This window comes from Pseudomonas sp. EMN2, assembly GCF_009650555.1.
GTDB lineage: Bacteria > Pseudomonadota > Gammaproteobacteria > Pseudomonadales > Pseudomonadaceae > Aquipseudomonas > Aquipseudomonas sichuanensis.
The window spans coordinates 1-46,255 of sequence record NZ_VZZR01000036.1 but is presented as its reverse complement, the minus strand read 5'-3'; the positions used below and the strand labels follow the sequence as shown (position 1 = coordinate 46,255).

45 protein-coding genes, 1 rRNA gene and 1 pseudogene are annotated in these 46,255 nt (G+C 64.1%); 16 read left to right on the top strand and 31 right to left on the bottom strand.

All coding sequences use genetic code 11. The annotated features are described in order from the left end of the window. Nucleotides 1–89 (top strand): 5S ribosomal RNA (gene rrf / locus F6X61_RS12470); the annotation flags it as partial. Nucleotides 90–157: 68 nt separating this feature from the next. On the opposite strand, the gene F6X61_RS12465 is transcribed toward rrf, so the two are convergent. After that, entirely contained in the window at nt 158–1,021 is an 864-nt protein-coding gene (locus tag F6X61_RS12465; protein ID WP_153786870.1) for a universal stress protein, read from the bottom strand. Nucleotides 1,022–1,176: 155 nt separating this feature from the next. On the opposite strand from F6X61_RS12465, the gene F6X61_RS12460 reads away from it, so the two are divergent. Then, the gene (locus F6X61_RS12460) at nt 1,177–1,794 is read left to right on the top strand and encodes a tRNA-(ms[2]io[6]A)-hydroxylase (RefSeq protein WP_153786869.1); all 618 of its coding nucleotides are present in this window, start codon (nt 1,177–1,179) and stop codon (nt 1,792–1,794) included. Nucleotides 1,795–1,801: 7 nt separating this feature from the next. Here the strand turns inward: F6X61_RS12460 and F6X61_RS12455 are convergent, their stop codons facing one another. Continuing rightward, nucleotides 1,802–2,122, bottom strand: coding sequence for a YqjD family protein (locus F6X61_RS12455; RefSeq protein ID WP_153786868.1), 321 nt, complete (start codon nt 2,120–2,122; stop codon nt 1,802–1,804). Between the two features lie 128 nt (nt 2,123–2,250). Between F6X61_RS12455 and F6X61_RS12450 the strand changes: the two genes are divergently transcribed. Continuing rightward, on the top strand, nt 2,251–2,514 hold the full coding sequence (locus F6X61_RS12450) for a hypothetical protein (RefSeq protein WP_153786867.1): 264 nt from the start codon (nt 2,251–2,253) through the stop codon (nt 2,512–2,514). Nucleotides 2,515–2,526: 12 nt separating this feature from the next. Here F6X61_RS12450 and F6X61_RS12445 read toward each other — a convergent pair whose 3' ends face one another. Together F6X61_RS12445 and F6X61_RS12440 are read right to left on the bottom strand one after the other, a co-directional pair. Further along, entirely contained in the window at nt 2,527–3,087 is a 561-nt protein-coding gene (locus F6X61_RS12445) for a GNAT family N-acetyltransferase (RefSeq protein WP_153786866.1), read from the bottom strand. A 28-nt stretch (nt 3,088–3,115) separates the two neighbouring features. Next, nucleotides 3,116–3,586, bottom strand: a complete 471-nt coding sequence (locus tag F6X61_RS12440) for an LEA type 2 family protein (RefSeq protein ID WP_153786865.1) — start codon at nt 3,584–3,586, stop codon at nt 3,116–3,118. A 136-nt stretch (nt 3,587–3,722) separates the two neighbouring features. Here F6X61_RS12440 and F6X61_RS12435 point away from each other — a divergent pair. The 3 genes and pseudogenes from F6X61_RS12435 to F6X61_RS12425 all read left to right on the top strand — a co-directional run. Beyond that, nucleotides 3,723–4,229 (top strand): annotated as a pseudogene (locus F6X61_RS12435) (RNA polymerase sigma factor); the annotation flags it as partial. Between the two features lie 4 nt (nt 4,230–4,233). Further along, nucleotides 4,234–5,115, top strand: a complete 882-nt coding sequence (locus F6X61_RS12430; RefSeq protein ID WP_153786864.1) for a FecR family protein — start codon at nt 4,234–4,236, stop codon at nt 5,113–5,115. Nucleotides 5,116–5,234: 119 nt separating this feature from the next. Then, on the top strand, nt 5,235–7,652 hold the full coding sequence (locus F6X61_RS12425) for a TonB-dependent receptor (RefSeq protein WP_153786863.1): 2,418 nt from the start codon (nt 5,235–5,237) through the stop codon (nt 7,650–7,652). Nucleotides 7,653–7,659: 7 nt separating this feature from the next. Here the strand turns inward: F6X61_RS12425 and F6X61_RS12420 are convergent, their stop codons facing one another. Beyond that, nucleotides 7,660–8,550, bottom strand: a complete 891-nt coding sequence (locus F6X61_RS12420) for a LysR family transcriptional regulator (protein ID WP_153786862.1) — start codon at nt 8,548–8,550, stop codon at nt 7,660–7,662. A 102-nt stretch (nt 8,551–8,652) separates the two neighbouring features. Between F6X61_RS12420 and F6X61_RS12415 the strand changes: the two genes are divergently transcribed. The 6 genes from F6X61_RS12415 to F6X61_RS12390 all read left to right on the top strand — a co-directional run bounded on the left by F6X61_RS12415 (nt 8,653) and on the right by F6X61_RS12390 (nt 14,220). Continuing rightward, the gene (locus F6X61_RS12415; protein ID WP_153786861.1) at nt 8,653–9,732 is read left to right on the top strand and encodes a polyamine ABC transporter substrate-binding protein; all 1,080 of its coding nucleotides are present in this window, start codon (nt 8,653–8,655) and stop codon (nt 9,730–9,732) included. Nucleotides 9,733–9,757: 25 nt separating this feature from the next. Continuing rightward, nucleotides 9,758–10,714, top strand: a complete 957-nt coding sequence (gene speB / locus F6X61_RS12410; protein ID WP_153786860.1) for an agmatinase — start codon at nt 9,758–9,760, stop codon at nt 10,712–10,714. A gap of 171 nt (nt 10,715–10,885) precedes the next feature. Then, entirely contained in the window at nt 10,886–11,206 is a 321-nt protein-coding gene (locus F6X61_RS12405) for a hypothetical protein (RefSeq protein ID WP_110993953.1), read from the top strand. Between the two features lie 21 nt (nt 11,207–11,227). Further along, nucleotides 11,228–12,376, top strand: a complete 1,149-nt coding sequence (locus tag F6X61_RS12400) for a PQQ-dependent sugar dehydrogenase (protein ID WP_153786859.1) — start codon at nt 11,228–11,230, stop codon at nt 12,374–12,376. A 150-nt stretch (nt 12,377–12,526) separates the two neighbouring features. Further along, nucleotides 12,527–13,627, top strand: a complete 1,101-nt coding sequence (gene zapE / locus F6X61_RS12395) for a cell division protein ZapE (protein ID WP_153786858.1) — start codon at nt 12,527–12,529, stop codon at nt 13,625–13,627. Between the two features lie 11 nt (nt 13,628–13,638). Then, nucleotides 13,639–14,220 (top strand): DinB family protein, encoded by a 582-nt coding sequence (locus F6X61_RS12390; protein ID WP_153786857.1) that lies wholly within the window; start codon nt 13,639–13,641, stop codon nt 14,218–14,220. A gap of 23 nt (nt 14,221–14,243) precedes the next feature. On the opposite strand, the gene F6X61_RS12385 is transcribed toward F6X61_RS12390, so the two are convergent. The 5 genes from F6X61_RS12385 to yegQ form a co-directional block, all read right to left on the bottom strand. Continuing rightward, nucleotides 14,244–14,681 carry a YqaA family protein gene (locus F6X61_RS12385; protein WP_153786856.1) on the bottom strand — a complete coding sequence of 146 codons (438 nt, stop codon included), beginning with the start codon at nt 14,679–14,681 and terminating at the stop codon, nt 14,244–14,246. After that, a complete protein-coding gene (locus tag F6X61_RS12380; protein ID WP_125464796.1) occupies nt 14,681–15,109 on the bottom strand; it encodes a DUF411 domain-containing protein in 429 nt (142 codons plus the stop codon). Before F6X61_RS12380 ends, F6X61_RS12385 begins: the two co-directional genes overlap by 1 nt. A 145-nt stretch (nt 15,110–15,254) precedes the next feature. Then, nucleotides 15,255–16,175 (bottom strand): copper resistance protein B, encoded by a 921-nt coding sequence (locus tag F6X61_RS12375; protein WP_153786855.1) that lies wholly within the window; start codon nt 16,173–16,175, stop codon nt 15,255–15,257. Next, nucleotides 16,168–17,943, bottom strand: coding sequence for a copper resistance system multicopper oxidase (locus F6X61_RS12370; RefSeq protein ID WP_153786854.1), 1,776 nt, complete (start codon nt 17,941–17,943; stop codon nt 16,168–16,170). Before F6X61_RS12370 ends, F6X61_RS12375 begins: the two co-directional genes overlap by 8 nt. 165 nt (nt 17,944–18,108) lie before the next feature. Beyond that, the gene (gene yegQ, locus F6X61_RS12365; protein WP_153786853.1) at nt 18,109–19,443 is read right to left on the bottom strand and encodes a tRNA 5-hydroxyuridine modification protein YegQ; all 1,335 of its coding nucleotides are present in this window, start codon (nt 19,441–19,443) and stop codon (nt 18,109–18,111) included. A gap of 125 nt (nt 19,444–19,568) precedes the next feature. Between yegQ and F6X61_RS12360 the strand changes: the two genes are divergently transcribed. Continuing rightward, nucleotides 19,569–20,630 carry an AI-2E family transporter gene (locus tag F6X61_RS12360; protein WP_153786852.1) on the top strand — a complete coding sequence of 354 codons (1,062 nt, stop codon included), beginning with the start codon at nt 19,569–19,571 and terminating at the stop codon, nt 20,628–20,630. A 1-nt stretch (nt 20,631) separates the two neighbouring features. Here F6X61_RS12360 and F6X61_RS12355 read toward each other — a convergent pair whose 3' ends face one another. From F6X61_RS12355 to F6X61_RS12340, 4 genes are all read right to left on the bottom strand, one after another. After that, complete coding sequence (locus tag F6X61_RS12355) at nt 20,632–21,846, bottom strand: YcaO-like family protein (protein ID WP_153786851.1); 1,215 nt, start codon at nt 21,844–21,846, stop codon at nt 20,632–20,634. After that, nucleotides 21,843–22,838, bottom strand: coding sequence for a trans-aconitate 2-methyltransferase (locus F6X61_RS12350; protein WP_153786850.1), 996 nt, complete (start codon nt 22,836–22,838; stop codon nt 21,843–21,845). Before F6X61_RS12350 ends, F6X61_RS12355 begins: the two co-directional genes overlap by 4 nt. A gap of 50 nt (nt 22,839–22,888) precedes the next feature. After that, complete coding sequence (locus F6X61_RS12345) at nt 22,889–23,035, bottom strand: hypothetical protein (protein WP_153786849.1); 147 nt, start codon at nt 23,033–23,035, stop codon at nt 22,889–22,891. Nucleotides 23,036–23,452: 417 nt separating this feature from the next. After that, nucleotides 23,453–25,519 (bottom strand): TonB-dependent receptor domain-containing protein, encoded by a 2,067-nt coding sequence (locus F6X61_RS12340; RefSeq protein WP_153786848.1) that lies wholly within the window; start codon nt 25,517–25,519, stop codon nt 23,453–23,455. Nucleotides 25,520–25,737: 218 nt separating this feature from the next. Here F6X61_RS12340 and F6X61_RS12335 point away from each other — a divergent pair, with 218 nt between their 5' ends. Together F6X61_RS12335 and F6X61_RS12330 are read left to right on the top strand one after the other, a co-directional pair. Then, a complete protein-coding gene (locus F6X61_RS12335) occupies nt 25,738–25,983 on the top strand; it encodes a response regulator transcription factor (RefSeq protein ID WP_153786847.1) in 246 nt (81 codons plus the stop codon). Nucleotides 25,984–25,997: 14 nt separating this feature from the next. Beyond that, nucleotides 25,998–26,360: a hypothetical protein gene (locus tag F6X61_RS12330; protein ID WP_153786846.1), complete on the top strand. Its 363-nt coding sequence runs from the start codon at nt 25,998–26,000 to the stop codon at nt 26,358–26,360. Here the strand turns inward: F6X61_RS12330 and F6X61_RS12325 are convergent. Beyond that, entirely contained in the window at nt 26,357–26,737 is a 381-nt protein-coding gene (locus tag F6X61_RS12325) for a helix-turn-helix domain-containing protein (RefSeq protein WP_153786845.1), read from the bottom strand. The two genes, F6X61_RS12330 and F6X61_RS12325, sit on opposite strands and share 4 nt — an antisense overlap. Nucleotides 26,738–26,937: 200 nt before the next feature. On the opposite strand from F6X61_RS12325, the gene F6X61_RS12320 reads away from it, so the two are divergent. Then, the gene (locus tag F6X61_RS12320) at nt 26,938–27,207 is read left to right on the top strand and encodes an ogr/Delta-like zinc finger family protein (RefSeq protein ID WP_153786844.1); all 270 of its coding nucleotides are present in this window, start codon (nt 26,938–26,940) and stop codon (nt 27,205–27,207) included. A gap of 50 nt (nt 27,208–27,257) precedes the next feature. On the opposite strand, the gene nuoN is transcribed toward F6X61_RS12320, so the two are convergent. From nuoN to F6X61_RS12240, 16 genes are all read right to left on the bottom strand, one after another. Further along, nucleotides 27,258–28,727 (bottom strand): NADH-quinone oxidoreductase subunit NuoN, encoded by a 1,470-nt coding sequence (gene nuoN, locus F6X61_RS12315; RefSeq protein WP_110993942.1) that lies wholly within the window; start codon nt 28,725–28,727, stop codon nt 27,258–27,260. Nucleotides 28,728–28,734: 7 nt separating this feature from the next. Further along, the gene (nuoM, locus tag F6X61_RS12310) at nt 28,735–30,267 is read right to left on the bottom strand and encodes an NADH-quinone oxidoreductase subunit M (protein ID WP_110993941.1); all 1,533 of its coding nucleotides are present in this window, start codon (nt 30,265–30,267) and stop codon (nt 28,735–28,737) included. Nucleotides 30,268–30,310: 43 nt separating this feature from the next. Continuing rightward, the gene (gene nuoL / locus F6X61_RS12305; RefSeq protein ID WP_110993940.1) at nt 30,311–32,164 is read right to left on the bottom strand and encodes an NADH-quinone oxidoreductase subunit L; all 1,854 of its coding nucleotides are present in this window, start codon (nt 32,162–32,164) and stop codon (nt 30,311–30,313) included. Then, a complete protein-coding gene (gene nuoK / locus F6X61_RS12300) occupies nt 32,161–32,469 on the bottom strand; it encodes an NADH-quinone oxidoreductase subunit NuoK (protein WP_008096201.1) in 309 nt (102 codons plus the stop codon). The genes nuoL and nuoK overlap by 4 nt, the downstream gene beginning before the upstream one ends. Before the next feature lie 3 nt (nt 32,470–32,472). Beyond that, entirely contained in the window at nt 32,473–32,973 is a 501-nt protein-coding gene (gene nuoJ, locus F6X61_RS12295; RefSeq protein ID WP_110993939.1) for an NADH-quinone oxidoreductase subunit J, read from the bottom strand. A gap of 10 nt (nt 32,974–32,983) precedes the next feature. Further along, the gene (nuoI, locus tag F6X61_RS12290; protein ID WP_011534620.1) at nt 32,984–33,532 is read right to left on the bottom strand and encodes an NADH-quinone oxidoreductase subunit NuoI; all 549 of its coding nucleotides are present in this window, start codon (nt 33,530–33,532) and stop codon (nt 32,984–32,986) included. A gap of 11 nt (nt 33,533–33,543) precedes the next feature. Continuing rightward, nucleotides 33,544–34,551 carry an NADH-quinone oxidoreductase subunit NuoH gene (gene nuoH, locus F6X61_RS12285; protein WP_110993938.1) on the bottom strand — a complete coding sequence of 336 codons (1,008 nt, stop codon included), beginning with the start codon at nt 34,549–34,551 and terminating at the stop codon, nt 33,544–33,546. Next, a complete protein-coding gene (nuoG, locus tag F6X61_RS12280; protein WP_153786843.1) occupies nt 34,548–37,262 on the bottom strand; it encodes an NADH-quinone oxidoreductase subunit NuoG in 2,715 nt (904 codons plus the stop codon). Before nuoG ends, nuoH begins: the two co-directional genes overlap by 4 nt. A 133-nt stretch (nt 37,263–37,395) precedes the next feature. Beyond that, a complete protein-coding gene (gene nuoF, locus F6X61_RS12275; RefSeq protein ID WP_125859387.1) occupies nt 37,396–38,757 on the bottom strand; it encodes an NADH-quinone oxidoreductase subunit NuoF in 1,362 nt (453 codons plus the stop codon). Then, entirely contained in the window at nt 38,754–39,251 is a 498-nt protein-coding gene (gene nuoE / locus F6X61_RS12270; RefSeq protein WP_012313767.1) for an NADH-quinone oxidoreductase subunit NuoE, read from the bottom strand. Before nuoE ends, nuoF begins: the two co-directional genes overlap by 4 nt. Before the next feature lie 2 nt (nt 39,252–39,253). Next, the gene (gene nuoC, locus F6X61_RS12265; protein ID WP_153786842.1) at nt 39,254–41,035 is read right to left on the bottom strand and encodes an NADH-quinone oxidoreductase subunit C/D; all 1,782 of its coding nucleotides are present in this window, start codon (nt 41,033–41,035) and stop codon (nt 39,254–39,256) included. A gap of 79 nt (nt 41,036–41,114) precedes the next feature. Then, nucleotides 41,115–41,792 (bottom strand): NADH-quinone oxidoreductase subunit B family protein, encoded by a 678-nt coding sequence (locus tag F6X61_RS12260; protein ID WP_008096180.1) that lies wholly within the window; start codon nt 41,790–41,792, stop codon nt 41,115–41,117. 9 nt (nt 41,793–41,801) lie between these two features. Then, nucleotides 41,802–42,215: an NADH-quinone oxidoreductase subunit A gene (locus F6X61_RS12255; protein WP_153786841.1), complete on the bottom strand. Its 414-nt coding sequence runs from the start codon at nt 42,213–42,215 to the stop codon at nt 41,802–41,804. Nucleotides 42,216–42,596: 381 nt separating this feature from the next. Beyond that, a complete protein-coding gene (locus F6X61_RS12250) occupies nt 42,597–43,259 on the bottom strand; it encodes a lysoplasmalogenase (RefSeq protein ID WP_153786840.1) in 663 nt (220 codons plus the stop codon). Between the two features lie 229 nt (nt 43,260–43,488). Continuing rightward, nucleotides 43,489–44,814 (bottom strand): isocitrate lyase, encoded by a 1,326-nt coding sequence (gene aceA / locus F6X61_RS12245; protein WP_023630475.1) that lies wholly within the window; start codon nt 44,812–44,814, stop codon nt 43,489–43,491. Nucleotides 44,815–45,312: 498 nt separating this feature from the next. Continuing rightward, a complete protein-coding gene (locus F6X61_RS12240; protein ID WP_110993965.1) occupies nt 45,313–46,047 on the bottom strand; it encodes a secretin N-terminal domain-containing protein in 735 nt (244 codons plus the stop codon). Nucleotides 46,048–46,255: the final 208 nt, after the last annotated feature.

Sequence of the window (46,255 nt, the reverse complement as noted above, 5' to 3'; positions counted from 1 at the left end):
CCTGATCCCATCCCGAACTCAGTAGTGAAACGATGCATCGCCGATGGTAGTGTGGGGTTTCCCCATGTGAGAGTAGGTAATCGTCAAGATTCATTTCGCAAAACCCCTATCTGCGCATGCAGGTAGGGGTTTTGTCTTTTCAGGGTTCTATAGCGCTTCAGCCTCGAGCCAATTCGGCAAGGTGCGCTGTCACTTCCTCGCTCTTGAGCACCAGTACATCACCTTCCAGGGCGTCGAGCACCACTTCAGCGGTATTGCCGATCAAGGCCCCCGAAGTGCCTGTTCGCGCCACGGTACCGATGATGGTCACCACTGCGTTGTACTTCTTCTCGGTAAAGGGAATCAGTACATCAGCCGGCCCCTCCGCTACGTGCAGACGCTCCTCGCTGATGTCAAACTCTGCCTGGAAGGCCTTGCAGGCATCGCGATAGCGCTGCTCGATGGTTTCAGTAAGCTGGTAAACCGGGTCGGACGCCGACAGCATGGGCGAGGGGTGTGCGCTGATCACATGAAGCTCGCCTTTGGCCAGGCTGGCAATGGCATAGCCATGGTCGATGATGCTCGTATGCAGCCTGCGGTGGTCTTCATCCTGGTTGCCCACATCCACCGCTGCCAGGATCACCCCGCCCGTCCAGGGTCGCTCACTCTTGACCATCAGTACCGCACAAGGGCACTTACGCAGCAGTTTCCAGTCGTTGGGCGTGAGCAGTGCCTTGCGTAGCGGGTTATCCGGCCGATGTTCCTTGATTACCAGCTCGCAACCTTCGGCTTGTTGCACACTGATGATGGATTCATGCAGGGTGTCGTGCCAGGCCTGCTCGTGGGTGACATTGTCATACCCGTCATCATGCAACTGGCTGTTGAGCAGGCTCAGTAGCGCACTGTGGTCATGCTTCTTGTCGCACATCAGCAGGTGCAGGCGAGCGCCTGTCACGCCGGCGATTAGCTTGGCCCGGGTCAGGGCGCGGCTGTGGGCGTGCTCGGGGTCGAGAACGACAAGGATGCTGCGAACGGCTTGCATGGCGTGAACTCCCTTCTGAATGGCGACCAATGCCTGACTATAGTCGGCGCACCTCCTGCCGCCGCTTGATATGCGTCAAGAATAGCCACTGGCACTCGACGCTGCCGCCGGTATAATCGCCGGTCCTGCAGATATCTTTCGTGATTGTGAGTGTTATGTCCCAGATTCCTGAAATCGAAGCCTTCCTCGGCTGCCGTACCCCAGACGCCTGGATCGAGGCGGCGCTGGCCGACCAGGAAACCCTGCTGATCGATCACAAGAACTGTGAATTCAAGGCGGCCAGCACTGCGTTGAGCCTGATCGCCAAATACAACACCCACCTCGACCTGATCAACATGATGTCGCGCCTGGCCCGTGAAGAGCTGGTGCACCACGAGCAGGTGCTACGGCTGATGAAGCGACGCGGTGTACCGTTGCGGCCGGTGTCGGCCGGGCGTTACGCCTCGGGCCTGCGTCGCCTGGTGCGTGCCCACGAGCCGGTGAAGCTGGTGGACACGCTGGTGGTAGGGGCTTTTATCGAGGCGCGCAGCTGCGAGCGTTTTGCTGCCCTCGTACCGCACCTGGACGAAGAACTTGGTACCTTCTATCACGGCCTGCTCAAGAGCGAAGCCCGGCACTATCAGGGATACCTCAAGCTGGCCCATGTATACGGCGATGAAGCCGAGATCGCCCGAGTCGTCGAACAAGTACGTGACGCGGAAGCCGAACTGATCAGCTCGCCCGACCAGGAGATGCGCTTCCACAGCGGCATCCCCATGGCCCGCGCGGCCTGATCGGCCGCTATTGGCGGCGGCCCAGCAGCAGGCCCACCACCAACCCGAAACCTGCAGATATCGCCACCGTCTGCCACGGATGACCGCCGAGGTATTGCTCGGTGGCATCGACCACCGGTTGCGCTTTCTGGCCCAGGCGGCTGGTGGCGTCACGGGCCTGGCGCAGCTTGAGCCCCAGCTGGGCGCGCAGGCCGTCGGCGTCTTCGCCGACCAGCGAGGCGCTGTCACTGAGCAATTTCTCGGATTCCTCGATCAACGCCTGGAGTTCGCTGAACACCTGGTCCTTGATCTGTTCACCATTGTTTTGCGCGGCGGTATGCCTGGCCATGTACACGTCCTCGTGCAGAGTGGGGTTGAACAGTGGATGCCGTGGCGTCGGGAAAGTTGCAGCGGCTTACCGGCGCCCGGCCGCTACGGTGTAAGATAGCGCCCATTTTCCAGTGGCAGGTATTACCCATGAGTTTCAATCTGGCCAACATGAGCTTCGCGGAACGGGCGCAGATCGAGGCAGAGAAAGCGCGGCTGTTCCAATACTGGCAAGGCAACCTGGCCAAGGCCAAGGGTGAAGCAGGGCGTCTGATTGCAGAAAAACCGCGACGCAAGGGCAAATGGGCGGAGTGGGTGCGTGCCGAACTGGACGGCATGTCGCCGCCCGAATTCACCCAACTGGTGCGCGTCGAGGTCAACAAGCTGATGGCCGCCGCCAACGCCGGCCGCTGAGCCAGGGCACTTTCAACCGGCCCCTGCACCAGCCAGGTCGAGCCACTCCTGCCGAGTGATCTCCCACACTTCCTGTGCCAGGCAACCGCTCACGAAGTTGCCTTGGCCAGTGCGCAGCAGGCGCATGCCGCCGCGCTGGGAAACACGCCTGGACGCTTCGTTGGGCGCCGCCTTGGGCACGCGCATGACCTCGCGCTGCAAGGTGTTGAACCAGAACGCATCGACCACCGCGCAGGCCTCTGTCATATAGCCCCGGCCCTGTTGGGCAGGCGCCAGCCAGAAGCCGCGGTTGTTGTCGGGCAAGTCCATCAGGCTGATGCTGCCGATCAGCTGCTGCGGGCGTTCGAGCAGGCGGATCGACCAGTGCCACTCACGCCCCGCAGCGATCGCCGGCAGGCAGACATCGCGCAGATAGTGCAAGGCACCATCCTCCGGGTAGGGCCACGGCACCAGGGCATTCAGGTAGCGCACCACTTCCCAGTGGGGGAACAGTTGCTGGATGGCTTCGGCGTCGCTCAACTGCAAGGGGCACAGCAGCAGCCGGGCGGTTTTCAATTCAGGTGTAGAAGACATTGGTAGGTCCTTTACCAATACAACGTGTTTACCAGCCGGCCGCTGTGGCAGCAGGCAAGTCCAGTTTGCCTTTGTCGGTGAAACGCACGGTACCCAGCAAGCCGCCGGCCAGTTTGCCGCGCAGCACATAAGGCAGCCCTTGCAGCGAATCCACCCGGCTCAGGCCGTAGGCCTGGCGCAGAAAGGCGAAGGCGGTGACGCTCACCGGCACCACGATCACGGTTTCGTCGTAACGGCCGATGTGCCCACGCTGGTCACTCACGCCAGCCGCCAGGGGCTGATCGTTGACCTCGAGATTGAGCGCGATGCCATTGAAGTCGACCGGCGTTTCGTTGGGGTTCTGCACGCGGATCTTCACCGCCATGCGTATCTCCAGGTCCTGGCCGGGCAGCGGGTCTATGCCGATCACACTGATGTTCAGCGGATCGCGGTTCTGCAACAGCGCGCAGGCATTGAGGCCCAGGGCCAACAGCAGGATCAGGCAGCAGCGGACAAGCATGGCGTTCAGGGCCTCGGCTTACGGGCGAGCCTGCAGTGTGGCAAATGCACGGCGGCGTTGAAAGTACGGCGCGTTATGAAAGATACTGTTTCTCATTAACGCCCGATAATCTTTCCCGACGGCCTTTCACCTACCGATGCTGACGTCTCCCGTGTCCGGGCTGCTGGCAAGTTTCCAGGAGCATTACGACGACCTGCTGCAGTTCCTGACCCGGCGCATGCGCGACCGCCAGCGCGCCGCCGACGTGGCTCAGGAAACCTACCTGAAGCTGGTCAAGATCGACGAACAGGCCGTTCAGGTGCTGCATGCCCGCAGCTTCATCTTTCGCGTTGCCGGCAACCTGGCGATTGACGCCCAGCGGCGTGAACAGCGCCTGGCAGCCAGCCACGATGACAGTGATGGGGCAGGGGAGGTCGCATGCCCTGCGCCCGCGCCGGAAGCCGCGTTGCTCGCCCGCGAGCGCTTGCAGATTCTTGATGAAGCGTTGTTGCAACTTTCCGACAATGCGCGCCAGGCGCTGCTGCTCAATCGCATCGAGGGCCTGACCCAGGCGCAGATCGCACAACGGCTGGGCGTTTCCGAGAGCATGGTGGCAAAATACATCGGCCAGGCCCTGCGCCATTGCCGCGACTGGCTCAAGCACAACCATGAATGACACCGCCGCCATGCCTGCACCTCACCCGCTCAGCAACCTCAGCGACGATGCCCTCGACTGGCAGGTCCTGCTGCATTCGGGCACGGCCACGGCGGCCGACCGGGCGCGCTACCAGCGCTGGCGCCAGCTGAGCGCGGCCCATGCCGAGGCCGCTGGCGAAGCCGAGGCATTGTGGCAGGACCTCGGTCATACCCCCACAGCACAAGCGCTCCACCAGCCACTTGCACCGCGCAGATGGCGCAAGGTGTCCGCCATCGCCGCCTCGCTGGCGATGCTGATGGCCGGATACGGCGCCTGGCAGCAACTGCCGGTGTGGCAGGCGGACTACCACACCAGTGTTGGCCAGCGGCAGAGCCTGACCCTGGCCGATGGCTCGCGGGTCACCCTCAACAGTGGCAGTGCGGTGTCGGTGGCGTACAGTGCCGACCAGCGCAAGGTGGTGCTGCAGGCCGGTGAAGCCCTGTTCGAGACGGTCGATGATCCCCGTCCGTTCGTGGTGGAGGCCGGTGGCGAGCCGGTCAGCGGTGGTACGGCAGTGTTCAGCGTGCGCCGCCAAGCTGAGGGCAACCGCGTGGTCCTGGCCCAGGGCGAGGCCCGAGTTGGCGGCCAGGTGCTGCAACCGACACCGGATGCCGGCGCCCAGACCGCCTGGCAGCGCGGCAAGCTGATCTTCAATGGCAAACCCCTCGGCCAGGTACTGGCGGAACTTGAGCGCTACCAGCATGGGCGCATCTTCATCCCCGACCAGCAGCTTGCCGCCCTCCAGGTCAGTGGCGTGTTCGACCTCGACGACCCCCATGCGCTGTTGCGCACACTAGAGCAACGGTATGGCCTGAAGGTCACCTACCTGCCGTTCCTGGCCGTGGTCTACTGAGCCCCGGCAGCGAAACAAAAATATTTTTCATTTCGCACTGCAAGTTCATCGAAGCCAGATCGTCGTAGTGGCACTGATCAGCCAACCCTACCCAATTACGACTGTCTGGAAGCTCATTCGTGAAGGCTACGCCCACGCTCCCGTACCGTTTCAAACACGCCTTGCTGTCCTGCACCGCCCTGGCCGCACTGGCAGGGCCACTGTTGGTCGAGGCCGCCAGCGCCACCCTGGCCAGCGACGTTCAGGCCCGCCAGGTACAGCTCGACCTGCCCGCCCAGCCATTGGATCAGGCGCTGACCGCATTTGCCGACCAGGCCGGCCTGCACCTGCTGTACACCACCGACGATGTGGCCGGCCTGCAGAGCCCGGCGCTGCAAGGTACCTTTGGCATCGAGCAGGCCCTGCAGCAACTGCTCGCCGGCAGCGGCGTCAGTTATCGGTTCAACGACGCGCGCACCATCACCCTGCGCAAGGCCGCGCCGCAGAGCGTCAGCCTCAAACCCATCGAAGTCAGCGTGGCCTCGCGCACCAGCACCGCCATCAGCGAGATTCCCGGCACCGTCTGGGTCGTCGACCAGCAGCAGCTGCGCGAGCAGATCGACAGCGGCGTCAGCCTCAAGGAAGCGATCGGCAAGCTGGTTCCAGGCCTCGACCTGGCGCCGGAAGGCCGCACCAACTACGGCCAGAACATGCGTGGCCGCGATGTGCTGGTGATGATCGACGGCGTCAGCCAGAACAGCTCCCGGGGGCTGTCGCGCCAGTTCGACAGCATCTCGCCGTTCAACGTCGAGCGCGTCGAAGTGTTGTCCGGTGCCAGTGCCATCTACGGTGGCGGTGCCACCGGCGGCATCATCAATATCGTCACCAAGAAGGGCGAGCCGGGGCCGCTGCGCTTCGAAACGCAGTTGGGGGCCAGCAGCGGTTTCAATAACAGCGGCGACCTGTCCACCCGCATCGCCCAGTCGATCAGCGGTGGCAACGAGCGGATCAATGCCCGGCTGGGTGTCTCGGGCGAGCAGAACGAAGCCTTCTATGACGGCGCCGGTGAGCAGATCTTCATCGACAACACCCAGACCGACCTGCAGTACAACCGCAGCCTGGACATCCTCGGCACCCTCGGCCTGGCCCTCAGCGATGAGCAGAGCCTGGACCTGCTGGCCCAGTACTACGATTCCGGCAATCACGGCAGCACCGGCATCTACTTCCCCAACTTGAACTACAACGCGCCCTCCGATCTGGAAGATGCCGAGCTGCGCGGCGGCTATTCCTCGGACCTTGCGCCGCGCACCCGGCGCCTGCTGCTCAACGCCAACTACCACCACAGCGACGTGCTGGGCCAGGACTTCTACCTGCAGGCCTCGTACCGCAAGGAAGACGACAACTTCTACCCTTTCCCCTACTACAACACCGGCAAGCCCACCGGCTCGCGGGGTGTGTACTTTGCCGGCTCGCAGCAGAACTTCGAAGTCACCAGCCTCAAGGCGCTGTTCGCCAAGCAGTGGGACACCCTCAAGCTAACCTATGGTGTCGACCTCGACCGCGAGCGCTTCAACGCCGAACAGACCACCTTCGATGCTCGCGCCTCATCCGCCAGCGGCGGCCTGGAGCTGGACGAGGCGAGCAAAGCGGCGCGCTACCCCAGCTATCGGGTCGATGGGGTGTCGTTGTTCACCCAGCTGGACTGGCACCTCACTGATAACCTGACCCTTTCCGGTGGTGCCCGGCGCCAGCAGATGGACGTGGATGTCAGCGACTTCAAGAACGTGCCCGGTGGCAGCAACGACTATCAGGTCAGCCTGTACAACCTCGGCGCCATCTACGACTTCAAGAACGGCCACCAGTTGTGGACCAACTACGGCGAAGGCTTCGAGCTGCCCGACCCGGCCAAGTACTACGGCAAGCCGGGCCTGTCGGTGGCCGACAACCCGCTGGCCGGGATCAAGAGCCGCCAGGTGGAGATGGGCTGGCGCTATGCCGACCTCGACTGGAATGCCCAGGCGGCGCTGTATTACACCTGGTCGGACAAGATCATCAATGTCGACAGCAAGACCCTCACCATCAATGTCGATGACCAGAAACGCCGTGATTATGGCTTTGAAAGCGCCCTGACCCGTTACTTCCAGAACGGTTGGGAAACCGGCGGCACCTTGCACCTGGTGCGTTCGGAGGAGGAGAGCGCCGACGGCGACTGGATCAAGCGCGATGCCCGCTATGCCTCGCTGTCCAAAGCCACCGCGTTCGTCGGCTGGAAGGGGGACGGGCGCAGTGCCCGGTTGCAGGCCAACCATGCCATCACCCTCAAGGATGATGCCCACCACCAGATCGACGGCTACACCACCTTCGACCTGCTGGGCAGCCAGGCCACCGGGTTCGGCACGTTCAGCGCCGGCATCCAGAACCTGTTCGACAAGCAGTACAGCACGGTGTGGGGCCAGCGAGCGACGCTGTTCTACTCGCCGACTTACGGGCCGGCGTACCTGTATGACTACCAAGGGCGAGGGCGGACCTACACCCTGACCTGGAACCTGGCCTACTGATTACCCCTTAGCCGAACTCCGCGAGCAGGTCCTCGACAAAAGCCCGTTGCGCTTCCCCCGGCACCTGCCCGCGATGTCGCGCCAAGGTAAACGGCACGATGAAATCCAGCCCGGTATCCAGTGCCCGCAACAGCCCTTGCGCCTCCCACGGCGCGGCGCAATGGCAGGGCAGGTAACCGATATGCCGTCCCGACAGCACCAGCGTCAGCGCGCTGTCGATCTGCTCCGCCACCGCCATGCTGTGGCGGCTCTGGAACGGCTCACCCTGCTTGAGAAAGCGATAGGGGTGGCGCACCTGGTCAACCTCCAGCAGTTGCTCCCGGCTGATATCGGCCGCTTCGAACAGCACGTGTCCCGCGCCACAGTACAAACGCTGGCGTTCCTCGAACAGCGGTTGATAGTCGAACGCCGCCTGGTTGCCCGAAAAATAGCTGATCGCACAATCCAGCCGCTGCTCCAGCAACAGCCGTTCGAGCTCTGCCGGCGGGGCGCTGATCAGTTCCAGCTGCACGGCCTCGTCACGCTGGCGAAAACGCGCGATGGCCTGGGCGATGCGCAGGGTGACGCTGCTGTCCTGGTTCTCGGCAAGGCCCACGCGCACACGGCCCAGCAGGCGTCCAGCCACACCGTTGGCCTGTTGGCGAAACTCCTCGATCTGCAGCAGCAGGCCACGGCTCGCCTGCAACAGCAGTTCGCCTTTCTCGGTCAGGCGAAACCCGCCTTTGCCGCGGCTGCACAGGCGATAGCCCAGGCGCGTCTCCAGCTTGGCCATCTGCTGGCTGATGCTCGGCTGGCTGAGCCCGAGCACCCCCTGTGCGGCACTGAAGCCGCCAGCCTCGGCTACAGTCACGAACAGCCGCAGCAGGTGCAGGTCCAGGTCATGGAGTTGTCCAAGCATTACATTGCTCCAGGTGAATGTCAGCTTTACACAGTTGCCATTTTTGCAATGTAACCCGGCAGGCATGCTGGCGGCATCCACCCATTTGCCGAGGTGTCCGCCATGCATCGAACGCTGTGCTTGCTGTCCCTGCTGATCGCCCTGCCACTGCAGGCCGAAGAGAAGGTCGTCAACCTCTACAGCTGGGCCGACTACGTCGCCCCGCAAACCCTGCAACGCTTCGAGCAGGAGACCGGTTACAAAGTCCGCTACGACACCTTCGACACCACCGAAGTGCTGGAAACCAAGCTGCTCACCGGCCGCAGCGGTTACGATGTGGTGGTGCCGTCGGCCACCGTGCTGGCCCGGGCGCTCAAGGCCGGCGCACTGCAACCGCTGGATGCGCAGTCGATGCCAGGCTACGCCAATCTCGACAAGGACCTGCTGGCCAAGCTGGCCGAAGCCGACCCGGGCAACCGCCATGCCGTGCCCTACACCTGGGGCACCTTGGGCTTGGGCATCAACGTCGAAGCCGTGCGCCAGCGCCTGGGCGATGTGCCGCTGGACAGCCTCGACCTGCTGTTCAAGCCCGAGTACGCCAGCCGCTTGAAAGACTGCGGCATCGCCATGCCCGACTCGCCGCAAGAGGTGATTGGCCTCACCCTCAACTACCTGGGCAAAGACCCTTACACCCAGGACAAGGCCGACCTGGATGCCGCCCAGGCCCTGTTGAAGCAACTGCAGCCCTCGGTCAGCTATGTGGCCAACGGCCGTCAGATCAACGACCTGGCCAACGGCAGCGTGTGCCTGGCACTGACCTACAACGGCGACGCCGCCATGGCCGCCGACCAGGCCCGCCGTGCCGGCAAACCGTTCGAGCTGATCTACCGCATCCCCCGCGAGGGCACCCTGGTGTGGCAGGACAACCTGGTGATCCCCAAGGATGCCCCACACCCCGAAGCCGCCAGGGCGTTCATCGCCTTCATGCTGCGCCCCGACTCAGTCGCCGCCCTGACCAACACGCTGTTCTTCGCCAACGCCAACCAGGCCGCCACGCCACTGGTGGACGAAGCGATCCGCACCGACCCGGACATTTACCCCCCGGCCGACGTGCGCCAGCGCCTGTTCGCCGACCGCAGCATGGCGCTGTCCGACCTGCGCCAGCGCAATCGCCTGTGGACCGCTTTCCGCAGCCGCCAATAACAACGACAACACCAGGAGACAGACCGTGGATCTCGCCCAGGACAACGACCAGGCCATCACCCGTGACAGCCTCTACGGCACCGCCGCCGAGAGCACCTACGCCGGCATCACCAGTTTTTCCCGGCGCCGCTACAGCCGTGACCTGCGCGGGGTCGACGTGGTGGTCAGCGGCGTGCCGTTCGACACCGCCACCAGCAACCGCCCGGGAGCGCGCTTTGGCCCACGGGCGATCCGCGCCGCCTCGGTGCAGCAGGCCTGGGCCCGGCACTGGCCGTGGACCTTCGACCCGTTCGACCACCTGGCCGTGATCGATTACGGCGACTGTGCGTTCGACAGCGGCACGCCGGCGTCGGTCCCCGACAGCATCGAGGCCCATGCCGAACGCATCCTCGAAGCCGGCTGCGCCATGCTCACCCTGGGCGGCGACCACTTCATCAGCTACCCGCTGCTCAAGGCCCACGCCCGCCGCCATGGCCCGCTGGCGCTGATCCACTTCGATGCCCACAGCGACACCTGGCCCGACGAGGAAGGCAAGCGCATCGACCACGGCACCATGTTCTGGCACGCCGCCCGCGAGGGGCTGGTAGACCCGGCGCGCTCGGTGCAGATCGGCCTGCGCACCACCAACGACGACAGCCAGGGCTTCGCCATCCTCGATGCCCGCCAGGTGCATCGCCAGGGCACCGAGGCGATCATCGCGGCGATTCGTCAGCGGGTGGGGGACATGCCTGTGTACCTGACCTTCGACATCGACTGCCTCGACCCGGCCTATGCGCCCGGTACCGGTACCCCGGTGTGCGGTGGCCTGGCCACGGTGCAGGCGCTGGAGATCCTCGGCGGCCTGCGCGGCATCAACCTGGTGGGGATGGACCTGGTGGAAGTGGCGCCCGCCTATGACCATGCCGACATCACCGCCCTGGCCGGGGCGACGCTGGCAATGGAGATGCTGTGCTTGTATGCGGCGCGGCACAAAGTGGGCTGAACCAATTACAGCTGATCGCGGGGCAAGTCGCAGCGGCGCACCGCGATGCACTTGAAGATCCATACTGAAACATCACGAATCATCTCAATCCGCATTCTCGCTTTTGTGTCGAACCCTGCGCGTCTTAGGCTATCCAACCCTGGAGCGCGCCTTTTCGTACGGAGGTGAAGCATGAATCCCACACTGCCAGCCCTGGCCATCGGCCTGTTGCTGAGCCTGCCGCTGCAGGCCGCTCCCGTTGCGCCCGTGCAATTGGCCGCCAGCGACAGCAACAACCCCTACAACAGCCCGATCCAGCGCGCCAACCCCAACAGCCGCCAGGGCAGCGTGCCTGCCACTCCCCCGGTGCGCGGCCCGTCCACCCAGCCCAACCCGCGCCCGCCGACCCTCGACAACCGGGGTATCGGTAACGGCGACAACCTGCGCCGCGAGCAGCGGGCGCCCAACCTGGAACCCACCCGGCCAGCGCGCGATTCGCTACGCGTGCCCTGAGCCCCCTCGAAGGATACGAGCATGACGCCACGCACCTGGTTGACCACCCTGGCCGCCGCCAGCCTGTTTCCCCTGCTGGCGCACGCCGCCTCGGAGCAACAGTTTTCCAGTGAACAGGGCCAGCTGACCGTCAGCACCGTCGCCGACGGCCTGCGCAACCCCTGGGCCCTGGCTTTTCTGCCGGGTGGCACGGACATGCTGGTGACCGAGCGCCCCGGCAACCTGCGTATCGTCAACGCCGAAGGCAAGGTCGGCCCGCCGCTGGCCGGAGTGCCCAAGGTCTGGGCCGAAGGGCAGGGCGGGCTGCTCGATGTGGTGCTGTCGCCTGACTTCGCCAAGGACCATACGGTTTACCTGTCGTTCGCCGAGGGGGGCGCCGACGGCAAGGCCGGCACGGCGGTGGGTCGTGGCCAGCTGTCGCCGGACCGGGCACGGCTGGAGAACTTCACGGTGATCTTCCGTCAGCAGCCCAAGCTGTCCGTGGGCAACCACTTTGGCTCGCGCCTGGTGTTCGACCACGACGGCTATCTGTTCATTGCCCTGGGCGAGAACAACCAGCGCCCCACCGCGCAGGACCTGGACAAGCTGCAAGGCAAGATCGTGCGCATCCTTCCCGACGGCAAAGTGCCCAAGGACAACCCCTTCGTCGGCCGCGACAAAGTGCGCCCGGAAATCTGGTCGTTGGGCCACCGCAACCAGCAAGGCGCCGCGCTCAACCCCTGGACCGGCAAGCTTTGGACCCATGAGCATGGCCCGCGCGGCGGCGACGAGATCAACATCCCCGAGCCCGGCAAGAACTACGGCTGGCCGCTCGCCACCCACGGCATCAACTACTCGTTGTTGCCGATCCCCGAGGCCAAGGGCAAGCATGTCGATGGCATGGTCGACCCGCACCATGTGTGGGAGAAATCGCCCGGCATCAGCGGCATGGCCTTCTACGACAGCCCGAGGTTCAAGGCCTGGGACCACAACCTGTTCATCGGCGCGTTGGCCACCCAGGAGCTGATCCGCTTGCAGCTCAAGGGTGACCAGGTGGTGCATGAAGAGCGCTTGCTGGGTGAACTGAAGGCGCGCATCCGCGATGTGCGGGTGGGGCCGGATGGTTACCTGTATGTGCTGACCGATGACAAGGATGGCGCCTTGTTGAAGGTGGGCTTGAAGCAAGGCTGATCCAACCCATCGCGGGGCAAGTCCGCTCCCACGTCTGAAAGCGATACTGGACTGCCCTCAGGAAGTTGGACATCAATCCTTGGGGGCAGTCCATACCGTGGGAGCGGGCTTGCCCCGCGATAGGGCCGAAACTGTCGTAACATGCCCGGCATGACCCCCGAATCGCTCTACCAACAGGCCCTGCACGACCGCGGCTTCGTCCCCGACCCCGCCCAGGCCGCCGCCATTGCCGCCCTGCAGGGCTGTTTCGACGCGCTGCACCAGCGCCAACCCACCCAGGGCCTCTACCTCTGGGGCCCGGTCGGGCGTGGCAAGACCTGGCTGATGGACCTGTTCCACCGTTGCCTCGAGGTGCCGGCCCGGCGCCAGCACTTCCACCATTTCATGGCCTGGGTCCACCAGCGCCTGTTCCAGCTCAATGGCACCGCCGACCCACTCAGGGCCCTGGCCCGCGGCCTGGCCGAAGAAATCCGGGTGCTGTGCTTCGACGAATTGTTCGTCAGCGATATTGGCGATGCGATCATTCTCGGCCGCCTGTTCCAGGTGCTGTTCGACCACGGCGTGGTCATCGTCGCCACCTCCAACCAGCCACCTGCGCAGCTCTACCGCGATGGCTTCAACCGCGAGCGCTTCCTCCCGGCCATCGCCGCCATCGAACGGCATATGCAGGTACTGGCGGTAGCCGGCGAGCAGGACCACCGCTTGCATCCGGGCGCCCAGCGGCAGCGTTACTGGGTTGTCGAACCCGGGCAGCCAAGCGCACTCGAAGCCGTGTTTCGCCAGTTGAGCCCGCAGGTGCCTGGCAGCGATCAGCCGTTGCAGGTCGGCTCTCGGCAGATCCGTACGCTGCGCCATAGCCAGCACGCGCTCTGGTGCCAGTTCAGCGACCTGTGCGAGCAGCCCCTGGCGGCGATGGATTTCATGGCCCTGTGCGACCGCTTCCCGGCGATCCTGGTCAGTGGCATCCCGGCCCTCGGTGGCGTCCAGCAAGCCGGGCGCATTGCCCGCGGTACCGAAGATGGCGCCGCGCGCGTCGTGGCCGGTGATCGCGTGTTGCCGACGCTGGCGCCCAAGGATGACAGCGTGCGCCGCTTCATCGCCCTGGTCGACGAATGCTATGACCGGCGGGTGGCACTGTACCTGGAAGCTGAGGTTCCCCTGGATGCGCTCTACACTCAAGGGTATCTGGCGTTCCCGTACCAACGGACCCTGAGCCGGCTACGGGAGATGCAACTGCAACGCTTCGCCTGAAGGAGCCGGCCATGCAGCCACTGTCGCAACACTTGCTGACCCAGGCCTATAACAATGGCTGGGCCAATCACCGTTTGTACAAGGCCTGCCTGCAACTGAGCCACGACGAGTTCGTCGCCCCGCGGTGCAGTTTCTTCCCTTCGATCAAGGCCACCCTCAACCACTTGCTGACGGTGGACTGGTTCTACCTCGATGCGCTGGAGTGCGAGCGGCGCGGCGAGGCGCCCGACCCGGATGGCGAGCGCTTCTTCCAGCCCGAGCAGCCCTTCGTCACCTGCGGCGACCTGCAGGCGCAACAGGCCCAGGCCGACCAGCGGCTGATCAGCTATTGCCGGCAGTTGAGCGATGACCAGTTGGCGCGTTATGTGAGCATCGTGCGCCCGGAGCGGGTGCAGCGTGAGCAGCGTCTGCGCCTGTTGGCGCACCTGTTCGAGCACCAGATCCATCACCGCGGGCAAGTGCACGCCATGCTCAGCGATACCACGGTCAAGCCACCGCAGCTGGATGAATTCTTCTGCGAGGAAGAGGCCGGTTTACGGGCGGATGATTTCGCCGAGTTGGGGTGGAGCGAAGCGCTGGTCTGGCCCAAATGAACGAGAGCGGTCAGTGAACGGCGTTACCCGCCGTGAAACCAGCCCAGGGTAATCATCGCCACCACGATGTAGCGCCCGCCCTTGGCCAGGGTGACCAGCAGCAGGAAGCGCCAGAAGGGTTCACGCATGATCCCGGCGATCAGCGTGAGCGGGTCGCCGATCACCGGCATCCAGCTCAGCAGCAGCGACCACTGCCCCCAGCGCTGGTAGCGCTGCTGTGCGCGCTCGAGCTGGCTGGCGCTGAACGGGAACCAGCGCTTGTCGCGCAAGCGCTCGATGGCCCGGCCCAGCAGCCAGTTGACGACAGAGCCCAGCACATTGCCCAGGGTGGCGATCAGCAGCAGGGTGGCCCAGGCCTCGGGCTGGCGCAGCAGCAGGCCGACCAGCACGGCTTCCGATTGCAGCGGCAGCAGCGTGGCGGCGCCGAAGGCGCTGAAGAACAGCGCCCAGAGGCTGAGCATCAGTAGTTGGCGACCACGGTGTCCTGGCCGTCGCGGGTGACACCGATGACCTGGTAGGCATCCTTGTGGTCACCCATTTCCATGCCTGGCGAGCCCATGGGCATGCCGGGGACGGCGAGGCCCTTGAGGTCGTCGCGCTTGGCCAGCAGGCGCACCTGCTCGGCCGGTACATGGCCTTCGACGAACTTGCCGTTTATCACGCCGGTGTGGCACGACGCCAGGCGCGGCGCCACACCCAGGCGCTGCTTGACCGCGCTCATGTTCGGTTCGACGTGGTCATTGACGGTGAAACCGTTGTCGCTCAGGTGCTTGATCCATTCCTTGCAGCAGCCGCAGTTGGGATCGCGGTACACGTCGATGGTTTCGCCAGCCTGGGCGAGGCCGGTGACGGCCAGCAGGCCGAGGGTAAGCAGGTGTTTGCGCAGCATGGTGGAACTCCTGTGAAACAAAAATGCATCTTGTTGGTGAGTGCGCACTACTGACCCTGTGGGAGCGGGTTTACCCGCGAAAGCGTCAGTGAACCCATTGCCGCATTCGCGGGTAAACCCGCTCCCACACGGCCGGCGTTCAGCCTCAGAAACGTAGTCGGACCCCGGCCACCAGCCGGGTCTGGCCAATGTCTTCGCCATCCTCCCGGGCCTGATCGGCGCGGTTGCCGTACAGGCGGTTGAAGCTGACCCCGACGTAGGGTGCAAAGCCGCGGGTGATTTCGTAGCGCAGGCGCAGGCCCACTTCGCTTTCGGCCAGCCCCGAGCCCTGTTCGCGGCCAGCGTCGTTGCGCCCGAAGAAGTTGGCTTCGGCGGTCGGTTCGAGGACCCAGCGATTGGTCAGCAGCATAGCGTAACCGGCCTCCAGGCGCAGCGCGGTCTGCTGTCGCTCGCCAGCGTAGGCGGTGGCCTCCAGTTCCAGGCCATACAGCGGCGTGCCCTGGATGCCGAAGGCCGCCCAGCTCTGGCCGCTGGCGGGCTTGAAGTCCTGGCGCACGCCGCCGACCAGCTCCCACCAGGGGCTGATGGCATGCCCCCAAAGGGCCTGCAGCTCGGCTTTGTGGGTCTTGCCTTGTTCACGCTCGCCCTCGGTGCGCAGCCAGAGGCGGTCGATGTCGCCACCCACCCAGGCCGTGGCGTTCCAGTTCAGCGCGCTGCTGTTCTCGAAGTTCTGGTACTCCAGCTGATCGACGATCACTGCCCAGTTGATAGCGCGGTCGTGTACCTGGTGACCGGGCAGCGGCGGGAAGGCGGCGCGGCGGTCGGCGTCGGTGATCACCGGCAATGGGGTACGGGGTTGGGTGATGGCGGGCGCGCCGTGATTCATCTGGCCATGATCCATCTTGCCGTGGTCCATGGGCATGGCTCCGTGGTTCATCTGTCCGTGGTCCATGGGCATGGCGCCGTGGTTCATGTGCTCCATCCCGGCGGCCAGCGCCCGCTCGCTGGCCAGCAGGGCGAACAGGGCGACGCCGGTGGCAATGCGGCGGTTGGTCATCTCATTCATCGACGCGTACCTCGCGGAACATGCCGGTCTCCATGTGGTAGAGCAGGTGGCAGTGGTAGGCCCAGCGGCCCAGGGCATCGGCGGTGACGCGGTAGCTGCGTCGGCTGCCCGGCGGCATGTCGAGGGTGTGCTTGCGTACCAGGAAGCGCCCCTGTTCATCCTCGAGGTCGCTCCACATGCCGTGCAGGTGGATGGGGTGGGTCATCATGGTGTCGTTGACCAGGGTGATGCGCACCCGCTCGCCGTACTTAAGACGCAAAGGTTCGGCGTCGCTGAACTTGATGCCGTCGAACGACCAGGCGAAGCGCTCCATATGCCCGGTCAGGTGCAGTTCGATGTCCCGTGACGGTTCGCGGCCGTCGGGGTCGGGGTAGGGGCTGCGCAGGTCGGCGTAGGTCAGCACCCGGCGGCCGTTGTCGCGCAGGCCCAGGCCCGGGTCTGAAAGGTTGGGGCGTGGGGCCATGGTCTGCATGTCCACCAGCGGGTTGTCGGTTTCGCTGGCAGGGTGTTGCTGCATGCCCGACATGGCTGAATGGTCCATGCCTGCCATGCTGCCGTGGTCCATCGTGGCCATGTTCGAATGATCCATGCCGGCCATGTTGCCGTGGTCCATCCCGGCCATGTTCGAGTGGTCCATCCCGCCCATCCCGCCATGGCCCATGTCATCCATGGTCAACACCGGGCGCGGATCGGGCGCGGGCACCGGTGCCTGCAGCCCGGCGGCGCGGGCCAGGGTGCCGCGGGCGTAGCCGGTGCGGTCCATGCTCTGGGCGAACAAGGTGTAGGCCGGCAGGTCGCCTACGGTCACCAGCACGTCGTAGGTCTCGGCCACTGCGATGCGCAGCTCGTCCACCGTCACCGGGGTGACCGGCAGGCCGTCGGCGGCAATCACCGTCAGTTGCAAACCCGGGATGCGGAAGTCGAAGTAGGTCATCGCCGAGGCGTTGATCAGGCGCAGGCGCACGGTTTCGCCGGGCTGGAACAGGCAGGTGAAGTTGCCATCCGGCGGCTGGCCGTTGAGCAGGTAGGTGTAGCTGGCAGCGCTGATGTCGGCCAGGTCGGTCGGGCTCATGCGCATTTTGGCCCAGGCCCAGCGATTGTCTGCCGCGTTGGCGAACCCCTTGTCGGCCACATCGTCGATGAAGTCGCCGACCGTGCGCTTGTCGTAGTTGAAGGCGTCGGACTGCTTTTTCAGCGTCGCCATCAGGTCTTGCGGCGCTTGGTCCGACCAGTCGCTGAGCAGCAGCACATGGTCGCGCTGGTACTGATGCGGCTCGGGTTCGCGCGGTTCGATGACGATGGCACCGTACACCCCGGCCTGTTCCTGCAGCCCGGAATGGCTGTGGTACCAGTAGGTGCCGCTCTGCTTGAGGGTGAACTGGTACAGGTAATCGCCGCCCGGTTCGATGCCGGCGAAGCTCAGGCCCGGCACGCCGTCCATGTTGGCCGGCAGGATGATGCCGTGCCAGTGGATCGAGGTGTCCTGGTCCAGGCGGTTGCGCACCCGCAGGTTCACGGTGTCGCCTTCGCGCCAGCGCAATTGCGGGCCGGGCAGGCTGCCGTTGATGGTCAGCGCGGTGCGTGGCTTGCCGGTGATGTTGACCGGGGTCTGGCCGATGAACAGCTCGAACTGCTGGCCGCTGAGGTCGTGCAGCGGCAGGCGGCCCTCGGCGGCCTGGGCCAGCGGGCGCCACAGGCCGAGGCCGGCCAGGGCGGTGGCGGCGCCCAGGCCCTTGACGAAGGTGCGGCGGGTGGGGGTAGGTGGCATGGCGTGGTCTCGGTGGTGGCCGTGGCCCCCATCGCGGGGCAAGCCCGCTCCCACAGGCGTGTGGGAGCGGGCTTGCCCCGCGATGGGCTGCGAACAGCCCGAATATGAGCCACGATCCTCGCCGCCAGCGCCTGTCAGTCACCTGAGGCGTGCATTACAGATTTGTCAGGCAGGCGCCTCGGCGTTGCCCAGGTCACGCATCAGCAGGCCGAACTCCAGCGACACCTGCTCGGGGATCGGCAGGTACACCACGTGGCCATCACCCGGTGCCACTTCGATCGCCTGCTGCTGGCGGTCGTGCAGGCGGTGCAGGTCGAAGTGGTAGTTGCCGCGCGGGGTCATCAGTTCCAGGTGGTCGCCCACGGCGAAGCGGTTCTTCACTTTCACTTCGGCCAGGCCGTCAACCCGCACGCCGGTCAGCTCGCCAACGAACTGCTGGCGCTCGGACACCGAATTGCCGCGCTGGTAGTTCTGGTACTCGTCGTGCACGTGGCGGCGCAGGAAACCCTCGGTGTAGCCGCGCTGGGCGAGGGACTCGAGGTTGCCCATCAGGCCCCGGTCGAACGGCCTTCCGGCCACCGCGTCGTCGATGGCCTGGCGGTACGACTGCACCGCCCGGGCACAATAGAAGTGCGACTTGGTGCGGCCCTCGATCTTCAGCGAGTGCACCCCCATCTGCGCCAGCCGCTCGACATGCTGGATGGCGCGCAGGTCCTTGGCATTCATGATGTAGGTGCCGTGCTCATCCTCGAAGGCCGGCATCTCTTCGCCCGGGCGGTTGCTCTCCTGCAGCAGGAATACCTGGTCGGTGGGCGCACCCAGCCCCAGGGTCGGTTCGAATTCACGCACGATATCGCCGGTGGCGTTCTCGGTGGCCGGGGTGGCCTGGTACTTCCAGCGGCAGGCGTTGGTGCATGAGCCCTGATTGGCATCGCGCTTGTTCAGGTAGCCCGACAGCAGGCAGCGCCCGGAGTACGCCATGCACAACGCGCCATGGACGAACACTTCCAGCTCCATCTGCGGCACCTGCTGGCGGATCTCTTCGATCTCTTCCAGCGACAGCTCCCGCGACAGGATCACCCGCGTCAGCCCCATCTGCTGCCAGAACTGCACGCTGGCCCAGTTCACCGTATTGGCCTGCACCGAGAGGTGGATGGCCATCTGCGGGAAGTGTTGGCGCACCAGCATGATCAGCCCTGGGTCGGACATGATCAGTGCGTCCGGGCCCATGGCGATCACCGGCGCCAGGTCCTTGAGGAAGGTCTTGAGCTTGGCATTGTGCGGGGCGATGTTGACCACCACGTAGAAGCGCTTGCCCTGGGCCTGGGCCTCCTGGATGCCGAGCGCGAGGTTGGCGTGGTCGAATTCGTTGTTGCGCACCCGCAGGCTGTAGCGCGGCTGGCCGGCGTACACCGCGTCGGCGCCATAGGCGAAGGCATAGCGCATGGTCTTCAGGGTGCCGGCGGGGGCGAGCAGTTCGGGCTTGGCGGGTGGGGTCATGGGTGCGCACCAGGGGCAAAAGGCGCGGATGCTACGGCGGCGGCGCGGCGCCGGTATTGATCTGGGTCAACGGCACTTTTGCGGTTATGGCGCGCACTAAAGTGTTGAGCCCCTGAGGAATGCCCATGAACGAGACCGTGTTGCAGAACAAGGCCCTGACCGCGCTGCTGGCGCTGGTGACCATTGCCTTCATCTGGATTCTCTTGCCGTATTTCGGCGCGATCTTCTGGGCGGTGGTGCTGGGCATCCTGTTCGCGCCATTGCAGCGTCGGCTGCTGTTGCGCCTGGGCGGGCGGCGCAACCTGGCGACGTCACTGGCACTGCTGGTCTGCCTGCTGATCGCGGTGCTGCCGGTGATCATCATCAGCATGCTGCTGGTGCAGGAGGGCGCGGCGCTGTACCAGCGCGTGGAGAGCGGCCAACTGGACATTGCCGGCTATATCGAACGCGGCAAGGACATGCTCCCCAACTATGCCCAGCATGCCCTGGATCGCATGGGCATGGGCAACCTGGACGGCCTGCGCGACAAGATCACCAAGTGGGCCACCCAGGGCAGCCAGTTCCTGGCGGGCCAGGCGTTCAGCTTTGGGCAGGGCACCTTCGAGTTCCTGGTGAGCTTCGGCATCATGCTCTACCTCTTGTACTTCTTCCTGCGCGAGGGCGCCGAGGTGGCGCGCAAGCTACGCCAGGCCGTGCCGCTGCCCGAGCAGCAGAAGCGCCGCTTGCAGCTGAAGTTCAAGCGCGTGGTGCGGGCCACGGTCAAGGGCAACCTGCTGGTGGCGATTACCCAGGGCGCGTTGGGCGGGTTCATCTTCTGGGTGCTGGATATCCCCAGCGCGCTGATCTGGGCGGTGCTGATGGCGTTCCTGTCGCTGCTGCCGGCGGTGGGCGCAGGTATCGTCTGGGCGCCGGTGGCGGCCTATTTCATCCTGACCGGGGCGACCTGGCAGGGCATCGTGCTGACCGCTTTCGGGGTGCTGGTGATCGGCCTGGTGGACAACCTGTTGCGGCCGATCCTGGTGGGCAAGGACACGCGCATGCCGGACTACCTGGTGCTGGTGTCCACCTTGGGCGGGCTGGCGGTATTCGGGCTCAATGGCTTTGTGATCGGGCCGTTGATCGCGGCCTTGTTCGTGTCCAGCTGGGCGATCTTTGCCTCGACCAAGCCACAGGTGCAGTTGCCATGAATCAACCGCCTTTTGCCAGGCGCAGACCACGCGGGCCAGGCAGTACCAGATTGCCGCTCCAGACCAGATGGAAGCGCTCCAGCCCTGGCACCAGGGCGTTGACCAGGCTGATCCCCTGGGCGCCCCGAAACACTTCGCAGATGCCCACCTGATGACCGTGCCGATTGAAGTCGTCCACCAGCACCTGCAGTTGCTGGGTGACCGTCTGTGCCGGTAGCGGTTCTGGCAAGGTGCAGTAGTGGCTGTTATCCAGCAGGGCTGCTATATCGCGCTGCTGGCAGCGTTGCAGCCTTGGCCAGGCCGCCAGTGCACCCGCTGCCTGCTGCAACTGCTGACTGGCCTGTGGCAATCGGCTGTTGAGTTGCAGCTGTACCAGCTCGCTCAAGGCGCGCTGCATGCCGTGCCAGGGGTCGAGTGAGGCGCCGCAGCCGACCACGTTGGCCTGCAAGGGCGAGGCCGGGCGAAGGCACAGGGCCAGGAAGCTGCGGCTGGCGAACTCGTTGCTGATGTCCAGCACGGCAATGGGGCTGTCCAGGCAGCGTTCGGCCTCGCCCCACAGGCGTGAAAGCGCCGAGCTGGCCGCTGGGCGCAGCACCTGGAGCACGGGTTCGCGGCGCTGGTAGTAGAAGTGGCGCAGCATGAACAGCGACAGCGCATCGCGCTCGATGATCTGGTTCAGGGCGTGCAGCAAAGCCTCGTCGCGGCTGGCGCCGATTGCTGCGCCATCGTTGCTGCTGTAGCGCCTGAGCCCACGGTGGTCGAAGTCGTCGCCTGGCAGTGGCTGGTCGGCGTAATCAGGGCGGGTGATGCCGATCGGGTAGTCGAACAGCGGCTTGGCGTGGAGGTCGGTGTAGCGCTGGCATGCCAGGTATCGGTCGGGCTGGGCCTTCAGCCAGGGCAGCAGGAAGTCGCCTTGCAAGTGCGCCTCGCAGGCCAGGCTTGCGCTGCTGCGCAGGTGCAACTGGCGTGGCTGGTGCTCGTCGAGGTAGTGCTCGAGCGCCTCGAAGCGTGCGCCTACACGGGCTTCCTCGAGCCTGCCCTTGCCGCTGCCCTGCGCAATCCTGCCGGTTGCCCCCTCGCTCAGGCGCATCAGCACCGAGCCAAGCCCGTTGCCCAGAACGGTTTCTTCGAGGCGCAAGCCAAGCAATGCCAGTTGCTCTTCGACGCGTACCTTGGCCACGTCCAGGCTGTATTCGCGTTCGGCGGGTCTGTTCATGAGGGCTTCTGCTCCAGTAGGGGCATAGGGCGGAGCAGTTGGTAGAACTGGAACAACTGCAAGGAGCCGGGGACCGCGGCCAGGCTGCTGGCGACTTGCAGGCCAAGCCTGCGCGCCTGCAGCTCGACGTCGAACAACACGCTCGATTGGCCGAACACCAGAGCCATGCCGCCGGGACGGATCAGGTCGGTGAGTTGCTCGAACAGCGCGAGGGCGCAAGCGCGCGTCATCATCTCGGCGTTCAGGAAACGCAGGATCAGCACGTCGCAACTGCTCGCTGGCATGACCGGCGCATGGGCGTCGGCGATCTCGAAACTCAGGTTCGGCAACCGATGGTTGGCTGTCGCATGGTCGATCATCGCCGCTGAACGGTCCGCTCCCACGCAATGACTGTTTGGCAGTGCGCGCGCCAGCGCGGCGATGAAGGTACCGGTGGAACACGCAGGATCATGAATGATTGCGCCGGGGCGCAAGCCGTGCGTGAGCAGGGCGATGCTGGTGTCGCGAAAGTGCTGTTCCTGGCGGTCCAGACGATCGGCCAGGCTTTGCGGGGCATCCCAGAAGCTGGGGGGCGCGACCTGCTCCCGGCATTGTGTGTCCAGTTCCGGAAACGGGAAATGGACCCTATGGCCCGAAGACGTCAGTGCTCGCCGGAACAGCGCCTTGCATTGGCTGTCGGTCAGCGGCTGGTAGCGGCAGTGCCAGCCCTGCTCGTCCCAGCGTGCCTGCAGTAGTGTGCCCAGCAGCATGTCGGGTGTCAGGCGGCTATCCAACTCGCCGTTGGCGCCCGGTACCCGGCGCCCCAGATACTCGATACCGTCGACCCGCAGCAGAAACAGGTTGTTGAGCCCGGGGCCAACTGGCTCGCTTATCCAGGCGCTCGATGTGATGCCGACTTGCTCCGTGACGGGCAAGGCAAGTACACAGGCCAGGTATCTGGCCTGTGCCTCGAACAATTCGCGGTTGATGGGCCTTTCGGTGGCTGATGGCATGGGGGCTCCCAGGCGCAAGGTGGCCTGTTGGCCCACCTTGCGCAAACACGTTACTCGTCGTTCAGTTGCTGCTTCTCGTGCTCAGCCAGGTGCTGCGCATCGATCTGCTGAGGCTGCACTTGGGTGGGTGCCTGGGTGATGGCCTCGGACGGCTCTTCGTGCTGGGAGTTGAAGCTGTAACCCATGTAGATGCCCATCTTTGATTCTCCGTACAAGTAGTGGTGCAACGACCATTTCGTTGCCGTTGGAATTCTTGCGAATCACCACTGCCTGTTTAAATGGGAGTTGTTTCCCTCTGCCTTGGTGCCAGTAAGGAATACGGATGGGGTAGGGGAACGCATGAGGGCGTAAAACCGGCAGCGCGCGATGGGAAAAGGCCTTGGCCTGCGTGGCGTTTGTATCTGCCGAGGCTGCAATTGCAGATGAAATAATTGTGGGTAACAGGGCGTGATGGCGCAGGCTTGTAGGTTCTGTTCAGTGCCGAAGCGGGAATAGCCTCAAGCGTGCCGGCGTTGTTTACCCAGGCCTGTAAGTCAAACCTTGCTCGATGGGCGTTGCGCCGCGCCTTGGTGAAATAACTCCATCAAGACGCGTATTCAGTGCCGGCCGTTGGCCTAGCGGAAACTGTAAGAAACGCCCAGATAAGCAGCGAAGCCTTCCCCCGGCGTCGAACGGGCGACATCCTTGCCGCCATCGTCATACCCCGGCGTCACCGTCGCCGCATAGCGCTTGTCGGTCAGGTTGCGCAGGTCCAGCCAGGTCTGCCAGTCACGTTTCGGCGAATCCCAGCCCAGCCGCGCGCCGAGCAGGGCGTAGGCGTCGGCGGGGTAGCTGTTGGCATAGTCCACCTGCACCTTGGAGGCCATCTGCGTATTCACGCCGGCGTAAAAACCCGCCGGCCAGTCGTAACGCAATTCGGCCTGGTAGTAATGCATGGGGATGCCGGGCAGGCGGTTGTCGCCGAACTTGTCGTCGTCGCGGTAGTGAAAGTCGCTGAAGGTGTAGGCCTGGCGCAGGCTCAGTCTGCCAGTGCCGGGCTGCTCCCATAGCGTGCTGTCCAGGCCGGCTTCGACGCCCTGGTGCACCGTGGGGCTGGCGTTGAATTCCTTGGGCAGCGCCCCTTGCACGATCTCCACGGCCAGCAGTTCATGGCGAACCTGCGAGTAGTACCAGGCCAGGTCCCAACGGCCCAATGCCGAATCGCCGCGTGCGCCCAGTTCCAGGGTGGTGGCGGTCTGGTTCTGCATTTCGATCGGCTGGGTCGCCGATGTCGAGCTCCAGACCAGCGACCACGGGTGCGGCGGCTCCACCGAACGGCTGAGGTTGCCGTATACCTGCAGGTCCGGGCGGATGTCGTAGCGCAGGCCCACACGCGGCGCGTAGTCCCAGTCGTGCTGGCTGACCTTGCCGCCCGTGGCGGGGTAGCTCACGTCGCTCTCGCGACGGGTGTAGATCGCGGCCAGCCCGGTGGTCAGCCACAAGTCGGGGATCAGCTCGAGGTCGTTGCCCACATGCAGCACGGTGTCCGAACCCTGGTAGCTGAAGTCGCGGCTGCGGGCGCCGAAGTTGTCGCCGCCGCTGCGGGCGAACTGCGAGGCACCGCTGTTGGGCAGGTGCTTGGTGGTGCGCCAGCCGACCGTTGTCTTGCTCTCGTGGCCGAACAAGGTGTCGCGACGCAAGTAGTTCAGGGTGCCGCTGACATCGGTGTAGGCAACCTTCAGGCGCATCGGGCCTTCGCGCAGGTCCATGGGGAAGTCGTGATAGACCAGCCCGGCCTCCAGGCGCGAATCGTCATCGAGGAAGAAGGTGGTCTTGTTGCCCACCCAGGTGCTGCCCGGCTGCGGGCGGCTGTCGTCGCGGGCCAGGTAGGCGGCGTTGGCAGCGCGCGGGTCGTGCTTGATCTGGTCCTTGGTCAGGCGCCCGGCAAGCTCGTTCTCGGTTTCGCGGTAGCGCAGGTAGAAGCGTGTTTCCAGGTTCGGGTTGAAGCGGTAGCCGAGGTTGGCGGCGATGCCCTTGGCGCTGCCACTGCTGTGCGCCTGGTAACCGTCGTATTCCGAATCGGTCAGGGCCACGTAATAGTCGAGGTTGCCCAACACCTGGCCGCTGCTGACATGCCGGTGCTGGTAGCCACGGCTGCCGACCTCGTAGCGCACCTGCAAAGGCGCGGCATCGTAGCCGGTATGGGTGACGTAGTTGATCGCCCCGCCCAGCGCGAGGGCGCCTTGGTCGAAGCCGTTGGCGCCGCGCAGCACTTCGGCGCGGCTCAGCCACAGCGGCTCGAACAGTTCGTAGGGCGTACCGCCGGGGCCGGTGAGCGGCAGGCCATCGAACATCGTGTACACGCCCGAGCCGTGGGCACCCGGCGCACGGTTGATGCCCGAGCCACGGATCGACAGCTTGATGCCATCGTTGCCCGCCGACTGGGCGAACACCCCGGGCTGGTAGGCGAGCACGTCCTGATTGGTGGCCACCCGGCCCTGACCCACCTTGTCCATGTCCACCAGGTTGCTGGCGCCGGGGATCTCGCGCAGGCGCTGGGCGGCGGCTTGCTGTTCGGTCTGCCCCTCGTCGTTGATCAACACCTCGCCGAGCTCGACCGCAGGTGCAGCCAGCGCAGGCTGGGTGGCACTGAAAGCAACCAGCAGGCTGATGCATGACGAGAAAGGCAAAACGCAACGCATTGTACGACTCCGGGCGAAAGGCGAATGGATAGCGGCGGTGAGACGAGCGAAATGCCTCTCGGAGCACGAAGAAATTTGCTAATCGCTCTGCGGCTTTCGTCAGACGGATTTGTAAGAAGCTTCTTTACAACCGGTGCGGGTAGCGATTCGCGGCTGTGCCTTCGTAAGTTGATTGCAATGGCTTCGACGCCTCCCTCAATCACCCGTGGAGTTCAAAGATGAACGCAGAAACCCAACAGGGCGTAAAAACGCCGGCGACAGACCCCGTGTACCTCACGCCCCGCGAGCGGCAAGTGCTGCTGTGGTGCGCCTATGGCAAGAGTTCCTGGGAAATCGGGCAGATCCTGGCGTGCAAGGAGTCGACGGTGAATTTCCACATTTCCAACATCCTGCGCAAGTTCGATGTTTCCACCCGTGTGGCGGCCGTGATCAAGGCGATCCGCTACGGCATGCTGGCCCACTAGCGAGGGTCCCGATCATGGATGAGCGTTCGTACATGGAGGAGCTGGGCGGTGCGTTGCTGGAGTGGATGGTACACGATGGCCACGTGCTGTTCTCGGCACTGTTGGCGGCGTTGCTGGTCAGTGTGACGGGCAATCGGTCGATCCCCCGTTCATCTTCGCGGCTGGCTCGGCGTAAGAAGCTCCTGCTGGTGTTCGTGACTGTCGGCGTAGGGCAGGTGTTCGAACCGTTGGTGCTGTCGCTGGCACCCATGCTGTCGCGAGGTATGGCGGCGTTCGTGGCGGCTGTGGTGGTGATCCCCATCAGCCTGAAGGTCATGGATTGGCTCGATACCCTGGACTTGCGCGAGCTTGTCGAGCGCTGGCGGAGCAGGCGTTAGCCCGAAGAGGGCTCGAGCAGGCGGGCGGTCAGGTCACTGACTTGCTGCTCCAGTTGCTGGATCCGCTGTTTTTCCTGGATGAACAGCAGGACCGCCTGGCGGTCGTCGAGTGGGAGCATGCGCAGTCGATGGAGTGCATCGCGCTCCCAGTCGTGTGCCTGTTCGTCGTTCGCTTGCCCAAGAAGGAGCCAGTCCAGCGAACAGGCATGCTGCTGTGCTATTTCTACGCATAATGAATACGGAATGCTGTCGCGTACCTTCCAGCTGCTGAGCGTCTGCGGGCTCACCGACAGAGACCTTGAAAGCTCAGCGTCAGTCTCTGCACCGGTCAGATGCTTCAAGCGAGCCAGGACCGCAGCAAGGGCTTTAGTACTCATAACAAATATCCATGACTGGTTTGGTCATATTCCATGGGCTTAAACTACTCGCTACAAATACAACCCCGAGTGACAAGGAGCATTTCTACAATGAGCAATACCTGGCTGAAGAATACACCGCTTGATGCAGACAATACTGATAGCGCAGAACGATTATTCCCGCTTCCTGCCTGCCTGAGCCGTGCTCGCAGGTACTTGCCGTGAGTACCTACAAGCTGGTTTGTCCCCATTGCCAGGGGCGGATGCGTGTACGTACCAGCGTAGGGCGGCATATCTTTCTGCGTGTTGCCTACCTGCAGTGCATCACCGAGGCGTGCAGCTGGGCGGTACGCGCCGAGTTCGAGATGACCCACGAACTGTCTCCCAGCGGCATGCCCAACCCGGAAGTCAATCTGCCATCGGCCAATGGCGAGCTGCGTAGTGCGGCGCTGCCCGAGGAAAATCGGTACGACAACGATGTCAGGGATTAGATAAAAAAACACCCCGCATGAGCGGGGTGTGTTTTGACGCTTGAAGCTGATCAGCCGATCAGCTGCAGGCCAGCCTGTTGCACCATTTCCAGCAGTGGCTGTGGGTACACACCCAGCACGAAGGCGAGGATGGCGATGGCCAGCAGCATCACGCCGCCGGTGCGCTGTTCCCACTTCAGCGGGGCGTCGTGGCGACGCAGGTTCGGCTCGACCAGGTACAGGGTGACCATGACGCGCAGGTAGTAGTAGACGCCGATGGCACTGCCCAGCACCAGGGCGCCGACCAGCCACCAGAGCTGCGACTCGACACCGGTGGCGATGATGTAGAACTTGCCGATGAAGCCAGCAGTCAGCGGGATACCGGCCAGCGACAGCATCATCACGGTCAGCACCGCGGTCAGGTACGGACGGCGCCAGAACAGGCCGCGGTACTCGTACAGGGCGTCGGCGTCACGGCCGGCGTAAGGCGAGGACATCAGGGTGATCACGCCGAAGGCGCCGAGGCTGGTGATCACGTAGGTGACCAGGTACACACCCATGGCTTCCATGGCCAGGCCCTTGCTGGCGACCAGGGCGATGACCAGGTAGCCGAAGTGGGCGATGGACGAGTAACCGAGCAGGCGCTTGAGGTTGCTCTGGGTCAGCGCCAGCAGGTTGCCGATCAGGATCGAGGCCACGGCGATGACCGCCAGTACGGTGCTCAGCACGCCGCTGCTGGCGGCAGGGGAGAGCATGAACAGGCGCACGACCACGGCGAACACCGCGACCTTGCTGGCAGTGGCCAGGAACGCGGCCACCGGCGCCGGGGCGCCCTCGTACACATCCGGGGTCCACAGATGGAACGGCACCAGCGACAGCTTGAATGCCAGGCCGACCAGCATCATGCCCAGGCCCAGCTGCGCCAGCAGGCTTGGCATGCTGGTGGCGGCCAGGGCCTTGCCCAGCTGGTCGAAGGTCAGGCTGCCGGCGTCGGCATACAGCAGGGCCATGCCGAACAGCAGGAAGGCGGAACCGGCGGCCGACAGCACCATGTACTTGATGCCGGCTTCCAGCGAGCGCTTGTTGAAGAACGCATACGCCACCAGGCCGTAGACCGGCACCGACAGCAGCTCCAGGCCGATGAACAGGCCGGCCAGGTGGTTGGCGCTGACCAGCACCAGGCCGCCCAGTGCCGACATCAGCAGCAGCAGGTAGAGCTCTTCACGGTTGCCCGGGAAGCCCTTGGAACCTTCGCCCAGATAAGCGTGGGCGAGGGTCACGCAGGCCAGCGTCGCCACCAGCACGATGGCCATGTACAGGCAGGCGAACTTGTCGATGGTGACCAGCGAGGTGACCGCCAGCGGTGCAACCTTGAGTGCCGGCAGGATCGACAGCAGGGCCAGGTTCAGGCCCACGGTGGACAGCAGGAAGGTCTGCGAGTGGTTGCGCTTCCAGGCGATCGCCAGCATCACCACCACCGTGGTGATGGTGGTGATCAGCATCGGCGCCAATGCGATGAAGTGTTGAGTGGTGAATTCCATAGCGCTCTTACCGGGCCGAAGCGAGTTGAGTGAAAGCGGAACCGAGCCACTGCTGCACACCGCTCATGGTGGCGGCAGAGGTGTCGAGGAACGGCTGCGGATACACGCCCAGCAGGATCAGCAGGCCAGCCAGGCCCAGCACCATGACCATCTCGCGGGTATCCATGCCGGCCAGCACGGTGTCGGCCTTGGCCGGGCCGAAGTAGGCGCGGTGGATCATGATCAACGAGTAGACCGAACCGAACACAAGGCCGGTGGTGGCAATCACGGTGATCCACGGTACGTGGGCGAAGCTGCCGATCAGGATCAGGAACTCACCGACGAAGTTGCCGGTGCCTGGCAGGCCCAGCGACGCGGCGGCGAAGAACAGGCTGATGGCCGGCAGGTAGGCGATGCGGTGCCACAGGCCACCCATCTGGCGCATGTCACGGGTATGCAGGCGCTCGTACAGCTGGCCGGACAGGATGAACAGCGCGGCGGCCGACAGGCCGTGGGCCAGCATCTGGATCACCGCGCCTTGCAGGGCCTGCTGGCTGCCGGAGTAGATGCCGATCAGCACGAAGCCCATGTGCGAGACGCTGGAGAAGGCGATCAGGCGCTTGATGTCGGTTTGCGCGAAGGCCAGGAAGGCACCGTAGAAGATACCGATCAGGCCCAGGGTCATGGCGATCGGCGCAAACTCGGCCGAGGCGTTCGGGAACAGCGGCAGGGCGAAGCGCAGCAGGCCGTAGGCCGCGGTCTTCAGCAGGATGCCCGCCAGGTCCACGGAACCTGCGGTCGGTGCCTGGGCGTGAGCGTCAGGCAGCCAGGAGTGGAACGGCACCACCGGCAGTTTCACCGCGAAGGCGATGAAGAAGCCCAGCATCAGTACGTATTCCACGCCAGCCGGCAGTTCGGCCTTGAGCAGGTCGCTGTAGTTGAAGGTCAGCACACCGGTGGTGTTGTAGTTGACCAGCACCAGGCCAAGGATCGCCACCAGCATGATCAGGCCGCTGGCCTGGGTGAAGATGAAGAACTTGGTCGCCGCGTAGATCCGGGTCTTCTTGCCGTCCGACGAACTGTGACCCCAGAGCGCGATGAGGAAGTACATCGGCACCAGCATCATTTCCCAGAAGAAGAAGAACAGGAACAGGTCCAGGGCCAGGAATACACCGACCACACCGCCGAGGATCCACATCAGGTTGAGGTGGAAGAAGCCGACGTGGCGCTGGATCTCTTTCCACGAGCACAGTACCGACAGCACGCCGAGCAGGCCGGTCAGCAGGATCATCAGCAGCGACAGGCCGTCCAGGGCCAGGTGCACGCTGATGCCGAAGCGCTTGATCCACTCGAACTTGTATTCGAGGGCCCAATGCGGTTCGGCGCCCGGCGCCGGGGCCAGGGTGTAGTCGCCGTTAGCCCACAGCCACAGGCCGATGCCGAGCAGCAGGGACATGGTCAGCAGCGCGATCCAGCGGGGCAGGGTGGCGCCGAAGCGCTCACCCAGCCAGCACAGGAGGCCGCCGATGAAGGGGATCAGGATCAGCCAAGGCAAAATCATGACGGGTTGGTTTCCTTTGGCAAAGTCGCAAGGTTCTTCATAGTCATACCGCAGCCACTACCACGGCGCCCAGCACCAGTACGGCGCCGACGGCGATCGAGGCGGTGTACCAACGCAGCTGGCCGGTCTCGGTCTTGCTCATGGCGACGTTGCCGCCGCGAGCCATCCGTGGGATCAGGCCGATGCTGCGGTCCACCGGGTCCTTGCGCAGGATGTGGCAGATCAGCAGGTAAGGTTTGACGAACAGCTTGTCGTAGATCCAGTCGAAGCCCCAGGCGGCGAACCACCAGGCCGACAGGACGCGACCGATACCACTGTTGGCGATGCTGCTGACGAAGCGGCGCTTGCCCAGGAACAGCAGGGCCGACAGCAGGATACCGGCGATGGCGATGGCGCCCGAGGCGATCTCCAGCGAGTGCTTGGCTTCGCCACCGGCGTGGCCGGCGCTCTCAGGCAGCACGCCTGCCAGTGGCGGGTGAATCCAGGCGCCGATGAAGGTCGACAGCACGATCAGCACGCCCAGCGGCAGCCAGTGGCTGATGCCGTGGCCGGCGTGGGCTTCGGTCTTGGCTTCGCCGTGGAAGGCGATGAAGATCAGGCGGAAGGTGTACAGCGAGGTCATGAACGCGCCGACCAGGCCGGCGTACAGCAGGCCGGTATTGCCGCTGGCGAAGGCTTCCCAGAGGATCTCGTCCTTGGAGTAGAAGCCCACGGTCAGGATCGGCAGGGCGGCCAGTGCAGCGCCACCGACCACGAAGCTGGCATAGGCCAGCGGCAGTTTCTTCCACAGACCGCCCATCTTGAAGATGTCCTGCTCGTGGTGGCAGGCAACGATCACCGCACCGGAGGCAAGGAACAGCAGGGCCTTGAAGAAGGCGTGGGTCATCAGGTGGAAGATCGCCGCATCCCACGCGCCAACGCCCAGGGCCAGGAACATGTAGCCGATCTGGCTCATGGTCGAGTAGGCGAGGATACGCTTGATGTCGGTCTGCACCAGCGCGGCGAAGCCGGCCAGTACCAGGGTCACGCCACCGACGACACCTACCAGGTGCAGCACGTCCGGCGCCAGCAGGAACAGGCCGTTGGTACGGGCGATCAGGTACACGCCCGCGGTCACCATGGTTGCGGCGTGGATCAGTGCCGAAACCGGGGTCGGGCCCGCCATCGCGTCGGCCAGCCAGGTCTGCAGCGGCAGCTGGGCCGATTTACCGACCGCGCCGCCCAGCAGCATCAGGGTGGCCAGGACCATCCAGGTGTCACCGGCCTGGAACTTCTGCGGTGCCAGCACCAGCAGTTCCTGCACGTTCAGCGTGCCCAGCTGGGCGAACAGGATGAACAGGCCGATGGCCATGAACACGTCGCCGATGCGGGTGACGATGAATGCCTTGAGCGCCGCGTTACCGTTGTTGCGGTTGCTGTAGTAGAAACCGATCAACAGGTACGAGCACAGGCCCACGCCTTCCCAGCCGAAGTAGATGAACAGCAGGTTATCGCCCAGCACCAGGAACAGCATGCTGGCGATGAACAGGTTGGTGTACGAGAAGAAGCGCGAGTAACCGGCTTCGCCACGCATGTACCAGGAGGCGAACAGGTGGATCAAAAAGCCCACGCCGGTGACCACGCCCAGCATGGTGACCGACAGGCCATCCACGTACAGGGTGAAGTTCGGCGCGAAGCCGTCCACCGACATCCACTGCCACAGCAGCTGGCTGTACGCACCGCCCTCAGGCGGGGCGACGTTGAACTGCCAGATCACGTAGGCAGCGGTGGCCGCCGACAGACCGACCGAGCCGACGCCGATCAGCGCGGACAGGTTCTCCGAGAACCGTCCACGGGAGAACGACAGCAGCAAGAAGCCGATCAGGGGGAATACGAACGTCAGGAAGATAAGGTTCATCCGCGCATCTCACTGGCAGCATCGATGTCGAGAGTGTGGAAGCGGCGATACAGCTGCAGCAGGATCGCCAGGCCAATGCTGGCCTCGGCGGCTGCCAGGCTGATCACCAGAATGAACATCACCTGGCCGTCGGGCTGGACCCAACGGGCACCGGCGACGATGAACGCCAGGGCAGAGGCGTTCATCATGACTTCCAGGCTCATGAGCACGAAGAGGATGTTGCGGCGGACCATCAGGCCAACCAGACCTAAGCAGAACAGGATGCCGGCGACCGCCAGACCATGCTCGAGAGGGATAGCACCCATGATTTACTCCTTCGCCTCGTTGCGGCCCAGGTGGAAGGCGGTGACGGCTGCCGCGAGCAGCAGCATCGAGGCCAGTTCGACCACCAGCAGGTACGGCCCGAACAGGCTGATGCCGACTTCTTTGGCGCTGACGGTAGTACCGCTGATGGCGGCGCCCGACGGGCTGACGAACAGCACGTACAGCAGCTCCAGCAGCAGCAGGGCGGCGAGGATCACCGGCCCCGCCCAGATGCCGGGCTTGAGCCAGCCGCGTTCCTGGGCGACCGAGGCCGGCCCGAGGTTGAGCATCATCACCACGAACACGAACAGCACCATGATGGCACCGGCGTAGGCGATCACTTCCAGGGCGCCGGCAAACGGCGCACCGAGGGAGAAGAAGATCATCGCCACGGAAATCAGCGAGATGATCAGGTAGAGCAGGGCGTGCACCGGGTTGGTGCCGGTCACCACGCGCAGCGTGGAGACAACGGCGACACCGGATGCGAAGTAGAAAGCGAATTCCATCTTTCTGTCCTTATGGGAGCAAGCTCTTCACGTTGATCGGCTCGGCTTCGTTCTGCGCAGAGCCTTTCGGCTTGCCAGCGATGGCCATACCGGCAACACGGTAGAAGTTGTAGTCAGGGTTCTTGCCGGGGCCGGAGATCAGCAGATCTTCTTTCTCGTACACCAGGTCCTGACGCTTGAACTCGGCCATTTCGAAATCCGGGGTGAGCTGGATCGCGGTGGTCGGGCACGCTTCTTCACACAGGCCGCAGAAGATGCAACGCGAGAAGTTGATGCGGAAGAACTCGGGGTACCAACGACCGTCCTCGGTCTCGGCCTTCTGCAGCGAGATGCAGCCGACCGGGCAGGCCACCGCGCAGAGGTTGCACGCCACGCAGCGCTCCTCGCCGTCGGGGTCGCGGGTGAGGACGATGCGGCCGCGGTAGCGCGGCGGCAGGTACACGGGTTCTTCGGGGTACTGCAGGGTGTCGCGCTTGCGGAACCCGTGGGAGAACACCATCACCAGGCTGCGCAGCTGAGTGCCGGTGCCCTTAACGATGTCGCCGATATACTTGAACATGGGTCAAATCCTCACTGGGCCGCGACGGCTGGCGTGTTGTAGAGCACGATCGCAGCGGTCACCAGCAAATTGATCAGGGTCAGCGGCAGGCAGAACTTCCAGCTGAAGTCCATCACCTGGTCATAGCGTGGGCGCGGGATCGAGGCGCGCAGCAGGATGAACAGCATGATGAAGAACGCGGTCTTCAGGGCGAACCAGAAGAACGGCAGCTGCGGCAGCAGGTCGAACGGACCGTGCCAGCCACCGAAGAACAGGGTGACCAGCAGCGCCGAGATCAGGATGATGCCGATGTATTCACCAACGAAGAACATGCCCCATTTCATGCCGGCGTATTCGATGTGGTAGCCGTCGGCCAGTTCCTGTTCCGCTTCCGGCTGGTCGAACGGGTGACGGTGAGTCACGGCGACGCCAGCGATGAAGAAGGTGCAGAAGCCGAAGAACTGCGGAATGATGAACCACAGGTTCTGGGCCTGGTATTCAACGATGTCGCGCATGTTGAACGAGCCAACCTGCACTACCACGCCCATCAGCGCCAGGCCCAGGAACACCTCGTACGACACGGTCTGCGCCGAAGCACGCAAGCTGCCCAGCAGGGCGTACTTGTTGTTCGACGACCAGCCGGCGAACAGCACCGCGTAGACCGAAAGGCCAGCCATGGCGAAGAAGAACAGCAGGCCGATGTTCAGGTCGGCCACGCCCCAGCCCGGGGTGATCGGGATGATCGAGAAGCCGATCAGCAGGGCGCTCATGGCCACGACCGGCGCCAGGGTGAAGATCATCTTGTCGACGAAGGGCGGGTTCCAGTCTTCCTTGAAGAACATCTTCAGCATGTCGGCAGCGATCTGGAACATGCCGAACGGGCCGACGCGGTTCGGACCGTAACGGTCCTGCCACCAGCCCAGCAGGCGACGCTCGACGAAGCTGAGCAGGGCGCCGCAGACCACCACGGCCAGCAGCACCACGATGGCCTTGACGACCTGAATGATCACGTCGATCACTTCGGGGGTGAACCAGCTCATTGTGCTGCCTCCTGCAGGCCTTCGACGGATGCACCGAAGATGGCGGGCGGAATGCCGGCCAGGCCTTTGGGCAACGCAACCAGGCCAGCGCCCAGCTCTTCATTGATACGCAGCGGCAGGCGCAGCGACACACCGGCCACGTTCAGGCTCAGCATCGCGCCGTCGTTGACGCCCAGGCGGTCGGCTTCGGACTTGGCCAGGCCGACGTAGGCGGCCGGGATGCGCTCCTGCACGGGGGCGGCGCGCGAGGAGGACTCTTCGCTGCCGAACAGGTGGAAGAACGGCACGGCGGTCCAGGTGCCACGGGCCGGGTTGAACGCGCCAGGAATGGCGGTGAACCAGCTCAGGCGGTCGCCTTGGGATTCGATCAGACGCACGCCCGGGTCACCGGCACGCAGGTGGCCGCCGACTTCGTCCTGGAACTTGTTCCAGGCTTGCGGCGAGTTCCAGCCCGGCGACCAGGCGAACGGCACCTGCTGACGCGGTTCGGCCGAACCCGAGTAGCCTTCCATGGAGAAGGCGAACGCGGTGTCCTTGTCCTGCGGGGTACGCGGCTCGTGCACGCTGATGTTGGCGCGCATGGCGGTACGGCCCGAGTAGCGCAGCGGCTCGCGGGCCAGCTTCATGCCCTTGATGCGGAACGCGGCGCTTGGCGCTGCGTTGACGATGCCGGCCAGTTGCGGGGCGGCTTCGGCGCAGGCGCTGGTGACGTGGTCCAGCTGGGTCCAGTCCACCGGCTTGTTGAGCAGGGTGGCACGCAGGGCGTGCATCCAGCGCCAGCCTTCGTGGATCTGGATGCTGCTGTCCAGGTACTGCGGGTCGAACACCTGGAAGAAGCGCTGGGCACGGCCTTCCTGGCTGACCAGGGTGCCGTCGCCTTCGGCGAACGAGGCGGCTGGCAGCACCAGGTGGGCGCGGTCCAGGGTCGGGGTCTTGGAGTGGTCGGCGACGATCACCACCTTGGCTGCGGCCAGGGCGGCGTCGACCTTGGCGGCCGGTACGCGGGCGTACAGGTCGTTTTCCAGCACCACGATGGCGTCGGCCTTGCCGCTGATCACGGCGTCCAGTGCAGCGTCGATGGACTCACCGCCCATCATCGCCATGCCGAGGCTGTTGGCCTCAGGAACCACCAGGCTCAGCGAGCCGTTCTTCTCGCGCAGCTTGAGGGCCTTGGCGATGTTGGCGGCGGCTTCGATCAGCGCAGGGTCGGCCAGCGAGGTACCGGCAACCACCAGTGGGCGCTGGGCAGCGACCAGGGCGTCGGCGATGCGCTGGGCCAGGGCCTTGGCTTCGCTGTCCAGGCCTTCGACGGCAGGGGCGCTCGGGTCGATGGCGTGGGCCACGGCGAAACCGATGCGGGCGAGGTCGGCGGGAGCGGCGTGTACACACTCTTCGGCCACGTCGTCCAGCTTGGTTTCAGCCAGCGAGGCGATGAACAGCGGGTACAGCGCGTGCTGGCCGATGTTCTTCACCGCAGCGTCCAGCCAAGGCTGTACGCGCATGGCGTCGGCCATGGCTTCGGCCTTGCCCTTGGTGGCCTGGCGTACGGCCAGGGCAACACGGGCGGCGGTCTGGGTGAGGTCTTCGCCGAGCACGAACACGGCGTCGTGGTCTTCGATGTCGCGCAGGGTCGGCACCGGCAGCGGGCTGTTGTTCAGCACGTTCAGCGCCAGGCGCACACGGGCCAGTTCACCGGCTTCCATACCCGAGTAGAAGTACTCGGCGCCGACCAGCTCGCGCAGGCCGTAGTTGCTTTCGAGGCTGGCGCGTGGCGAGCCGATACCGACGATGGTGCGGCCGCGCAGCAGGTCGGCGGCCTTGTCCAGGGCGGCGTCCAGGCTCAGCTTGCTGCCATCGGCGAGGAACGGCTGGCGTGGGCGGTCCTTGCGGTTGACGTAGCCATAGCCGAAGCGGCCACGGTCGCACAGGAAGTACTGGTTCACCGAGCCGTTGAAGCGGTTCTCGATGCGGCGCAGTTCGCCGTAGCGCTCACCCGGGCTGATGTTGCAACCGCTGGAGCAGCCATGGCAGATGCTCGGGGCGAACTGCATGTCCCACTTGCGGTTGTAGCGCTCGGAGTGGGTCTTGTCGGTGAACACACCGGTCGGGCAGACCTCGGTGAGGTTGCCGGAGAACTCGCTTTCCAGCACGCCGTCTTCAACGCGACCGAAGTACACGTTGTCGTGGGCGCCGTATACGCCCAGGTCGGTGCCGCCGGCGTAGTCCTTGTAGTAGCGCACGCAGCGGTAGCAGGCGATGCAGCGGTTCATCTCGTGGGCGATGAACGGGCCGAGGTCCTGGTTCTGGTGGGTACGCTTGGTGAAACGGTAGCGGCGCTCGTTGTGGCCGGTCATTACCGTCATGTCCTGCAGGTGGCAGTGACCGCCTTCCTCGCACACCGGGCAGTCGTGCGGGTGGTTGGTCATCAGCCATTCGACGACGCTGGCGCGAAACGCCTTGGACTCTTCGTCTTCGATGGAGATCCAGGTGCCGTCGGAGGCCGGGGTCATGCAGGACATGACGATACGACCACGGGTGTCGTTCTCGTCGGTGTACTGCTTGACCGCGCACTGCCGGCAGGCGCCGACGCTACCGAGCGCCGGGTGCCAGCAGAAATAGGGGATGTCGAGGCCGAGTGACAGACACGCCTGTAACAGGTTGTCCGCACCGTTGACTTCGAGCGCTTTGCCGTCTACGTGGATAGTGGCCATTGTTCAAAGTTCTTCGTTGGCCCGCGTGAGCGGGCGTGGCTAATGGAAATCGGTGAGCCTGCGGCCAGCCACGAGTCGTTCGGGCCGGCCAGCGGGCTGGCGGATGGCACGGACCATCCGCTGTTTCATCTTGTTATGCGCCGACCACGATCGGCTTCGCCAGGTTCGGGCGCAGGGTGCCAGCGCTTTCTGGCGCCACACCGGCCTCGAACTCCGAGCGGAAGTATTTGATGGCACTGCCCAATGGCTCGACGGCACCCGGTGCGTGAGCACAGAAGGTACGGCCTGGGCCGAGGAAGTTGACCAGACCCAGCAGGGTCTCGATGTCTTCGGCGCGGCCCTGGCCTTTCTCCAGGGCGCGCAGCATCTTCACGCTCCACGGCAGGCCGTCACGGCACGGGGTGCACCAGCCGCACGATTCGCGGGCGAAGAACTCTTCCATGTTGCGCAGCAGCGACACCATGTTGACGCTGTCGTCCACCGCCATGGCAAGGCCCGTACCCATGCGGGTGCCGACCTTGGCGATGCCACCGGCGTACATCTGCGCATCGAGGTGCTCGGGCAGCAGGAAGCCGGTACCGGCGCCGCCTGGCTGCCAGCACTTGAGCTTGAAGCCGTCGCGCATGCCACCGGCGTAGTCTTCGAACAGCTCGCGGGCGGTCACGCCGAACGGCAGCTCCCACAGGCCAGGGTTCTTCACCTTGCCGGAGAAGCCCATCAGCTTGGTGCCGTGGTCTTCGCTGCCTTCGCGGGCCAGCGACTTGTACCAGTCGTTGCCGTTGGCGACGATGGCCGGCACGTTGCACAGGGTCTCGACGTTGTTCACGCAGGTAGGCTTGCCCCACACGCCAACGGCGGCAGGGAAGGGCGGTTTGGAGCGCGGGTTGGCGCGGCGGCCTTCGAGCGAGTTGATCAGTGCGGTTTCTTCACCGCAGATGTAGCGCCCGGCACCGGTGTGCACGAACAGCTCGAAGTCGAAGCCCGAACCGAGGATGTTCTTGCCCAAAAGGCCTGCGGCCTTGGCTTCGTCGATGGCGCGGTTGAGGTTCTTCGCCGCGGTGGTGTATTCGCCACGCAGGAAGATGTAGCCGCGGTAGGCCTTCAGCGCGCGGGCGCTGATCAGCATGCCTTCGACCAGCAGATGGGGCTGTTGCTCCATCAGCATGCGGTCCTTCCAGGTGTTGGGCTCCATTTCATCCGCGTTGCACAGCAGGTAGCGGATGTTCATGGATTCGTCTTTGGGCATCAGGCCCCACTTCACGCCAGTGGGGAAGCCTGCGCCGCCACGGCCCTTGAGGCCGGAGTCCTTGACGCTCTGCACGATATCGTCGGCGGACATGTCGGCCAGCGCCTTGCGCGCGGCGGCATAGCCGTTCTTGGACTCGTACTCGGCAAGCCACACCGGCTCGCCGTCGTCACGCAGGCGCCAGGTCAGCGGGTGGGTTTCGGCGCTGCGCGCAATGCGGTTGGCCGGGCCGAAGGAAGTGATGGTCATACGTAACCCTCCAGCAGCTTGGAGACGCCGGCAGGTTGCACGTCGCCAAAGGTGTCGTCGTCGATCATCAGCGCCGGGGCCTTGTCGCAGTTGCCCAGGCAGCACACCGGCAGCAGGGTGAAGCGGCCGTCGGCGGTGGTCTGGCCGAGGCCGATGCCCAGCTCGCTCTGGATCTGGCTGACCACCGACTCGTGGCCGCCGATGTAGCAGACCATGCTGTCGCACACACGGATGATGTGGCGGCCTACCGGCTGGCGGAAGATCTGGCTGTAGAAGGTGGCCACACCCTCGACGTCGCTGGCGGGGATGCCCAGCACTTCGCCGATGGCGTAGATGGCGCCGTCCGGCACCCAGCCGCGCTCTTTCTGCACGATCTTGAGGGCTTCGATGGACGCCGCGCGCGGGTCCTCGTAGTGGTGCATCTCGTGCTCGATGGCCGAGCGCTCGGTTTCGCTCAGGGCGAAACGGTCGGTTTGGATAAGCGTGCTGTTCATGCTTAGCGGTCCACGTCAGCCATAACGAAGTCGATACTGCCCAGGTACGCGATCAGGTCCGCGACCATGCTGCCTTTGATCACCGAAGGGATCTGCTGCAGGTGCGGGTAGCTCGGGGTACGGATCCGGGTGCGGTAGCTCATGGTGCCGCCATCGCTCGTCAGGTAGTAACTGTTGATGCCCTTGGTCGCCTCGATCATCTGGAACGACTCGTTGGCCGGCATGACCGGGCCCCACGAGACTTGCAGGAAGTGGGTGATCAGGGTCTCGATGTGCTGCAGGGTGCGCTCTTTCGGCGGCGGCGTGGTCAGCGGGTGATCCGCCTTGTACGGGCCTTCCGGCATGTTGCGCATGCACTGGTCGATGATGCGGATACTCTGGCGCATCTCCTCGACGCGGACCATGCAGCGATCGTAGGCATCGCCGTTGTGGGCCAGCGGTACTTCGAACTCGAAGTTCTCGTAGCCGGAGTAGGGGCGGGCTTTACGCAGGTCGAAGTCGCAACCGGTGGCACGCAGGCCGGCACCGGTGGTGCCCCATTCCAGGGCCTCTTTGGTGTTGTAGGCGGCGACGCCGATGGTACGGCCTTTGAGGATGCTGTTCTGCAGGGCAGCCTTGGTGTATTCGTCCAGGCGCTTGGGCAGCCATTCGACGAAGTCCTTGACCAGCTTGTCCCAGCCGCGCGGCAGGTCGTGGGCGACGCCACCGATGCGGTACCAGGCCGGGTGCAGGCGGAAACCGGTGATCGCCTCGATCACGGTGTAGGCGCGCTGGCGGTCGGTGAAGGTGAAGAACACCGGGGTCATGGCGCCGACGTCCTGGATGTAGGTACCCAGGAACAGCAGGTGGCTGGTGATGCGGAAGAACTCGGCGAGCATGATGCGGATCACGTCGACTTTCTGCGGCACCTGGATGCCTGCCAGCTTCTCCACCGCCATCACGTACGGCAGGTTGTTCATCACCCCGCCGAGGTAGTCGATACGGTCGGTGTAGGGGATGAAGCTGTGCCAGGACTGACGCTCGGCCATCTTCTCGGCGCCACGGTGGTGGTAGCCGATGTCCGGGACGCAGTCGACGATCTCTTCGCCGTCCAGCTGCAGGACGATACGGAAGGCACCGTGGGCGGACGGGTGGTTCGGGCCCAGGTTGAGGAACATGTAGTCCTCGTTGGCGCCCGAACGCTTCATGCCCCAGGCTTCGGGGTTGAAGCGCGCCGACTCTTCTTCAAGCTGCTGCTTGGCGAGCGTCAGGCTGTAGGGGTCGAACTCGGTGGCACGGGCCGGGAAGTCCTTGCGCAGCGGGTGACCTTCCCAGGTCGGCGGCATCATGATGCGGGTCAGGTGCGGGTGGCCGGCAAAGTCGATGCCGAACATGTCCCACACCTCACGCTCGTACCAGTTGGCGTTCGGCCAGATACCGGTGACGGTGGGCAGGTTGAGGTCGCCTTCGCTCAGCGACACCTTGATCATCACGTCGCTGTTACGTTCGATCGACAGCAGGTGGTAGAACACGCTGAAGTCGGCAGCCGGCAGGCCGCGGCGCTGGGTGCGCAGGCGCTCGTCCACGCCGTGCAGGTCGTACAGCATGCTGTACGGCTTGGCGACGTTGCGCAGGAAGGTCAGGACTTCTTTGAGCTGGGCACGCTTGACCCACAGTACCGGCATGCCGGTGCGGGTTTCCTGGGCGACGAAAGCGTCGGCGCCGAATCGGTTGTGCAGTTCGACGACCACATCCTGGTCGTCAGCCTTGTAAGGCGGAATATAAATAGCGTTGTCCGCTGTCATGGTCTCGGTCGCTTTGGGTCAACGTTAAGAATGAAGCCAGGCCGCCGGCTCCTGGGGGAGCGGGCGGCAGGTCGCTGGATCAGACTTCGTCGGGGCTGCGCAGGTTGGTTACCGCGATACGCTGTTCGCGACGCAGGTCTTTCTGGGCAGGCATCTCGGCACGGTAAATGCCTTGATCGCCGACAACCCAGGAAAGCGGGCGTCGCTCCTGGCCGATCGACTCCTGCAACAGCATCAAGCCTTGCAGGAACGCCTCGGGGCGTGGCGGGCAGCCAGGCACGTACACGTCCACGGGGAGGAACTTGTCGACCCCTTGAACGACCGAGTAGATGTCGTACATGCCGCCGGAGTTGGCGCACGAACCCATGGAGATGACCCACTTGGGCTCGAGCATCTGCTCGTACAGGCGCTGGATGATCGGCGCCATCTTCACGAAGCAGGTACCGGCGATGACCATGAAGTCGGCCTGACGCGGCGAGGCCCGGATGACTTCGGCGCCGAAGCGGGCGATGTCGTGGGGCGCCGTGAAGGCCGTGGTCATTTCCACGTAGCAGCAGGACAGGCCGAAGTTGTACGGCCAGAGGGAGTTCTTGCGACCCCAGTTGACCGCGCCACGCAGCACATCTTCGAGTTTCCCCATGTAGATGTTCTTGTGGACCTGGTCCTCTAGCAGCTGATCGGTGACGGTTTCCCGTTCACCGACCGGGTACTGCTCGTTGGGCGCATCCGGATCGATTCTGGTGAGATTGTATTGCATGCCAAAGCCTCATTGTTTCAGCTTCGCTTGCCGCTTGCGGCGACCTTCGGGAGCCCAATCGAGCGCCCCGACGCGCCATAGGTAGACAAGACCTGCCAACAGAATTGCTATGAAAATGAGAGCTTCGACGAATCCGGTCCAGCCGCTTTCGCGGACGGACACAGACCATGCATACAGGAAGAGGGCTTCGATATCGAAGATCACGAACAGCATCGCGACCAGATAGAATTTGGCGGACAGGCGCAGGCGGGCGCTGCCGACGGGCAGCATGCCGGATTCGAAGGGTTCGTTCTTGGCGCGACCCCAGGCCTTGCTACCGAGCAGGCTGGACAGGCCGAGCATGAAGGCGCACAGGCCGACGACACCCAGGAGGAAGATGGCAAAGCCCCAGTTGTGGGCCATGAGTCCTGCCGAATCGGACATGCTAGAAATCCTTATACAGAGACCCAGCTCTGAAGTCTGAAATTAAGTAGAGCGGCGACGCGGTGTCGCAAGCGCAGTGACCAAATGTCGCAGCTGAATCAATCGCGCTGATTTTATGGGTAAACCCGGTGCAAGTAAAATTTCCGTTGCAAATTTATTCGTAGGTTTAAGAACAAAAACCGTTCGTAACTGGCTGAAAGCCTTGAGTTTCGGGCATTGCGCGCGGTTTTGTTAATTATGTTTCTTACCCGGCGTAATGACGGCTTAGTTGTGTAATGATAACTAATATCATTTGGATTGAGCTGTATTGATTTAGCAGTTCTGAGCCTTGCAAAGTTCATTGGCCAGCCTCGCCACTTGCAAATGCGAAAAACGCTCGTTCTAGCAGCTTCCAAGCTCGCGCGTACCGCTCTGGGTCAATGCTTCGGAGCTTGGGGTGCGGATCACCGAGGCGGCGATCAGCCACTGGCCGAGCCAGTAGAGCAGGATGATCAGGTATTGGGCGGCGGCAAACGGGCTGACGAAGCGGTCGATGCCGATCAGGCTATCGGAGAATACGAAGGCGCAGGCGCCCAGTGCTGCGACGCCGCCACAGGCCAGGGCGCGCCAGAGCATGCAGCCGATCGCCAGGGCGTACAGTGCCACCGGGATCAGCAGTGGGCCCAGGCCGTGGCTGGCGAGCAGGCCAAACAGCGAGCCACCTACCAGCAGTGCGAGTGCCAGTGAGGGATAGGCCGGGCGCAGGGTCAGGCTGCAGTAACCGCGCAGGTAGGCGAGGTGGGCGCAAAGGAACGCGGCCAGGCCGAACACGAACAGGTCGCGGGGGATGGCCAGGAGGATGTCGCCGAGCACCGAGAAGGCCAGGCCGATCATGATCCAGCGGCGATAGGGGGTTGCGGGTGTGGTGCTCAGCCAGGCGATCAGGGCGAGCACTGGAATGGGTTTGGCCAGCAGGCCGAGCAGGGCGTTGTCGCTGGCCAGTGCATATAGATAGAGGGCAGCGGCTGCGACGGCGATCAGGATCAGGTGGCTTGGACGGGGCATGGGCGGTCCTTGCTGCTAGGTAGCCACAAGCATAGACCTGAACACGGAGAATGCCTGTGCCGGCCCTTTCGCGGGTAAACCCGCTCCCACAGGTGCTGTGCTGTGCTGTGCTGGGCTCAGGGGCAGCGCCGATCCTGTGGGAGCGGGTTTACCCGCGAAGAGGCCGGTGCAGACAAAAGAAAGCCCAGGCTCCTGACGGAGCCTGGGCTTCATGTTCAGCTCACACCAATCAGTGGAACTGTTCTTCCTCGGTCGAGCCGGTCAGTGCAGTCACCGACGAAGCGCCACCCTGGATCACGGTGGTCATGTCGTCGAAGTAGCCAGTGCCCACTTCCTGCTGGTGCGCCACGAAGGTGTAGCCTTTGCTGGCGTCGGCGAATTCCTGCTCCTGCAGCTTCACGTAGGCGGTCATGTCGTTGCGGGCGTAGTCGTGCGCCAGGTTGAACATGCCGTGCCACATGTTGTGGATGCCGGCCAGGGTGATGAACTGGTGCTTGTAGCCCATGGCCGACAGTTCGCGCTGGAACTTGGCGATGGTGGCGTCGTCCAGGTTCTTCTTCCAGTTGAAGGAAGGCGAGCAGTTGTACGACAGCAGCTGGTCCGGGTATTCCTTCTTGATCGCTTCGGCGAAGCGGCGGGCCTCGTCCAGATCCGGCTTGGCGGTTTCGCACCAGATCAGGTCGGCGTACGGCGCGTAGGCCAGGCCGCGGGAGATGGCCTGGTCGAGGCCGGCGCGGACCTTGTAGAAGCCTTCACGGGTACGGTCGCCGATCACGAACGGCTGGTCGTACGGGTCGCAGTCGCTGGTCAGCAGGTCGGCGGCGTTGGCGTCGGTACGGGCCAGGATGATGGTCGGTACACCGGCAACGTCGGCGGCCAGGCGGGCAGCCACCAGCTTCTGTACGGCTTCCTGGGTCGGTACCAGAACCTTGCCGCCCATGTGGCCGCATTTTTTCACCGAGGCCAGCTGGTCTTCGAAGTGCACGCCGGCGGCGCCCGCTTCGATCATGTTCTTCATCAGCTCGTAGGCGTTCAGTACGCCGCCGAAACCGGCTTCGGCGTCAGCCACGATCGGCGCGAAGTAGTCGATGTAGCCTTCGTCGCCTGGGTTCTTGCCGGCTTTCCACTGGATCTGGTCGGCGCGACGGAACGAGTTGTTGATACGCTTGACCACGGTCGGTACCGAGTCGACCGGATACAGCGACTGGTCGGGGTACATCGACTCGGCCGAGTTGTTGTCGGCGGCAACCTGCCAGCCGGACAGGTAGATGGCCTGGATGCCGGCCTTGACCTGCTGCACTGCCTGGCCGCCGGTCAGGGCGCCCATGCAGTTGACGAAATCTTTTTCTGGGCGGAAGGACGGGTGGGCACCTTGGGTGACCAGCTTCCACAGTTTCTCTGCGCCCTGGCGAGCCAGGGTGTGCTCCGGTTGCAGCGAGCCACGCAGGCGAACGACATCAGCGGCGGTGTAGGTACGGGTCACGCCTTTCCAGCGCGGGTTTTCGGCCCAGTCTTTCTCGAGGGCTGCAATTTGCTGTTCGCGTGTCAGTGCCATGGAAATAAACCTCGTCGCATCGATCTTGAGTGTAATTGTGCTGATGCTCGACAAACGCGGGTCAGAGGGCCGGGCGGCTGTCCTGTTCGGGGGAGTGCGGCGGCGAACGCAAAAGGCTCGAAGGGGAAGGGTGTGCAGGCCAGGCGAAGGCGTGCGCTGCAGGTTGGCTCGTGGATGCCGTGCTGCGGTGCGGCGCGATTGCTGGTGACTGCGGTGATGCGCTTCCGTCCCTCGGGACAACTTCTTCGTTGCAGTCGCAATCCCGTCGAACCGCCTTGTGGGCCGTATGGACACGAAGCGCCTGCGCTGGTGGTGTGCAGGGCGCTCCGAAGACCCTTGCCAGGGCCTCTGATTAGCGGGAGCGAGGCCATCATGCCTTCGCCAAAAAGTGCCTGTCAACGATTTTGTAGTGCTTTTTTCTGGTTACTACATCTTTGGTCTAATGCGACTTGCTGGTCAGTTTCAAGGCCTTTGGTCGAGGCCTTGAATTGCCTGGGATCAGTCAAGAAGGTCGACTTTGACACGCAAAGTCATATTTTCCCCGCGCTGGGTGCTATAGCTGAGGCTTGACGCACTGCGCTCGGCCTGACTGTCCTGGTTGTAGCCTGCCAGTGTGATCCATTCACCCAGCCTGCCGGTGACCGTCGTGTCGGTACTTTGCACTTTCACTACATCGGCACGTTCCTGGCTCATTCGATCATTATTGGTGCTGATTTGCAGGCGTACCGTGTCGCCGGTCAGACGTGGGGTGACGTAGAAACCCTGGGTGACATTGCGGTATTGGGTGTCGCTCTGGATGCGCCCGTAGCCGTCGGTGGAGGTGCTGGTGATGGGGATGCTCTGGCCCACCTGGATCAGCGCCGGTTGCCCTTCGCTGGCCTGGATCTGCTGCAGGCCGCCTTCGCGGTTGGCGGTGCCGTAGTGGATGACCCGTGCATTGCCACGGTTGTCCTGGAAGTTGCTGTCGTTGTTGTCGACGCTGATCAGCAGGCGCTTGGGCGCGGTGTCCAGTTGTTGCAGCAGGGTGCGCAGATCGTCGATGCGTTCCTGGCTGGCATTGACGATCAGCTTGTCCTCGAAGGTGCTGACGCTGCCGTCCTTGCCCAGGAACGACTGGGCGGCAGGCAGCAGTTCGGCGCTGCTGCGGTGTTGCAGGGGGATGACCTCGGTGGCGGCCTGGGCGGTGAGGCTGGCGGCCAGCAGCAGTGAGGCGAGGAGGGGGCGTAGCGGCATGTCCATGATCTCCGCGGGTTGAGTGAACATGATGGCAAATTTGTCGGCATCTTGCCGGGTGTGGATCACAAGGCTGTGAATGAATGTGCGGTGGCCGCTGCAAGGCAAATTCCGTAACATCGCGACCCTCGATTTCAGGCTCACACCTCAGGCGCTCTTTGCGTGGGAGCGGGCTTGCCCCGCGATGGCGTCAGCAGGCCGATTGTTT

What these genes read in the sequence shown, in the direction of transcription:
- F6X61_RS12400 (WP_153786859.1), top strand. Translation starts at nt 11,228, where the DNA reads ATGACGCCACGCACCTGGTTGACCACCCTGGCCGCCGCCAGCCTGTTT.
- F6X61_RS12240 (WP_110993965.1), bottom strand. Translation starts at nt 46,047, where the DNA reads ATGCCGCTACGCCCCCTCCTCGCCTCACTGCTGCTGGCCGCCAGCCTC.
- F6X61_RS12415 (WP_153786861.1), top strand. Translation starts at nt 8,653, where the DNA reads ATGCATCGAACGCTGTGCTTGCTGTCCCTGCTGATCGCCCTGCCACTG.
- nuoH (WP_110993938.1), bottom strand. Translation starts at nt 34,551, where the DNA reads ATGAGCTGGTTCACCCCCGAAGTGATCGACGTGATCATTCAGGTCGTC.
- F6X61_RS12345 (WP_153786849.1), bottom strand. Translation starts at nt 23,035, where the DNA reads ATGGGCATCTACATGGGTTACAGCTTCAACTCCCAGCACGAAGAGCCG.
- nuoC (WP_153786842.1), bottom strand. Translation starts at nt 41,035, where the DNA reads ATGACAGCGGACAACGCTATTTATATTCCGCCTTACAAGGCTGACGAC.
- F6X61_RS12330 (WP_153786846.1), top strand. Translation starts at nt 25,998, where the DNA reads ATGGATGAGCGTTCGTACATGGAGGAGCTGGGCGGTGCGTTGCTGGAG.
- F6X61_RS12390 (WP_153786857.1), top strand. Translation starts at nt 13,639, where the DNA reads ATGCAGCCACTGTCGCAACACTTGCTGACCCAGGCCTATAACAATGGC.
- F6X61_RS12380 (WP_125464796.1), bottom strand. Translation starts at nt 15,109, where the DNA reads ATGCTGCGCAAACACCTGCTTACCCTCGGCCTGCTGGCCGTCACCGGC.
- F6X61_RS12465 (WP_153786870.1), bottom strand. Translation starts at nt 1,021, where the DNA reads ATGCAAGCCGTTCGCAGCATCCTTGTCGTTCTCGACCCCGAGCACGCC.
- F6X61_RS12405 (WP_110993953.1), top strand. Translation starts at nt 10,886, where the DNA reads ATGAATCCCACACTGCCAGCCCTGGCCATCGGCCTGTTGCTGAGCCTG.
- F6X61_RS12340 (WP_153786848.1), bottom strand. Translation starts at nt 25,519, where the DNA reads ATGCGTTGCGTTTTGCCTTTCTCGTCATGCATCAGCCTGCTGGTTGCT.
- nuoE (WP_012313767.1), bottom strand. Translation starts at nt 39,251, where the DNA reads ATGAACAGCACGCTTATCCAAACCGACCGTTTCGCCCTGAGCGAAACC.
- nuoM (WP_110993941.1), bottom strand. Translation starts at nt 30,267, where the DNA reads ATGATTTTGCCTTGGCTGATCCTGATCCCCTTCATCGGCGGCCTCCTG.
- F6X61_RS12375 (WP_153786855.1), bottom strand. Translation starts at nt 16,175, where the DNA reads ATGAATGAGATGACCAACCGCCGCATTGCCACCGGCGTCGCCCTGTTC.
- F6X61_RS12255 (WP_153786841.1), bottom strand. Translation starts at nt 42,215, where the DNA reads ATGTCCGATTCGGCAGGACTCATGGCCCACAACTGGGGCTTTGCCATC.
- F6X61_RS12455 (WP_153786868.1), bottom strand. Translation starts at nt 2,122, where the DNA reads ATGGCCAGGCATACCGCCGCGCAAAACAATGGTGAACAGATCAAGGAC.
- nuoJ (WP_110993939.1), bottom strand. Translation starts at nt 32,973, where the DNA reads ATGGAATTCGCTTTCTACTTCGCATCCGGTGTCGCCGTTGTCTCCACG.
- zapE (WP_153786858.1), top strand. Translation starts at nt 12,527, where the DNA reads ATGACCCCCGAATCGCTCTACCAACAGGCCCTGCACGACCGCGGCTTC.
- nuoG (WP_153786843.1), bottom strand. Translation starts at nt 37,262, where the DNA reads ATGGCCACTATCCACGTAGACGGCAAAGCGCTCGAAGTCAACGGTGCG.
- nuoI (WP_011534620.1), bottom strand. Translation starts at nt 33,532, where the DNA reads ATGTTCAAGTATATCGGCGACATCGTTAAGGGCACCGGCACTCAGCTG.
- F6X61_RS12355 (WP_153786851.1), bottom strand. Translation starts at nt 21,846, where the DNA reads ATGAACAGACCCGCCGAACGCGAATACAGCCTGGACGTGGCCAAGGTA.
- yegQ (WP_153786853.1), bottom strand. Translation starts at nt 19,443, where the DNA reads ATGACCCCACCCGCCAAGCCCGAACTGCTCGCCCCCGCCGGCACCCTG.
- F6X61_RS12250 (WP_153786840.1), bottom strand. Translation starts at nt 43,259, where the DNA reads ATGCCCCGTCCAAGCCACCTGATCCTGATCGCCGTCGCAGCCGCTGCC.
- F6X61_RS12385 (WP_153786856.1), bottom strand. Translation starts at nt 14,681, where the DNA reads ATGCTCAGCCTCTGGGCGCTGTTCTTCAGCGCCTTCGGCGCCGCCACG.
- nuoN (WP_110993942.1), bottom strand. Translation starts at nt 28,727, where the DNA reads ATGGAATTCACCACTCAACACTTCATCGCATTGGCGCCGATGCTGATC.
- F6X61_RS12460 (WP_153786869.1), top strand. Translation starts at nt 1,177, where the DNA reads ATGTCCCAGATTCCTGAAATCGAAGCCTTCCTCGGCTGCCGTACCCCA.
- F6X61_RS12325 (WP_153786845.1), bottom strand. Translation starts at nt 26,737, where the DNA reads ATGAGTACTAAAGCCCTTGCTGCGGTCCTGGCTCGCTTGAAGCATCTG.
- nuoF (WP_125859387.1), bottom strand. Translation starts at nt 38,757, where the DNA reads ATGACCATCACTTCCTTCGGCCCGGCCAACCGCATTGCGCGCAGCGCC.
- F6X61_RS12450 (WP_153786867.1), top strand. Translation starts at nt 2,251, where the DNA reads ATGAGTTTCAATCTGGCCAACATGAGCTTCGCGGAACGGGCGCAGATC.
- F6X61_RS12440 (WP_153786865.1), bottom strand. Translation starts at nt 3,586, where the DNA reads ATGCTTGTCCGCTGCTGCCTGATCCTGCTGTTGGCCCTGGGCCTCAAT.
- F6X61_RS12430 (WP_153786864.1), top strand. Translation starts at nt 4,234, where the DNA reads ATGAATGACACCGCCGCCATGCCTGCACCTCACCCGCTCAGCAACCTC.
- F6X61_RS12260 (WP_008096180.1), bottom strand. Translation starts at nt 41,792, where the DNA reads ATGCAATACAATCTCACCAGAATCGATCCGGATGCGCCCAACGAGCAG.
- F6X61_RS12445 (WP_153786866.1), bottom strand. Translation starts at nt 3,087, where the DNA reads ATGTCTTCTACACCTGAATTGAAAACCGCCCGGCTGCTGCTGTGCCCC.
- nuoK (WP_008096201.1), bottom strand. Translation starts at nt 32,469, where the DNA reads ATGGGTGCTATCCCTCTCGAGCATGGTCTGGCGGTCGCCGGCATCCTG.
- F6X61_RS12350 (WP_153786850.1), bottom strand. Translation starts at nt 22,838, where the DNA reads ATGCCATCAGCCACCGAAAGGCCCATCAACCGCGAATTGTTCGAGGCA.
- F6X61_RS12370 (WP_153786854.1), bottom strand. Translation starts at nt 17,943, where the DNA reads ATGCCACCTACCCCCACCCGCCGCACCTTCGTCAAGGGCCTGGGCGCC.
- F6X61_RS12420 (WP_153786862.1), bottom strand. Translation starts at nt 8,550, where the DNA reads ATGCTTGGACAACTCCATGACCTGGACCTGCACCTGCTGCGGCTGTTC.
- nuoL (WP_110993940.1), bottom strand. Translation starts at nt 32,164, where the DNA reads ATGAACCTTATCTTCCTGACGTTCGTATTCCCCCTGATCGGCTTCTTG.
- aceA (WP_023630475.1), bottom strand. Translation starts at nt 44,814, where the DNA reads ATGGCACTGACACGCGAACAGCAAATTGCAGCCCTCGAGAAAGACTGG.
- F6X61_RS12335 (WP_153786847.1), top strand. Translation starts at nt 25,738, where the DNA reads ATGAACGCAGAAACCCAACAGGGCGTAAAAACGCCGGCGACAGACCCC.
- F6X61_RS12360 (WP_153786852.1), top strand. Translation starts at nt 19,569, where the DNA reads ATGAACGAGACCGTGTTGCAGAACAAGGCCCTGACCGCGCTGCTGGCG.